Source organism: Adhaeribacter rhizoryzae (assembly GCF_008629685.1).
Lineage (GTDB): Bacteria > Bacteroidota > Bacteroidia > Cytophagales > Hymenobacteraceae > Adhaeribacter > Adhaeribacter rhizoryzae.
This window is the reverse complement of record NZ_VWSF01000023.1, coordinates 1-57,671: the sequence shown is the minus strand read 5'-3', so window position 1 is coordinate 57,671 and position 57,671 is coordinate 1. Positions and strand designations below refer to the sequence as shown.

52 protein-coding genes and 1 pseudogene (1 of these 53 running past the window's edge) are annotated in these 57,671 nt (G+C 42.5%); 19 read left to right on the top strand and 34 right to left on the bottom strand.

What is annotated here, in order from left to right; genetic code table 11:
- Positions 1-107 carry the beginning of a hypothetical protein gene (locus F0145_RS21415; RefSeq protein ID WP_150091817.1) on the bottom strand. It extends 142 nt beyond the left edge of the window, so the window shows 107 of its 249 coding nt (coding positions 1-107); the start codon lies at positions 105-107; its stop codon lies beyond the left edge, outside the window.
- A 369-nt stretch (positions 108-476) separates the two neighbouring features.
- The gene (locus F0145_RS21410; protein ID WP_150091906.1) at positions 477-3,098 is read right to left on the bottom strand and encodes an MGH1-like glycoside hydrolase domain-containing protein; all 2,622 of its coding nucleotides are present in this window, start codon (positions 3,096-3,098) and stop codon (positions 477-479) included.
- Between the two features lie 902 nt (positions 3,099-4,000).
- Here F0145_RS21410 and F0145_RS21405 point away from each other — a divergent pair.
- Positions 4,001-4,261 (top strand): hypothetical protein, encoded by a 261-nt coding sequence (locus F0145_RS21405; RefSeq protein WP_150091815.1) that lies wholly within the window; start codon positions 4,001-4,003, stop codon positions 4,259-4,261.
- A 389-nt stretch (positions 4,262-4,650) separates the two neighbouring features.
- Positions 4,651-4,968, top strand: coding sequence for a hypothetical protein (locus tag F0145_RS21400; protein WP_150091813.1), 318 nt, complete (start codon positions 4,651-4,653; stop codon positions 4,966-4,968).
- Between the two features lie 279 nt (positions 4,969-5,247).
- Here the strand turns inward: F0145_RS21400 and F0145_RS21395 are convergent, their stop codons facing one another.
- Complete coding sequence (locus F0145_RS21395) at positions 5,248-6,447, bottom strand: anhydro-N-acetylmuramic acid kinase (protein ID WP_150091811.1); 1,200 nt, start codon at positions 6,445-6,447, stop codon at positions 5,248-5,250.
- Between the two features lie 1,211 nt (positions 6,448-7,658).
- On the opposite strand from F0145_RS21395, the gene F0145_RS21390 reads away from it, so the two are divergent.
- Positions 7,659-7,841 (top strand): hypothetical protein, encoded by a 183-nt coding sequence (locus tag F0145_RS21390; protein ID WP_150091809.1) that lies wholly within the window; start codon positions 7,659-7,661, stop codon positions 7,839-7,841.
- A 321-nt stretch (positions 7,842-8,162) separates the two neighbouring features.
- Here the strand turns inward: F0145_RS21390 and F0145_RS21385 are convergent, their stop codons facing one another.
- Entirely contained in the window at positions 8,163-9,026 is an 864-nt protein-coding gene (locus tag F0145_RS21385) for an NAD(P)-dependent oxidoreductase (RefSeq protein WP_150091807.1), read from the bottom strand.
- A gap of 163 nt (positions 9,027-9,189) precedes the next feature.
- Between F0145_RS21385 and F0145_RS21380 the strand changes: the two genes are divergently transcribed.
- Together F0145_RS21380 and F0145_RS21375 are read left to right on the top strand one after the other, a co-directional pair.
- Complete coding sequence (locus F0145_RS21380) at positions 9,190-9,606, top strand: VOC family protein (protein ID WP_150091805.1); 417 nt, start codon at positions 9,190-9,192, stop codon at positions 9,604-9,606.
- A gap of 25 nt (positions 9,607-9,631) precedes the next feature.
- The gene (locus F0145_RS21375; RefSeq protein WP_150091803.1) at positions 9,632-11,083 is read left to right on the top strand and encodes a glycoside hydrolase family 28 protein; all 1,452 of its coding nucleotides are present in this window, start codon (positions 9,632-9,634) and stop codon (positions 11,081-11,083) included.
- A gap of 19 nt (positions 11,084-11,102) precedes the next feature.
- Here F0145_RS21375 and F0145_RS21370 read toward each other — a convergent pair whose 3' ends face one another.
- From F0145_RS21370 to F0145_RS21305, 14 genes are all read right to left on the bottom strand, one after another.
- Positions 11,103-12,149: an adenylate/guanylate cyclase domain-containing protein gene (locus F0145_RS21370; RefSeq protein WP_223816192.1), complete on the bottom strand. Its 1,047-nt coding sequence runs from the start codon at positions 12,147-12,149 to the stop codon at positions 11,103-11,105.
- On the bottom strand, positions 12,146-12,523 hold the full coding sequence (locus F0145_RS21365) for a response regulator (RefSeq protein WP_150091799.1): 378 nt from the start codon (positions 12,521-12,523) through the stop codon (positions 12,146-12,148). Before F0145_RS21365 ends, F0145_RS21370 begins: the two co-directional genes overlap by 4 nt.
- Positions 12,524-12,590: 67 nt before the next feature.
- Positions 12,591-12,983 carry a VOC family protein gene (locus F0145_RS21360; protein ID WP_150091797.1) on the bottom strand — a complete coding sequence of 131 codons (393 nt, stop codon included), beginning with the start codon at positions 12,981-12,983 and terminating at the stop codon, positions 12,591-12,593.
- An 11-nt stretch (positions 12,984-12,994) separates the two neighbouring features.
- Positions 12,995-14,425: a sensor histidine kinase gene (locus F0145_RS21355; RefSeq protein ID WP_223816189.1), complete on the bottom strand. Its 1,431-nt coding sequence runs from the start codon at positions 14,423-14,425 to the stop codon at positions 12,995-12,997.
- Positions 14,412-15,089, bottom strand: coding sequence for a transmembrane-type terpene cyclase (locus F0145_RS21350; RefSeq protein WP_150091795.1), 678 nt, complete (start codon positions 15,087-15,089; stop codon positions 14,412-14,414). The genes F0145_RS21355 and F0145_RS21350 overlap by 14 nt, the downstream gene beginning before the upstream one ends.
- A 17-nt stretch (positions 15,090-15,106) precedes the next feature.
- Positions 15,107-16,861 carry a hydroxysqualene dehydroxylase gene (locus F0145_RS21345; RefSeq protein WP_150091793.1) on the bottom strand — a complete coding sequence of 585 codons (1,755 nt, stop codon included), beginning with the start codon at positions 16,859-16,861 and terminating at the stop codon, positions 15,107-15,109.
- 346 nt (positions 16,862-17,207) lie between these two features.
- Entirely contained in the window at positions 17,208-17,630 is a 423-nt protein-coding gene (locus F0145_RS21340) for a nuclease A inhibitor family protein (protein ID WP_150091791.1), read from the bottom strand.
- Positions 17,631-17,671: 41 nt separating this feature from the next.
- Complete coding sequence (locus tag F0145_RS21335) at positions 17,672-18,592, bottom strand: DNA/RNA non-specific endonuclease (RefSeq protein ID WP_223816188.1); 921 nt, start codon at positions 18,590-18,592, stop codon at positions 17,672-17,674.
- A 255-nt stretch (positions 18,593-18,847) separates the two neighbouring features.
- Positions 18,848-19,909 (bottom strand): DUF3500 domain-containing protein, encoded by a 1,062-nt coding sequence (locus F0145_RS21330; protein WP_150091789.1) that lies wholly within the window; start codon positions 19,907-19,909, stop codon positions 18,848-18,850.
- Between the two features lie 307 nt (positions 19,910-20,216).
- Positions 20,217-21,524, bottom strand: coding sequence for a M20/M25/M40 family metallo-hydrolase (locus F0145_RS21325; protein WP_150091900.1), 1,308 nt, complete (start codon positions 21,522-21,524; stop codon positions 20,217-20,219).
- A gap of 55 nt (positions 21,525-21,579) precedes the next feature.
- Positions 21,580-22,659 (bottom strand): dipeptidase, encoded by a 1,080-nt coding sequence (locus tag F0145_RS21320; protein WP_150091787.1) that lies wholly within the window; start codon positions 22,657-22,659, stop codon positions 21,580-21,582.
- Positions 22,660-22,667: 8 nt separating this feature from the next.
- The gene (locus F0145_RS21315; protein ID WP_150091785.1) at positions 22,668-23,786 is read right to left on the bottom strand and encodes a D-TA family PLP-dependent enzyme; all 1,119 of its coding nucleotides are present in this window, start codon (positions 23,784-23,786) and stop codon (positions 22,668-22,670) included.
- 16 nt (positions 23,787-23,802) lie between these two features.
- On the bottom strand, positions 23,803-24,264 hold the full coding sequence (locus F0145_RS21310; protein WP_150091783.1) for a RidA family protein: 462 nt from the start codon (positions 24,262-24,264) through the stop codon (positions 23,803-23,805).
- A 58-nt stretch (positions 24,265-24,322) separates the two neighbouring features.
- Positions 24,323-25,507, bottom strand: a complete 1,185-nt coding sequence (locus F0145_RS21305; protein ID WP_150091781.1) for a glycoside hydrolase 5 family protein — start codon at positions 25,505-25,507, stop codon at positions 24,323-24,325.
- A 307-nt stretch (positions 25,508-25,814) separates the two neighbouring features.
- On the opposite strand from F0145_RS21305, the gene F0145_RS21300 reads away from it, so the two are divergent.
- Positions 25,815-26,681, top strand: a complete 867-nt coding sequence (locus F0145_RS21300) for a universal stress protein (RefSeq protein WP_150091779.1) — start codon at positions 25,815-25,817, stop codon at positions 26,679-26,681.
- A 90-nt stretch (positions 26,682-26,771) separates the two neighbouring features.
- On the opposite strand, the gene F0145_RS21295 is transcribed toward F0145_RS21300, so the two are convergent.
- Together F0145_RS21295 and F0145_RS21290 are read right to left on the bottom strand one after the other, a co-directional pair.
- On the bottom strand, positions 26,772-29,129 hold the full coding sequence (locus F0145_RS21295; RefSeq protein WP_150091777.1) for a M1 family metallopeptidase: 2,358 nt from the start codon (positions 29,127-29,129) through the stop codon (positions 26,772-26,774).
- Between the two features lie 14 nt (positions 29,130-29,143).
- Positions 29,144-29,725 carry a HupE/UreJ family protein gene (locus F0145_RS21290; protein ID WP_150091775.1) on the bottom strand — a complete coding sequence of 194 codons (582 nt, stop codon included), beginning with the start codon at positions 29,723-29,725 and terminating at the stop codon, positions 29,144-29,146.
- 66 nt (positions 29,726-29,791) lie between these two features.
- Between F0145_RS21290 and F0145_RS21285 the strand changes: the two genes are divergently transcribed.
- On the top strand, positions 29,792-30,268 hold the full coding sequence (locus F0145_RS21285; RefSeq protein WP_150091773.1) for a DUF6702 family protein: 477 nt from the start codon (positions 29,792-29,794) through the stop codon (positions 30,266-30,268).
- Between the two features lie 386 nt (positions 30,269-30,654).
- On the opposite strand, the gene F0145_RS21280 is transcribed toward F0145_RS21285, so the two are convergent.
- The 4 genes from F0145_RS21280 to ccoG all read right to left on the bottom strand — a co-directional run bounded on the left by F0145_RS21280 (position 30,655) and on the right by ccoG (position 34,403).
- The gene (locus F0145_RS21280) at positions 30,655-31,539 is read right to left on the bottom strand and encodes a universal stress protein (protein WP_150091771.1); all 885 of its coding nucleotides are present in this window, start codon (positions 31,537-31,539) and stop codon (positions 30,655-30,657) included.
- 245 nt (positions 31,540-31,784) lie between these two features.
- Positions 31,785-32,498 carry a sulfite exporter TauE/SafE family protein gene (locus F0145_RS21275; protein ID WP_150091769.1) on the bottom strand — a complete coding sequence of 238 codons (714 nt, stop codon included), beginning with the start codon at positions 32,496-32,498 and terminating at the stop codon, positions 31,785-31,787.
- A gap of 1 nt (position 32,499) precedes the next feature.
- The gene (locus F0145_RS21270) at positions 32,500-32,976 is read right to left on the bottom strand and encodes a FixH family protein (RefSeq protein ID WP_150091767.1); all 477 of its coding nucleotides are present in this window, start codon (positions 32,974-32,976) and stop codon (positions 32,500-32,502) included.
- Positions 32,977-33,002: 26 nt separating this feature from the next.
- Positions 33,003-34,403, bottom strand: coding sequence for a cytochrome c oxidase accessory protein CcoG (ccoG, locus tag F0145_RS21265; RefSeq protein WP_150091765.1), 1,401 nt, complete (start codon positions 34,401-34,403; stop codon positions 33,003-33,005).
- A 232-nt stretch (positions 34,404-34,635) separates the two neighbouring features.
- On the opposite strand from ccoG, the gene F0145_RS21260 reads away from it, so the two are divergent.
- On the top strand, positions 34,636-35,661 hold the full coding sequence (locus F0145_RS21260; protein ID WP_223816186.1) for a sugar phosphate isomerase/epimerase family protein: 1,026 nt from the start codon (positions 34,636-34,638) through the stop codon (positions 35,659-35,661).
- A 318-nt stretch (positions 35,662-35,979) separates the two neighbouring features.
- On the opposite strand, the gene F0145_RS21255 is transcribed toward F0145_RS21260, so the two are convergent.
- From F0145_RS21255 to ccoN, 4 genes are all read right to left on the bottom strand, one after another.
- Entirely contained in the window at positions 35,980-37,146 is a 1,167-nt protein-coding gene (locus tag F0145_RS21255; protein ID WP_150091763.1) for a serine hydrolase domain-containing protein, read from the bottom strand.
- A gap of 337 nt (positions 37,147-37,483) precedes the next feature.
- Positions 37,484-38,683, bottom strand: coding sequence for a c-type cytochrome (locus tag F0145_RS21250; RefSeq protein WP_150091761.1), 1,200 nt, complete (start codon positions 38,681-38,683; stop codon positions 37,484-37,486).
- Positions 38,680-38,877: a hypothetical protein gene (locus F0145_RS21245; RefSeq protein ID WP_150091759.1), complete on the bottom strand. Its 198-nt coding sequence runs from the start codon at positions 38,875-38,877 to the stop codon at positions 38,680-38,682. The genes F0145_RS21250 and F0145_RS21245 overlap by 4 nt, the downstream gene beginning before the upstream one ends.
- Before the next feature lie 123 nt (positions 38,878-39,000).
- Positions 39,001-41,184, bottom strand: coding sequence for a cytochrome-c oxidase, cbb3-type subunit I (ccoN, locus tag F0145_RS21240; protein ID WP_150091757.1), 2,184 nt, complete (start codon positions 41,182-41,184; stop codon positions 39,001-39,003).
- Positions 41,185-41,506: 322 nt separating this feature from the next.
- Between ccoN and F0145_RS21235 the strand changes: the two genes are divergently transcribed.
- The gene (locus F0145_RS21235; protein ID WP_150091755.1) at positions 41,507-43,219 is read left to right on the top strand and encodes a hypothetical protein; all 1,713 of its coding nucleotides are present in this window, start codon (positions 41,507-41,509) and stop codon (positions 43,217-43,219) included.
- Between the two features lie 143 nt (positions 43,220-43,362).
- Entirely contained in the window at positions 43,363-43,860 is a 498-nt protein-coding gene (locus F0145_RS21230) for a DinB family protein (protein WP_150091753.1), read from the top strand.
- A gap of 136 nt (positions 43,861-43,996) precedes the next feature.
- Here the strand turns inward: F0145_RS21230 and F0145_RS21225 are convergent, their stop codons facing one another.
- The gene (locus F0145_RS21225) at positions 43,997-45,340 is read right to left on the bottom strand and encodes an acetylxylan esterase (protein ID WP_150091751.1); all 1,344 of its coding nucleotides are present in this window, start codon (positions 45,338-45,340) and stop codon (positions 43,997-43,999) included.
- Positions 45,341-45,497: 157 nt separating this feature from the next.
- On the opposite strand from F0145_RS21225, the gene F0145_RS21220 reads away from it, so the two are divergent.
- The 5 genes from F0145_RS21220 (at position 45,498) to F0145_RS21200 (ending at position 48,789) form a co-directional block, all read left to right on the top strand.
- The gene (locus F0145_RS21220) at positions 45,498-45,974 is read left to right on the top strand and encodes a GNAT family N-acetyltransferase (RefSeq protein ID WP_150091748.1); all 477 of its coding nucleotides are present in this window, start codon (positions 45,498-45,500) and stop codon (positions 45,972-45,974) included.
- Positions 45,975-46,097: 123 nt separating this feature from the next.
- Positions 46,098-46,211 (top strand): GIY-YIG nuclease family protein, encoded by a 114-nt coding sequence (locus tag F0145_RS26950; protein WP_317133200.1) that lies wholly within the window; start codon positions 46,098-46,100, stop codon positions 46,209-46,211.
- A 296-nt stretch (positions 46,212-46,507) separates the two neighbouring features.
- Positions 46,508-47,560, top strand: a complete 1,053-nt coding sequence (locus F0145_RS21210) for a methyltransferase (protein ID WP_150091746.1) — start codon at positions 46,508-46,510, stop codon at positions 47,558-47,560.
- Positions 47,561-47,578: 18 nt separating this feature from the next.
- Complete coding sequence (locus F0145_RS21205) at positions 47,579-47,815, top strand: VF530 family protein (protein WP_150091744.1); 237 nt, start codon at positions 47,579-47,581, stop codon at positions 47,813-47,815.
- A 77-nt stretch (positions 47,816-47,892) separates the two neighbouring features.
- Entirely contained in the window at positions 47,893-48,789 is an 897-nt protein-coding gene (locus F0145_RS21200; protein ID WP_150091742.1) for a universal stress protein, read from the top strand.
- A 288-nt stretch (positions 48,790-49,077) separates the two neighbouring features.
- On the opposite strand, the gene F0145_RS21195 is transcribed toward F0145_RS21200, so the two are convergent.
- On the bottom strand, positions 49,078-49,704 hold the full coding sequence (locus F0145_RS21195) for a carbonic anhydrase family protein (RefSeq protein WP_150091739.1): 627 nt from the start codon (positions 49,702-49,704) through the stop codon (positions 49,078-49,080).
- Positions 49,705-50,185: 481 nt separating this feature from the next.
- On the opposite strand from F0145_RS21195, the gene F0145_RS21190 reads away from it, so the two are divergent.
- Positions 50,186-51,310, top strand: a complete 1,125-nt coding sequence (locus F0145_RS21190) for a sulfatase-like hydrolase/transferase (RefSeq protein ID WP_150091737.1) — start codon at positions 50,186-50,188, stop codon at positions 51,308-51,310.
- A 318-nt stretch (positions 51,311-51,628) separates the two neighbouring features.
- Here F0145_RS21190 and F0145_RS21185 read toward each other — a convergent pair.
- Together F0145_RS21185 and F0145_RS21180 are read right to left on the bottom strand one after the other, a co-directional pair.
- Positions 51,629-52,579, bottom strand: a pseudogene (locus F0145_RS21185) (NADP-dependent oxidoreductase).
- 100 nt (positions 52,580-52,679) lie between these two features.
- Positions 52,680-52,937 (bottom strand): hypothetical protein, encoded by a 258-nt coding sequence (locus F0145_RS21180; RefSeq protein ID WP_150091735.1) that lies wholly within the window; start codon positions 52,935-52,937, stop codon positions 52,680-52,682.
- Between the two features lie 147 nt (positions 52,938-53,084).
- Here F0145_RS21180 and F0145_RS21175 point away from each other — a divergent pair, with 147 nt between their 5' ends.
- Positions 53,085-53,552, top strand: coding sequence for a MaoC family dehydratase (locus F0145_RS21175; protein ID WP_150091733.1), 468 nt, complete (start codon positions 53,085-53,087; stop codon positions 53,550-53,552).
- A 215-nt stretch (positions 53,553-53,767) separates the two neighbouring features.
- Here F0145_RS21175 and F0145_RS21170 read toward each other — a convergent pair whose 3' ends face one another.
- Together F0145_RS21170 and F0145_RS21165 are read right to left on the bottom strand one after the other, a co-directional pair.
- A complete protein-coding gene (locus tag F0145_RS21170; protein ID WP_150091731.1) occupies positions 53,768-54,907 on the bottom strand; it encodes a glycoside hydrolase family 26 protein in 1,140 nt (379 codons plus the stop codon).
- 115 nt (positions 54,908-55,022) lie between these two features.
- Entirely contained in the window at positions 55,023-55,394 is a 372-nt protein-coding gene (locus tag F0145_RS21165) for a cupin domain-containing protein (RefSeq protein ID WP_150091729.1), read from the bottom strand.
- 198 nt (positions 55,395-55,592) lie between these two features.
- On the opposite strand from F0145_RS21165, the gene F0145_RS21160 reads away from it, so the two are divergent.
- Both F0145_RS21160 and F0145_RS21155 read left to right on the top strand, forming a co-directional pair.
- Positions 55,593-56,060 (top strand): transporter substrate-binding domain-containing protein, encoded by a 468-nt coding sequence (locus tag F0145_RS21160; protein WP_190277612.1) that lies wholly within the window; start codon positions 55,593-55,595, stop codon positions 56,058-56,060.
- Positions 56,057-57,004: a cation transporter gene (locus F0145_RS21155; RefSeq protein WP_150091725.1), complete on the top strand. Its 948-nt coding sequence runs from the start codon at positions 56,057-56,059 to the stop codon at positions 57,002-57,004. Before F0145_RS21160 ends, F0145_RS21155 begins: the two co-directional genes overlap by 4 nt.
- Positions 57,005-57,671 lie beyond the last annotated feature (667 nt).

Genomic DNA, 57,671 nt, shown 5'->3' with positions numbered 1-57,671 from the left:
TAACCCAGGCTCCAAAAAATGCCTAAGGCTTGGTTAACAGTATGTCCTAAAGCGGTAGAAATGCAAATACAAACAATTACTAACTTAATATTTTGCAAAAACAACATAAAGGTGAAATATGGAATAAATGGTGGTAGGTTTAGTTCTTATATAAATTCTATTTAGCAGGCTATATTTTATTCAAAAACAGGATAATTGACTCTTTGTTTTCGTAAGACCTGATGAGATGCCAAATCTACAACATAAAACTTTAATTTGGCTTATCTTCTACTATTGTTTTTTTAATATTTATAATATATTTTAAGCTTTGTTTTCTAAACAGCTTAATAATAGGCAAATATAAATATTAAAATATAAATATTGTTTTAATTAAACCAATTTCTTTTTATTCATTTTACCAAGATCTAACCTTCTCTTAATTATTGCCAGCAAGCAGCCTCAGGTGCTGTATTGCTATTTTCATAATATTCCTTCTGTTAAACGCCTTCTTCTTCTAGTTCTATTAACAGGTTAGCTATTAAAGCTGTCCAGCCGGTTTGGTGCGAAGCGCCTAAACCTAACCCGGTATCGCCGTTGAAAAACTCATAAAATAAATGGTGTTCTTTAAAGTGCTCGTCGGTAGATAAGAGCGGATGATCGCCTTGGTACTGGTACCGGCCAGCTTCGTTTTTCTCGAATATTTTTAATACTCTCTTGGTGAGTTCCCGGGCAATTTGTTTCAGGTTTAACTTTACGCCCGAACCGGTCGGGAATTCGTACACGTAAGCATCGCCGTAATAGCGGTAATATTTCCGGAGGGCCTGAATAATCAAATAATTCATTTGCAACCAGATAGGTCCGCGCCAGTTAGAATTACCGCCAAACATAGAAGTAGAACTTTCGCCGGGTTCATAATTAATACTGTGCTGGTTACCCTGGTAGTTAAATACGTACGGGTTTTCCTGGTGATATTTAGATAAAGAGCGAATGCCATAATCCGACAGAAACTCTCCTTCATCTAATAATCGTTTTAAAACGTGTTCTAGCCGGAAGCCCCGCATAACCGAGAATAAATGGTTACCGGCTTCGTTTTTGGCTTCAATGTGCGAAATTAACTGGGCCAGATCAGGCCGGGTGCGAATAATACCAACGGCCCGCCGCTTAAATTCCTGCATTTGGTCGAAGGTGCTGCTGTTAATAATTTCAACGGCCAGTAACGGAATAAGCCCCACCAAAGATCTTATCTTAAGTCGCTGACTTTTACCGTTATCTAACTGTACAGCATCGTAGTAGAAATTATCTTCATCGTCCCAGAGCGAAATATTCTTTTCGCCAATATTATCCATAGCCCAGCCAATGCTAAGGAAATGCCGGAAAAATTTAGCAGCCGATTCTTCGTAAGCCGGGTTGCGTTTAGCCAGTTCCAACGACATACGCAGCATATTTAACGAGAACATGGCCATCCAACTGGTAGCATCGGCTTGCTGCAAATTTTTAATGCCGGGCGGCATGTGGTTACGGTCGAATACCCCAATATTATCCAGCCCCAGGAAGCCTCCTTCAAACAAGTCAATGCCGTTCACGTCTTTTTGGTTTACCCACCAGGTAAAGTTCATGAGCAACTTCTGAAAAGCCCGTTCTAAAAAGTCCCAATCCGGAACGCCGGTCTTTTTCTTATCGGTGGTGTAAACTTCCCAAACGCCCCAGGCATGTACCGGCGGATTTACATCGCTGAAATTCCATTCGTAGGCGGGTATCTGGCCATTCGGGTGCATATAATATTCCCGGAGCATCAGCAACAACTGCTGTTTAGCAAAATTGGCATCTACGTGGGCAAAGGTGGTTGTATGAAAAGCCAAATCCCAGGCCGCGTACCAGGGGTATTCCCATTTATCCGGCATCGAAATAACATTCCGGTTAGTCAGGTGCTGCCACTCGGTGTTACGCTTGTACTGCCGATGCGGGGCTGTTTCCTGCATACTGCCGTTCAGCCATTTGTGTACATCCAGGTAATAAAATTGTTTGGTCCAGAGCAAGCCGCCAAAAGAGCTTCGTACCAGTTTTTTGTGCACCGCCGAGAGTTTATCCGGAATAACAAACTCTTTATAATAGCTCATGGTTTCGGCCTGCCGTTTTAAGAACAATTCATCAAAATCACCCCAAGGGTCTTCTATGCGGTTGCGTTTTAACCGTATCCGGAAAACTTTGGATTTGCCACCCGCTATTTTTTCGGTAAACCAAATAGCCGACTTGGTACCTTCTTTAGCCGGATTGATGGTTGATTGCCCACCTAATACATAATTATTAATGCCATCTTTTACATAAGGTAATTCATTCTGGCCATTATAAATGCGCTGGTTATTGGTTTCGTTGTTACAAAACAGCTGTTCGCCTTTTTCGTGGTACAGGTAAAATACGCCGATCCGCTGCGATGTGGTTTTTATGCAGTTGTCAGAATACGAAGTAATATTAGGCCGGGTATAATTGGCATTGTGCTTCCAATAATTCCTAAACCACAAGTGCGGCAAAACATGAATGTCCGCTTCTTCCGGTCCGCGGTTATGAACGGTAATCTTCATCAGAATATCGTTCATATCAGCCTTGGCATACTCTATATAAATATCAAAGTATTTTTTATCGTCGAAAATGCCGGTATCTAATATTTCATACTCGAGCTCCAGACGGGTACGTTTGTTTCTTTCTACTAACTCATCGTAAGGGAAAGCCACCTGCGGATATTTGTACAGGTATTTACAATAAGAATGGGTGGGGGAAGAATCGAGGTGGTAATATAATTCTTTTACATCTTCGCCGTGGTTGCCTTGCGCATTGGTTAAACCAAAAAGCCGTTCTTTTAGCATACTATCCTGCCCGTTCCAGAAAGCCGGCGCCAAACAAAGAATTTGTTTTTCGTCGCAAAAGCCGGCAATACCTTCTTCGCCCCAACGGTAAGCATTACTACGGGCCATATCGTGGGTAATAAAACTCCAGGCATTGCCATCCGGGCTATAATCTTCGCGTACTGTGCCCCACTGGCGCTCCGATAAGTAAGGCCCCCAGAATTTCCAGTTGCGATTATTAGGCGATTGTTGTAACCTTTCGTATTCTTTAATTCCCATCTTTTCTGGCATGCTAAAAACCTAAATATCTCCTAAATTAGAAAACAATATCTTTCAAAAATAAACCAATTGTTTTAAATAATTTAAATAAACCCGATTTAATATTAATAATTTTTTAAAACATACAAAAATTCACAAAATCAAGAAGCAACTTAAGGCTTACCATATTTACTTTCTTTAAAGATAATTATTGGTTATTATCTTTAAAGCCCCTTCTAAAAAGCAATTCTGGCAACCGAAATTTTAATATTTAAAGACCATATACAAATTTCTGTACCAGAAAAAACCTTTAAATAAAGAGAATTTATTTTAAAACTACCGGCAATTTCATCTAATCTTCATTTTGGGCATCTACTTTTGAATCATAAGTTGTAAGGTTATGAAAGAAATATTAGAAATGAATTATATAATAATAGCATTACTAGTAGTTGCAATTGCCGTTTGGGAACTGGATGATAATTGGAGTAAAGTAAAAAAGAAGAACCGCGAAGACTAATACACGCATAACCTGATTTTTCAGGAAAAACAATCTTGTACAAGCAACCAAATATTTATTAAGAATTAGGGCTAAAAGCTTAGTTAAGTAGTAAAGCCAAGCACTTAATAAATATTGGTAGCGCAAGCAGATTAAACCTTACAAAGCATATAAGCGCGTAAAATCAGGTTTAACTGCGTTAGAAAAAAAAGTTAAGATATATAATATTTTTTATATAAACATTGCATTATCTGGTTTGCTAAATATATACTATTTGTATTTTATCAAAATTTTATAAATTTAAAATTATATATAAGTTGCTTTATTACAGGTATTTATAATTTTAATTGTTAATAGGTCAAAAATTTTTTTGCACAAAATCAATAAAGTAGTTTTTGAAATCAAAATTGTATTTTTATATTGCATCATGAATTTACAAGTATTTGAGCGTTTACCGCTTGAGGAGCGGTTACAGCTAGTGTGGAATGAGGGAAACCAGTTAGGTATCCGGTTTGGCAGAAGACATAATGTATGTTTGTATCACCTGCAAGACTTCTTTGCTGAAATATGGTTAGACCCCGAAGAACAGAGTGTTTCAATGGTAAGAGCATTTACCAGTACCAAATGTTTAGAGCCTTATTTAAGCCATATTAATATTAGTGAGCTTTTAACCGAACATTATGATTAAATAAATACTTTCTATTAATAGAACAGCCTTGCCCCTTGTTGTTAACAAATTTATTTAACTTGATTTTATGAATTTACATAGGCTGAATTCAGGTTTGCTGATAATTAAAAGCACGCTGCTTAACTGAATCAGGTTAAACTAAACTTTGTTGCGCATCACTAATTAGGATTTTTCCGGGTAACACAAACAGTATATTTCGGCGTTAATAAACGCCGAACGAATAAATATTGTTTAAACGCTAAGCAGTAAAGATTTTAATATTTTTAAGCACTTGTTGCTTGTGCGTTACTAGGTATCTTAATATTTTGCTTTGCAGCTCTTGTACAATATTCTGAGATAATTATGCACCCGAAAGTAACTTTTCGGTAGCAAATGCATAAAACCAGCATATGGAGCCTAATAATTTAGATAAGTGGGATGTTGCCCGGTACAATGAGTTAAATGGTTATTTTCGCATTAAAATAAAATATTTGCTGGAATCTGATCCATTTTTAATGGAGATTATTGCCCAGCAAAATAGTATTGCACTACCAGATTTGGTGGACAGGATGAGCCTAGACGACCAGCAACAGTGGGCTGAGTTTTTAGCATTAGATAAACTAAAACTGCACCTGAATATTCAAAATCACCTGGAAGGTAAAGGCACTCCTTACTCTCCGGAAAATGGTTTTGCTTCGGATTCTGCTAATAATGAGAATCTATGGTGAAAATTACCGGTTGGTTGCATAATCTTGTTTCTTGTTCATTCTGATTGTTTGTAAATATAGCCAGCGACAGAACTTGCCGGAAATTAAGCTAAGAAAAACAACCACCCCTAATCTCTCCTAAACTTAGGCGGGGAACTAAGTTACCTTTTCGGCAATATTTAACTCCAATAAGTTATAACGTAATCTATTCTGAAAGTTTTGAAATAGGTTTAATTTAAGCCTATACAAAATCTACCTTGCTGCTAGTTTTTTTAAAGGCTGCTTAAATATCAAAGGCCCTTAATCGGGTAAACTGATTTTACCCAGCCGGATTGTAGGTATTTTAGGATTACCAAAATCTAAATCTAAATTCTGGTTAGCGATACATTCGTTGGCCAGCACTGCAAACAAAACAGCTTCTTTCGCATCCGGATTTACACCTAATTCCGTTAGCGGCGATAGGGTAAATTGCGGTAATAACTCTTGTAAATTTTGCTGCAACAAGCGGTTATGCATCCCACCACCGCTAATATAAATTGCCCCAGTACCCCCTTTAATGGTTTCCCGGATAGCGGTGGCAATACCAACTGCCGAAAACCGGTTTAATGAAGCCATTATATTAGCCGCACTTAAGTTTTGGCAATTTGCTGTTTGTTGGGCCGTTTTAAGATATTCTAAATTAAATAATTCGGGGCCAGTAGTTTTAGGAAATGGCTGCCGGAAAAATTCATTATCAAGCAAAGCTGCTACTAGCTCCTGGTTATATGTTCCGCTGGCGGCCAGTTCACCATCTTTATCATAATATTTATCGCGGAACTGGTGCTGCATGTACGCATCCATGATGGTGTTTCCGGGACCAACATCCGTTGAAAACACGCGTTTCGCATCTAAATCGCCCGGCAAATAAGTATAGTTGGCAATGCCGCCAATGTTTAGCATAATGCGGTCCTGACCATTTTGCGAAAACAGCAAATAATCGCCGTATACAGCCAATGGGGCTCCTTCACCGCCCGCCGCAATATGTTTTTGCCGAAAATCGCTTACGGTAATAATTCCGGTTTTTACGGCCAAGTGATCACCATCTCCAATTTGGAGCGTAGCATTGGGCCAGCCCGGCAAGCCGTGTAAAGCTGCCGGCGCGTGGTAAATAGTTTGCCCATGACTAGCAATAAGGTCTACTTCTGCCGGCCGAATATTCCATTGTAGAAGACTTTTCAGAATTAAATCGGCGTGAAAGGAGCCTAAGTACGCATTTAAAATACAAACCTGCTCCAAATCAACCTGTCTTTTAGAAAAAATATTCTTAATCTTATGTTTCAGATCGTCGGTATACGGAACCGTGTTAAACTGCAGTAGTTTTAATTGGGTATTTAATCCACTTCCTTCAACTGCACACAGCGCAATATCCAAACCATCTAAAGAAGTCCCCGACATTAAACCAATAATTACGCGTTTATTCTTCTTACTTATTTGGTATAAATGCTCCAGGCTATTGCTCATATTATTTCCAAACTAAAAACTGGTTCTTTTTTATTATTTAACAAAGCTAAGATTTTCTGAAGAATACAGGCAACTAGTAAAACTTATCTGTTTTTTCTTTCTTTTTTAATAAATGAAATCATCAAAAAAATTAAATTAGAAGCTGTTTGGTATTTCGGTTTCAAACAGAATAAGCTGCGATTGACTGTGTTATTACCGCCAATTTTAAAGCTTCCGACAGACTACTTGCTGGTGAAAACACACAGCAAGGGCAGCGGTTTTCTCCAATTATCTAAATGTTAAACAGCTTCTTAATTTAAGTACTGATTATTCAATCTAACGCGCATCACAAAAACACAACTATACTAGTCAATAGAAGAAGACTAAGCTGTACCTTAAATAAAAAGCTTAGTTTATTAAACATTGGCTATTCTTATTGCATAATCTTACTGCTTTGTAAGAATAAAAACTAAATAGCTTTACTCAATAAACATAAGATAACTATTTCTCATTTTATATACTTATTATGTTTATAAGAATAATTAATTATTTATAAGATATGAATAATATTTAAGATTGGTTAATTAAATCATCGGCTTTTTCTAGAGTTTCTTTACTTTAAGTTGATTATGTTAATAACTCGTTTTATCCACATAATCAGCTAATAAGGCATTAAAGTTGATATTAGCGCTATAACTTTATAGGCTTTAATTTGCTCTTTAAAGCTTTTTTTAAATGCTTTAAGGTTAATCTTAAACTATTTAAAATTTAAGTGCTATTTACAACCAGTAGCTAATATATGCTCCTATTAATTTACTGCATAAATATTGCCGAGAAGGGATGAATATTTCTAATGGTACTGGTAGCCTTTTTAATAAAGCTGCAAAAGCTTTATAACTCAATCTTTACTAATCACCTTTGAACAGAAACAATTTTCATTTCGGCCTGGTGGCTTATAAGAATATTAATGGTCTAATTGTTGCGTTTACCTATTTTGAGAAAATAGCACTTACCTGTTTAAAAATAAGGGCGATTTTAGGAATACTTATTGTATAAAATCTACCTGTTATTATTTCAGCTTTAACAGCTTTGCTTAGTAACAGTGTTGCTGCTGCAATTGTGCTGACTTCTTATTATTAAAGTAAAAAATCAGCATTTATCCTTAGGTGTTTAAGTATTTTAATTATTCAGCATTTTCGTAAAACCGTTAGTTTGGGAGAAGTTAGTAAGAAATGTATTTTAGGATATTAGGCAGCCAAATTGAATATCAACAGGCCGCAAAACGTTTGGAGCAATTAGCAAATGCGCAACCGCATACACCAGAAGCATTGGAATTAAAAGAATTAATGGAAGCTTTTATCAGGTTTGAGAAAGAAATGCAACAGTCTAAAAATAAGCCGAACCGAAAAGCATAAGGTATTAAACCATTGAGATAAACTGTAAGAAGAAGTTACTTCTTAAAACTTTGACATGGCTTAAATTAGTTGCATGCATTAGTAGCAAGAACATCTTAGTTATACCAGACTCCCTCCTTTTACATTATAATATTACAAGCTAAATATTATAGAGCTCTGATTCTAAAAATGTTATTTAACATAAAAAATACACTTGTTTCATTTACAAATATTATTACCCATGGGTTCAAGTATGCGCCGGAGCTTACTCTAATTTTGTAATTTGTCTAATCAGCAAAAGACTCACCGCTCCATTTAAGTACAAACCCAATTTAGTTTTAATTATTCTTTTTCTATTAACCGGTAAACAGCGGAAAAATCTTCTGGTCCTAATCCTTTTTGCTTGGCTAAAGCATATATTTCTTTCGCCATGTGTAAAGCAGGTAAAGGCACGCCCTGCTCATAAGCCGTTAAGCCCGCCAAATGCAAATCTTTATGCATCCACTCCAGTGGAAATTCTGGGCTAAAGTCGCGGTTTAGCAGTTTAGCTTGTTTAAGTTTTAAAAAAGGCGCGGCTGTTGGCCCATTTAGCAAAGTCTGGCAAAGCATTTCTTCCGATATTCCTAAAGCAGTGCCTAAATGCAGCGCTTCGGCAAAGGCAACCATTGCCTGCGCCAGTAGCATGTTGTTTACCATTTTCATGCTGGTACCTTGTCCAACCGGCCCTACATGCACGATAGCCCGCCCCATAATATTAAATAATTCCTGTACCTGGTTTATATCCGCAGCATCGCCTCCTACTAAAAACAATAACTCCCCTTTTTCGGCGGGCACCAACGATCCGGCAACTGGCGCATCTATAAACCGATGCCCCATTTTATGTGCGACCGCCGCCATTTTAAGCGTAAAAGAAGGATTAACGGTGCTGCAATCTACCCAAAGCGAATTACCGGGTAAGGCCCTGAGAAATCCCTGCGCGCCAACAGCAGCTTCTTCTACCGACTCGGGGGTGGACAGCATGGTAAATATTAAGCGGCATTCCCGGGCTACTTCTTCGGGCGAAGCAACTTGTTTCGCGCCAATTGCTACCAGCGGTTCGGCTTTGCTGGCTGTTCTGTTATAAACTACCAGGTCATGACCAGCTTTAATTAAGTTAGCGGCCATGCGGCTGCCCATTATACCCAAACCAATAAATCCAATTTTCATGCAGCTATTATTAATAATAAAATTATCGTACGCACCTTTTCTAACGGAGTTTTTCTAAATAACTCAAACTACTCTAACTAATTTTTTCATCTTTTGCCGGATAGTATTAATATTTAGTTCTTTAACTGTTAATTCACCATTTCGGACTATATTTAGCGCACCTATGAAGCTAGAACATTTTGCCCTGAACGTAGAAAACCCGCTTGCCATGGCGGACTGGTATGTTACCAACCTGGGTTTGCAGATAGTAAGGCAAGCCACAGTAGCGCCTTTTGCCACTTTTATGGCCGACGATAGTGGCCGGATTATGGTTGAAATTTATTTAAATCCGGCCGACGAAGTACCACCCTACCGAACCATGAACCCGTTGTTGGTGCACTTGGCTTTTGTATCGCCGGCCCCCGACGAAGACAAAGAACGGTTGGTGGCGGCTGGCGCAACCCTGGTATCGGACCAGCGACTGGAAGATGGTTCGCATTTAGTGATGCTGCGCGACCCCTGGGGTTTGGCAATTCAGTTATGCAAAAGAGGCAAACCCATGCTAACGGCGGTCGAGAATAATTTAAATGCTTTACACTAATGTTATTAGCTTAATATTATTTTAAATGAAATTACCTGAAAATAAGGTTTGGAGTGGCGCATTGCTTCTGCTCTTAATAGTTGTCTGCGCTTGCCAGCCGGGTAAAAGCACAAAAGAACCGGTAGCTTCCGGGCAAAACAATGATCCCTGGGAGCAAGCAGCCGCTATTTTAAAAGAAATTAAGGCGCCGGAATTTCCAGAGAAAGATTTTGTAATTACTAGCTATGGCGCAGTGGGCGATGGCAAAACCAATTGTACCGAAGCCTTCCGGAAAGCGATTGCGGCTTGTAACCAAGCGGGCGGTGGCCGGGTGCTGGTGCCGGCCGGAAATTATTATACAGGCCCCATTCATTTGTTAAGTAATGTAAACCTGCACGTGGTAAAAGAGGCCCGCATTTCTTTTTCAACGAAGCCCGACGATTATTTACCATTGGTTTATACCCGCTGGGAAGGCGTGGAACTCATGAATTACTCGCCGTTGATTTACGCTTTCGAACAAAAAAATATTGCCATTACCGGCGAAGGCACCTTAGATGGCGGCGCTAACGAAACCAACTGGTGGCCCTGGAAAGGCCAGCAACACTACGGCTATAAACCAGGCACTCCCAACCAAACCGACCCAGACAAACGCGCTGCTTTATTCCGGATGGCCGAAGAAAATGTGCCGGTACGTGATCGGAGGTTTGGACCAGGTTTTTACCTGCGGCCGCAGTTTGTACAGCCTTACCGCTGCCAGAATGTACTGATACAAGGCGTAACCTTTATAAACTCGCCGATGTGGATTTTAAACCCGGTACTCTGCACCAATGTAACCATTGAAAAAGTAACCGTAGAAAGTCAGGGCCCTAACTCCGACGGCTGCGACCCCGAATCGTGCAAAAATGTACTCATAAAAGATTGCTTCTTTAACACCGGCGACGATTGCATTGCCATTAAATCGGGGCGCAATGCCGATGGCCGCCGCATAAATGTACCGAGTGAGAATATTATTATTCAGGGGTGCTCGATGGCTAACGGCCACGGCGGCGTGGTAATTGGGAGCGAAATATCTGGCGGTGCCCGCAATATTTTTGCGGAAGGCTGCACCATGAATAGCCCTTTGTTGGATAGAGCGCTACGCATTAAAACCAGTTCAGCCCGCGGCGGCATTGTCGAAAATATTTATATGCGCAATATTAAGGTAGGCCAGGTTAAAGAACAGGTAATTATTGCCACCATGTTTTACGAAGATTCGGGCGCTTTTGTACCCACCATCCGGAATATAGAAGTAAAAAATATGGTAGTAGAAAACGGCGGCAAAGTGGGTGTATTGCTGGAAGGCTACAAAGAATCGCCGGTCCAAAATATAAAATTAGAGAATGTAGAAATTAAAAACGTGCAAAAGCCTTATAAATTCTCTAATGTAAAAGATATTTTTTTTGAAAAGGTAACCATAAACGGAAAACCAACAACCGTATCCGCAGCAGTTAAACAATAATTCTATTTCAAAAATTAACTTACGCTAATACTTCATAAATAGTGAGTGGTTGGGCTTTATTTTTAAGGCTCACCTCTCCTATTTCCCGGAAACTAAAAGATTCTTTAGCTTTTTGATAAATGTGTTTGGTGGTTACAATCTGGCCGGGTTTAGCAATAGATTGTAAGCGCTGCGCCACATTTACGGCATCGCCGATAACAGTATAATCGAGGCGGCGGAGCGAAACTGAACCAATATTACCCGATACCATTTCGCCGGCGTTTAAGCCAATAGATACAAAAGGTTTAAAAACAAAATCTTCAAATTTAATTTCTTCGGCCGCATCAAAATAAGATCTGACCGCCAGCGCCGCATCTATGGCTTGGTCCAGGTGATATTTACCCCGGAAAACAGCCATTACGGCATCGCCCATAAATTTATCTATGTAGCCATTTTGCGCAATAATTTCTTTTACCATCAGGTCGAAAAATTTATTTAAAATGGTAATTACCGTATTGGCTGGTACTTTTTCGGTGATACCGGTAAAACCGCATATATCAATATATAACACCGTAGCCTCTATGGTTTCGTTAGCGAGGAGGCTGTTTTCAAATTCCTGATGGGTCATAAAATTCAGCACATTCTCGTCTACGTACATCTTTAAAATATTATTTTCTTTAATGGCTTTTATGGTTTGGCGCAATTGGTTTACATGTTGCACCGTTTTTTCCATAGTCAATTCTAAATCTTCAAAATTTACCGGTTTGCACACAAAATCGAAGGCGCCGCGGTTCATGGCCGTCCGGATATTTTCCATGTCGCCGTAAGCCGATACAATGACCGATTTGAGAATAGGGTTTTCTTCCGGAATTTTGGTTAATAAAGTTAAGCCATCCATTTCGGGCATATTAATGTCGCTCAGCACTATATCCAAATCGGGGTTTTCTTTTACCTTAACCATGGCATCTACACCATTGCGGGCAAACAGAAACTCGTAAGCATTTTCCCTAATCTTCTTCCTGAATTTTTGTTTAATGAGCATTTCCAAATCTGCTTCATCATCAACCACCAATATTTTTGCCATCAGCAAGTTACATTACGAAGTTTATCTTTTAATATATTAAAATCCAGGGGTTTGGTCAAAAAATCGTCTGCGCCCAATTCCATGGCTTGCCGGAAATTATCCTGGTCGCTGTAGGCTGTTATCATCATAATAGCGGGCGGTGCGCTGGTATGTTTTTGCCTGATGTGCCGCAGCAGATCTAACCCGCTCATGCCGGGCATATTTATATCCGATAATATTAGCACTACTTCTGAATCATGGTCCTGCAAATACAATTCGGCTTCTTCGCCGGAGAGGGCAAAGGAAAAGTCTAATTCGCCGCTCCTAATTTCTTTCCGAAATTTTTGCAGAAACAAAGGCTGTACATCGGGCTCATCGTCTACTACCAATATTTTCATATAAATACAGCCTTTGTTTTAAATTAAACTCATTTTAATGCTGGTGGGTTAATCATAAATATTAAGCTTAGACCATGTAAAACTCCCACTGAATTCTGTCCGGATCTTTAAAAGCTACATATAATTTTTGCAGTGTTTCATCCAGCTTTACGCCGGTATTCTCAACGCCTGCATCGGCCAAACCCTGAGCAAATCGTTTTAGCTCATCTTCGTTCTCGCAAGCCAGGGCAATGTGGTCGAGGCCAATATTAAAAGGCGTAAATGTTTTATCTTCCGGATGTACCGGCTCTGCTTTTTTAAATACCACGAATACCGAACCTGCTACAAAACCAATCAGGTCGGGGGTATCTAAAGCCAGTTGGAGGCCAATAATATTTTGGTAAAATTCTTTTGTAACGGCTATATCGCGGCAACGCAGCGCAATATGATGAATGCCGGGGGTGTTGGGAGTAATTGCCATAGCTTTGGGGTTTAAAGGGTGAGATTGGTTTTGGTATTTATATTAACATTAACTGGTAGCGTTATCGTAAACTCGGTAAATTCTCCTTCTTCTGTTTGCAGATTTATTTCGCCGTTGTGGGCTTTGGTAATAATATCGTAGCTCAAAGACAAGCCTAAGCCGGTACCCTGCCCGGTGGGTTTGGTGGTAAAAAATGGCTGAAATATTTTCTGACGCACATGTTCGGGAATACCGTTGCCGTTATCCCGCACTTTTATTTCTACATAATTATTTTTCTTTTTGGTGGATACCCTTACTTCGGGCTGGTAACTGCTGTTTTGCTTTTGCTGTTTATCATGCGTAGCGTAAAAAGCATTATTAAATAAATTAAGCAGTACCCTACCCAAATCCTGTGGAATTACCTCAATGCTGCCCAATTGAGGATCAAAATCATTAACCAAACGGGCGTTAAAAGATTTGTCTTTGGCGCGCAAACCGTGGTAACTCAACCGCAAATATTCTTCGGCTAAAGCATTGATATCGGTGAGTTCTTTTTTGCCGGTACTCGACCGCGAATGCAGCAACATACCTTTTACAATGGCATCGGCCCGTTTGCCATGGTGAATAATTTTAATTAGATTTTGCTCAATATCGTTTAACAATTCCTGTTCGTAATCTAAGTCCCGGATTGCTTTCTGTTTTTCTTCTTTTAATTCTTTTAACATTTCGGTACTTACCTCCGAAAAATTATTTACAAAGTTGAGCGGGTTTTGAATTTCGTGCGCTATACCGGCGGTTAAAACGCCCAAAGAAGCCATTTTCTCAGATTGAATTAACTGCGATTGCGTAAGCTTTAAATTGGCCAGCGATTCCTGCAGTTCGGCTTGCAGTTTCAGGTTTTTGTTTAGAAAACCATTTATTAAAAAGTAAATAATAGAGCCTACCGCAATAATATTGTTTATGAAAAAAATGGTATATATAGCTGCCGGAAGTTTAGGGCCCGGTGCTGCTAAAAACAAATCCCAGAGGCCGGCTATAATTACCGATACCAAAAAAAGGTAATAGTAAACCTGGGCCGTTTTCTGACTGGCGAAAGTTAAAGCAATAACCGGCGCTAACAAACTGGCAAAAATAACAGCGCTGCTATCAACAAAATTACCAATGACGATGTGGTTAACAATAATGGCTAGTAAAATCAGGAAAGGTTGGGTAGCCTGGTAATAATTATAGTTTTTGGTTTTTAAGAAAATAATAAAATTTACAAAGTAGATGCCAATATAAATGAGACAAGGATAAGCCATATTGGAGTAACCCAGCGCAATATACATCAGGCAATAAATGGTACCACAAATTACCGTTAAAGCCCCTAATTGTATAAGCGACATTCTTTTGTTGAGCTCGGTTGGTTCGAGCCCGGTAAAACCAAACAGTTTATGCAAACTCGCATTATTAGTTAAAAACATGTTGCGCAGGTATTTTTTTGCGGGCCATTTGGAACATGTAAATATAATATACATCTAAAATGCTGGTTAGCACACACAGCGACAGCAAAAACCAGTCGGTGAAATGCAGAAAGCAGAAAATATTGATGAGCAAATTACCAACGGCTTTAAACCAGGCGGCCGGGTAAGAAAACATTTTCCAATCCTGTAACCGGAATACCAACGGAATGTATAAAGCCGAAATCATGACATTTAATATATAGCCGGAGTAAGCGCCCATGTGGCTAATAGGCGCATCATAATTTTTAATGTAGAAGTACAAAACCGGCAGCCACGCCAGCATGGTAAAAAATATTAAAGCTCTGGCATTTTCGCGGAAGGCAGGAATAGAGATTTGTTTATAGCCGTACCGGAATAAACCGTAAACAATAATACAATCCATAAAAAACCAAATGCGGTAACCCCATTGAAAAAGACCACCCATGTTGGTATCAAAAACCCAACTCCACAAAAACTCCCATATAATATTGCCGCAAACTGTAAATAGCGGTATTTCAATAAATTGCTTTTGTTTAATGTTTTTTAAGGTATAAAAATATACCATAATCCAGCAGAAACAGCCTACCCCAAAAGTTATAAGCTCTGTCAGGGAATAATCAACTGTGTTCACAAATTGATTTTGCATAATATTTCGGGATTAAATTATTTAAAACCGGTAAGTTTATGATACAGGTAATTAGCTTCGTGCAATAATTTAAACAACCAAGGTGTTTCATCAGTCCAGGGCAGCCCTTTTTCGTAGCGCTTTTTGTCGAGCCACCGCAGCACAGCTAAAACTCCTGGTTCGTGCAGGTTCCAGATTTTACAATAAGGTACATTTGCCTTGGTTTGGGCAATTATGCCGTTTACGGCGCGGCGGGCAGCTTCATTGGCGCCTTCCATGGTAGCCAAATCGGTAAAGGTGCGCACGTAATCAGAAGCCAGAAATAAATTTTTTATACCAGTGGTGGCTTCCGGACGCATACTCCAGGAATTAGCAGTATTCACCAGCAAGGGTTCGGCATTATGCATGGCCGCAAACGAATTACCAACTGCCCGCGCTTCTTCCGAAATATCGCAATCTATGTGGCAATCCAGTACCATGCTGCGATCTATTAATCTCTGCCCGTTTACGTTCAGGCTTTTTTCCATTTGCGCCCAAACTTCATCTTTTATTTCTTCTAAAGTACAGTCGCGGGCTGTTTTGCCATTAAGCCCCGGCGTAAACCAATCCGATACATCTACCGACAAAATACCTTTTACCTGACCATTGCCGTACTTACTTAAATCAAAACCTTTCCAGAATTGTACCTGCGATATTGCTGTAACGGCCCACGGCGAATCAATAAAAATAATATGGCCTTTATTCAGGGGTACATCCTGGTTTAAATAATATTGAATGCCATTCATCCAATTCAGGCTGTGCTCGTGTTTTTGGCTAAGATCTTTCAAAAAAGCTAAGGTACTGTCGGCGGTCAGCATCTCTTTGTTTACCAACGGAGCCATTCTTTCGAGCGGCATGGCAGCAATGTAATAATCGGCTTGAATTGTTTTTAACGTTTCGGTTTCCAGATCTTTTACCCGCACACCGGTTATTTTATTAGTATGGGCATCGCAAATAAATTCGTGGGTTATATGGTGATGAAAATATTGCACCCCCATACTTTGCAGGTGCTTTAACCACGGTAAAAGCCAGACATCGTTGGTGGGGCCGTTTAAAACCCGATCGGTTTGGCCTTCGGGGTTGGCCATCAAGAGCATTAACTGCAACAGAATATCGCCCCCGGTTTTGGTACTCATTAATTTGGGCTGGGCCGCCACCAAGGAATGCGTGAGCCCGCCTACACAATATTCTTCATAAGGGCACGGATTTTGGTCGCCGCACTGCTGGTCGGTTTCCATGTATTGCCACCAGCCAATGCGCTCATAAACCTGCTGGCGCCTTTCGTAACTGCTGGTTAGTAATTGCCAGATTTTATCGGCAAAAAGCACCTCGTTTTCTTTGGTTAAGCCAAAATCTGCGTGCTGCAGTACCTGAATTAAAGCATTTAAATCGGCTTTGCTTTTGGGGAAGTTCACAATATCCGAAATGGGCATTTTACCAAAGCGGGCGAGCATTACCCTTTCGGTCATAACCAGGTTATCGAATACGCCATTTAAATTATTATTAAACGGAATTCGTTTCATGGTATCGGTTACGTGTTTGTAAAACCCCGGAAAAAACCGAAACCCGTGTTCTCCCGGCAAATCCGGGCGACCGTCCCGGCCGGTATTTTCGGCATCTACGCTGCGGGCTTTGCCACCCACATAACGCGGTTGCTTTTCGTAAACCTCAACTGAAAATCCACGCTCCGCCAGCTCGTGCGCAGCACTCATACCCGCTACCCCGCCACCCAAAATTGCCACCTTTGTTTTCATACAAATTCAATTTTTTGAACGCTGGAAATGCAAAGAATCAAGAATAAAATGTAAGTAAAGGGAGGTGCTGGTTCCGGGTACTTGAATAAATAATATTTACCTTGTAAATTCAAAAACCAGGGTACAAAATAAAAAAACCTCCGGGAAAAGGAAGTTAAAATAATATTGAATTAAAGTAATATATTTTTTTTATATTTTTAGCCAAGATGTAATTATTATTTTCCGGCAGGGCGGGTGTAATCACTTAAAAACTACACCAATTCAGAGATTTCGTTTATCGCTGAAATATTATTTGGGAGGAATATTATAAATATTTAGCGGCGGCTGATTTAAAGCTAAATAAATTTCAGGTTTCTACAGATACTGTTTTAAAACCGGCTAATTGGGTTTGGTTTAGTTTACCTAAAGCATACACCTGAACTTCGTGTTTACCAATCCGGTATACTTTTACATCGGGCAATTGCGCTTGCATGTAAGTTTGTAATTCCCGGAAACGCCTTGTTATATCCTGTATAAATTCATCGGCATCGGGAACATCGGCGGTTTGGTTACGCAAAAAATAAGGTAAATCCACCACTTCTAAGAAAGATTCCTGCGGCTGCCCGGCTAATTTTAGCACCTCAGCATTGGTTATGGCAGCTGCGTCCGGTACTTCAAAAATAAAAGGCTCCAGCGGATATTCGCTTTCGCTCATATAAAACAAGCCTTCGCAGCGTTCCTGCAAATTCTGCATAAAAGTATCTACGGCTGCTGCATTTGTTTCCGACATGGAAGAAATGTATAAATTTTTAACAATAACTCAGAAAAATATTACCGCCGCTCCGGACCGGCATCTACTTTCGCCTCAATAATTTGTTCAATTTCGTCGGGCAAGGCCGAGAGTAAATCATAACCGGTAGCCGCTTCAATGGCATCAACGGTAGTCAGGTAAGTAGCCCAATCGGGGTTAGCATTATTGGTATTGGGCGTATTTACGGCAATTACCCGGGTTTGCTGGTTAATGCGGTTACCATCGTCGTCGCCCTCCGGAATAACCACCACCACTTTCCAGATTTGAGCGGGCACCGTAATCTTGCCGCCCGCAATGGTTTCTTTAAACCCATTACTGCCCGTACCACCTTTGCCGTAGCTTCCCATTATAATATAGCATTCCTGGCCGCCTTGTTCTATTAAGGTCCGGATATATTCTTCCATATTGCCCCAGGTTTCGCGGTTATGCGTAGGAGCCTGCGGAATAATATTGGTCATTAAAAAAGTGGCTGTATTATCTTCCGGGGTGTTGGAGCGATCGGCGGAAGGACAATTATGCCCCCTATCGAAACCACTACCGGAATAAGCGTAGGTATTTACCTTGTACCAACCGGTGGGCAAGGTTGTATCGGTCCGGAAATTATCTTGCCGGGGCGCATCGCCCATCCAGTCGCGGTTTACGTGCCAGCTAACCCAGTTAGGAATACCCCGGTCGCGGCTGTAAGAAATTGCAAACTGCGGTTTGTCCAGCAAATAATTATTAAAATTGCTTTCCTCGGCGGTAGCATTACTCGGGTTACCCAATAGTAAATGTTCGCTGCCGGTAAAAATGGTGCGGGCGCCAGGTTTCTCCTTGGTAGTAGTCTTAGCCGCTTCGTCCGGTTTAGGGCTGGTATCTATGCGCCTGACACAAGTAGCCAGCATCAGGAAAAAACCTAATAAAGCCGCTATAATTACATAAACCAGTATTTTATATTTCATAGTTAATTAAAATAATCAACTGAAAAGTTGGTAAAATCAACCTTATATAAATTTAAAAATCAGAGAGTTAAACAAGCCTGCTTAGCTATAGTTTTATATAATTTAATTATTAATATATTACTCCTAATCCTTTATTTTGGATGAAAATAAAGAGATAATTTAATTGTATTTAGCCGCCCAATTACTTTAAATAAATATAATTATCTAAATCCGGTGGGCTAAAATTTTAAAAGGCTACTTACAACCCGCAAATAATTATTTTTTATGCTGATGTTTCTGGTAATGCGATTGCAGCGCATCTTCCCCAAAATCGTTGGTTAAATCGCGTACCACGGTGTGTACATGGTTTGCATTATTCTGGGAGTTGTCGTATTCTATTAATATTACCGGGCTATGAATGCGGTAATAGTGCGCGTTGCCTAAACCTGGTTCTTTGCTGCCGGCCCAGGTAAAATACATGTTATGCAGGCCTGCTTTTTCTACTTTTTGATTTAAAGCCTTTGCCAAATCTGGCCGGTAGATTTGCAGGTACGTTTGCAGCAATTGGTTAAATATTTTCTGCTGGGCAGGCGTCATTTCGGTGTATAAAATTCCGACTGGTTTTTCCAGCATAGCTTTGCGGGCATTACCGGTTAATATTTCGTTGGGTGCTTTTTCCGAGATTATTACTTTTTGGAGTTGCTCCGCCGAAAAAGAATGCAGCAAAGCAAATCCCAGGTCAGCTTCCTGTTTTAATATTTGTTTGCCTTTATGCGGGCCGTTTGGCACAATAGCCGGATTGGAACCCATAAAAGCAGGCGTTTGCGAAACTACTTTGCCAGTCACCGATGAAAAATTTAAAGATAAATGGTGGCCTTCTACGCGCCAGCCCCAAGGTTCCTGGGCAGCAGGTTTACCGAAAAAAGAAAAGTAATATTTATCCGGATCGCGGTAAGTGTCTTCGGGTGGGCGATTTTCTAATGCTTTTAAAATAACTTCCAGTTCTATAATGGCTTTGGCTTTACCGTAGCCTTGCTCGCTTAAGGGTACCTGCAACAAGGCCATAGCTAATTTTCGTTGCTGCGCAGTCATGTCTTTCAGCCACAAACCTTGCCGTTGCTTGGGCACATAATGCCAATTAAATCGTTCCTCATCGGTAAAAGTAAAAACTGCTTTCTGTTGTTGGTCAGTGGTTAGGGAATTTAAAAAAGCTTGCGCTGCTTGCACCATATTTTTCTGCTGCAATGCCGTTCCGGGGGGCCTGGCTTTTGGTTGCTGGGCCCAGGCTGAACCCATTAAAATAAACCAAAACAAACAGGTACCAAGCAATTTTTTCATTAGCGTTTCTCCTTAAACTTAACTTTAGACTAAATCATTTTATGCATTTATTATCTGAAATTTATGTTAAACGAATTAATATTTATTTTCTGAATTTACGCATAATTATCCTTATAAATATATCGTGAGTCTAAGGAGCCTATCGCTGTCATTCAGGAGGAAACTATTTGGCTATCTACTAAATAGTTTCCTCCTGAATGACAGGTTTGGATTGCTTCATAAATATTGCTGCCTTTTAGTTTTTAGATATTCGGGCAGTTAAATAATATTTTAAAAAGCAGCTTTCTGGCTAACACTTATATATTATTTATCTGGTTAAACGGTAAAGCAGCAGCGCTGTTCGTTGAATTAACAAGGGCAATTCTTTTAAGTTGATGGTTTCGCCGGGCGCATGCGCACCTTTGCCGGTAACGCCTAATCCATCTAAACCAGGAACGTAAGCCGCTATATAAGAAATATCGCCGGCACCTCTTGCACCGGGGTCACCGGCTTTAACTTTGCCCAATCCCATATCTTCGCTAATATCACTTACCAATCGGGCCAACTGAATATTTGCTTTAGTGGGTTCCATGGCGGGTATGCCATCCGAAAAAGTAATTTGCGCGCTGGTACCGGGTAAATGTTGGGCAACAATTTCTTTCATGTGGGTGCGGGCTTTTTCTTTCTGATTTTCCGTTAAAAACCGTAAATCGCCGGACACTTTTACCTGGGGTGCAATAATATTGGTTTTCCCGATTGCTTCGGCCCGGCCGTTGCCCATTTTAACTTCGGTACCGCCCGCCACCAGCCCCGGACTAAAAGTTAAGTATTTTTCCTGGCTTAATTTTTTGCGAAAATCGTTTAAAATACGGGAAGCTTCGAATATTGCGCCATAGCCAGCATCTGAACTAAAAATAGTGGAAGAATGGCGCTGTTGTCCGGTAACCTGTAATTCCCAACTACTCGAACCCCGCCGGGCCGTAGCTACCGTATGCAAATCAGCAGCATATTCAAAAGCCAGGGCTACCTCGCTTTCTTTGGCCCGGTTAATAAAATCTTGCCGGCTAATGCGGGTGGGTTTGCCCGAATTTTCTTCGTCGCCGGTAAAGTAAACCGTAATAGCGGTATTTTTAAGCAGGCCGTGGGCCGCTAACGCTTTTAAAGCCGCAATAATTACCACATCGCCGCCCTTCATATCGTTCACACCCTGCCCGGTAGCAGTAGAGTCATTCAGTCGCTGGTAAGGGTTGGGTGGCATGTCGGGTTCGAAAACGGTATCGAGGTGGCCCAGCAGTAAGAGTTTTTTCCCTTTATGGCCTTTTCGTTGCGCTACCAAATGGCCGGCCCGACGCATCGAATCTGGCATTGGCAGCCAAGTAGTAGTAAATCCTAAACTGGTTAACTCTTTTCCGAAAACATTGCCAACTTCCTTTACCCCCGCTACATTCAGGGTGCCGCTGTTAATATTTACCACTTGTTCCAGCAACTTTTCGGTGGCAGGCATATTTTGCGTTACGGTGGCCAATATTTTTTTCTCCGTTGCCGATAGTTGCTGCGCTTGCAGATTAGCCGCCGAACCAAAAGCAAGGGCACCTAGGATAATATTTAACTTAGCAATATTCCGGAAACGCCACATAAAAGCCACATAAAAGGTTAAGCAGTAGATTTAAATATTTTGGCTGAGCCGAAGATTATGACGAAGCGCCCCAGGTTTGGCGCAAAAACTGCAGCCAGTTGCCGTGCATAATATTCTGGATATCAGCCTCAGAATAACCGCGTTTGGATAATAAAGCCGGAATTTTCTGCAAATCCGAAATGGTTTCTAAGTCGTAAGGGCTTTGTTCTTTACCAAAAGCGCCATCCAGGTCAGACCCAATTCCTACGTGGTTGGTGTTGCCGGCTAGTTGGCAAATATGATCCAGGTGGTCCAGCACTTTGCCTAGATTACAATTAAGGCCCTCAGGGGTAGATTTGCCTCTTTCCCAGTTCGGCACGACCATCCAGGCATCCATAACACTGCCAATTACCGCGCCCCGGTTTATTAATTCCCGTATTTGTTCATCGGAAAACTGGCGGTTGTGGTTTACAATAGAACGGCAATTATTGTGGCTGGCCCAAACCGGCCCGTTAAAATGGTTTAGCGCTTCCCAGAAACTATCGTCGCAAAGGTGGGTAGCATCCAGAATAATATTCAGGCGTTCCATTTCTTTTAATAATTCTTTGCCCTGCGGCCCTAGACCACCGGTGGCATCGGTGCCATTGGCGTACCGGCCCGGACCATAATGCGCTAAACCCACGGCCCGCAAACCCTGGGCATAAGCCCGTTCTAAATGGCCCGGCGTAATAATAGAATCGGCGCCTTCCAGACTTAAAATATAACCTATTGGTTTACTTTCGGTAACAGTAGCTTGTTGCCATAAATTTAGGTGATTATCTAACCCGGATAAATCTTTAATTTGCACCAGTTCGCCGGCTTCTTCCATGGCGCGGTACCAGGCTAGTTGGGCCTGGGTTTGGGCCCAGGCTTGCTCGGGGGAGTGCCAACCGGACAAAGGGTTATCAGGGGCTACAAAGCGGGCAATCTGGGTAGCTACTACCAACCCAATATTACCCTGGCGCAATTCCGGGAAAGCCACGGTACCTTTGCCCCGGTCCGGCAAATCGGTTTTACCGGCTTCCCTTTCGCGTATTTTGTTCACCGACTGACGTAAATCCCGGTTCCACTCCATGGCGTTCATGGCCAAATCGAGGTGTGCATCTACAATAAACATAATTCTTCTTAAACAGTTATGAAACGGTTGCGCGATATTACTTGCCAGGTGGTTTTAATGGCGCCGACTTCGGCTACATAAGCTTGTTCGTACAAGGCACAGGTTGGGCAAATATGAATGGGAACGCCGTAAAATACATCGCCTACCTGGTAATTATTCGCAGCATTTACTTTTACTACAAAATGTTCTTCGCTTTGCCCAATTGCTTGCACATCCGGCGCATTTAAAAATATTACCCTCGGAAAAGGATTCTCAGCCGCTACGGATTTATGTCCCAGGTCAAGGCACAAGGTTTCATCATCTAGCTTGGAAATGACCCGGGTTAAGACCAGCGCCGCAAAATTAAATTGTTGCTCGGGCAAAAGTTGGCTATAACCCCAATCCCAGAAAATAAACGTACCGGGGCTGCACTCAACACTGGGCCGCAAGGCATGAATGGGAAAAGTAGGTGTACCACCGACCACCAATATTGGTTTAGGTAAGCCTTTGTTTAATATTTCGTTCACTAATTCTTCCACCGGAGCAAAGGCTGCATCGCTTTTCTCTTTCCGGTCCGATAAATCGGTATCGCGTATATGGCCATCGTAGGCATGCAAACCGATTGGTTTTATACCGGCCGTTCTGTGGCACGTAACGTAAAGCGCTAAAGCAGTAGGTCCTGGCTGAATGCCGGTCCGGTTCATGCCCACGTTTAAATCAATAAAAACCGGCAACTCCCGGCCAGATTTTGCAAATATTTCGCCAATTGCCGCTGCCGTTACCGGATTATCTACTAAACAACTGAATTGGGTATTGGGGTAAGTTTGGGTTAGCTGTTGCAGCCTGGCAATTTTCGGGCCCACAGGTTGGTAAGCCAACAGTACATCGGGTGCACTGGCCATCCCGAGCATTTCGGCCTCAGCAATGGTGGCGCATTTAAATTTAGTTATACCGGCCGCCAAAAGCATTTGGCTTACTTCGGCCATCTTGTGCGTTTTTACGTGGGGCCGCAGCCATTCCACGCCAGATACCATACTCTTTAACAGCCGAATATTTTCTTTAACCCGCTCCGGATATACCACCAGCGCCGGCGTATCTATAGCCTGAATATTGTTCAGTATAAACCACTCATTGCCAACATCCTGCATAAACTAATTTTATATTTTAAATTAACTCAAACAAAGCCTCTACTTCTACCGGAATATTATCGGGCAAAGAGCCCATGCCTACCGCACTGCGAACCCCAATACCGTTTTCTTCGCCCCAGATTTCGGCGAACAACTCGCTGCAGCCGTTAATTATGAAAGGATGTTTTTGAAATTCGGGTACGCAGTTTACCATACCCAATACTTTAATTACCCGCTTTACCCGGTTTAAAGTACCTAAATTGCTTTTAAGCGTAGCCAGAATAGCCAACCCCACCTGGCGAGCGGCCAGTTTGCCCTCTTCGGGCGTAAGGTCCTGTCCTATCCGGCCCATAATCAGGCTGCCATCGGTTTGTACCGTGCCGTGGCCCGACACATAGCAATATTTGCCATCGAGCAGCAAAGGCTTGTACACGCCAAGTGGTTTAGGCGCCGGTGGTAAAATAATATTTAGTTTGGCCAGGTTGTTTTCGGGAGTCATGATGAAATATTTAAACGTTAACTATTCGGAAAAATAATATTTAAAATTGCTTTGCTGATTATCGTTGCGCGGCAGCCTTCTGTTTTTTCTTCGGCCGGGTTTGTAGCGGCCTTTGCTGGCTGTTTTTGGCATTTACCTGGGTTAGCTCCCGAATCAGCGTTACTTCTTCGGTGCGGTAAGGTTCGCCGTTGGCCCGGTAAATATCATGAAACCACAGTTCCGGTTCTTTGGGGTACGGCTTTTGCCAAGAATCCCAGGGGTAAATGGTATTGGTTTTGCCTGCCACGAAACCCCAGTTATACGCGGCTACTTTGTATCTTTGAGCAACCGGTAAAGAACCCTGGAAAGTACTTTTATTTCCTCTGGACATGTACTCGGTGCATAACAGCGGCCGGCCGTATTGCTGCAGCCATTTTACCCGTTTTTCAAACTCCGGGGCATCGTCGTAGTTATGAAAAGAAATTACATCGGAGTTCTCGACCATTATTTTTTGCAGCGGATTTAATTTTTCGGGCGTAGACCAATCGCCGTTCCAGATGCCGCAGGTTACAGGTTGCGTGGGGTTAGCGCTGAATGTCCAGGTGAAAACTTGCGGCAGCAACCGGGTTACCAATTCTACTTTGTTCGTAGGTTCCCACCTAAAATAACTGGAATTGTTCATGTTATCCGGCTCGTTCCAAACATCCCAGGCCAGAATACGCCCATCATCTTTAAAATGCGAAACAATGCCTTCCACATAGCCTTTCAGGTAAGCTTGTTTGGCGGGGTCTTTCAGCACATCGGCACCCGGCCCTTGTACCCAACCCGAGTTATGCAGTCCTTGTACGGGTTCGTGTTGTTTACCCAAGTGCGGAAACGGGTCCCAGCAGGAATCAAACAATACAAACATGGGCTTGATTTTATGTTTTTGGGCAATATTTAAAAACTGATCGATGCGTTTTTTAAAGCCTTCGGCATCTTGTACCCACAACTGGTCGTGCAGGAAAACCCGCAGGGTATTAAAACCCAAGCTTTCGGCCCAGGCAAGTTCTTTATCTATGGTAGCTAAATCAAAAGTTTCGGTCTGCCACATTTCCAGTTGGTTTATAGCGTTGTAAGGCGAGTAGTTGCAGCCTACGAGCCAGGGTTGCTTGGCGTACCAGGCATTGGCTTGTTCTTTCGTCCAGATGGGCCGCTGCGCCCAAACCGATAAGGAAATACTTAGTAAAAAACAGGTTAAAAAGCTGCGTATGGCTGATGGCATAATTATTTAGGGCAAGAATTTAGCGCCTTAAAAGTAAGAGAAAATATTTGTCAGTAAAATATTATTCTTTGTTGAATCTTGGCACCAGTGTAACAACTACTTTAACTAAATTTATTTCGGTTTTTTAGCTGCTTAATTGTAATGGAAGTATGCTGATTCTAATTACCTTAATCTCTGACGGTGGCCAACTGCACAAATAATTTACGACGGAAGCATTACTGCCTGAAAATGCGTATTAACTTATTAAATTATTAGGCCTAAGTTTTTGAATTATGCAAGCCAAGGGTTCTGCACAAAAATATAAATAATGAAAAAAATTCTTGTTCCTACCGACTTTTCCGAAAATGCCATTGCTGCCGCTAATTTTGCGGCGCAGTTAGCTAGAGCAACCAGCGCCGGATTAATACTGCTGCACACCGAAACCAACCAGGTAGCCATTGCCGAAAGTACGATGGTGCTGGATACGGACCCGGCAATTATCAGAAAAAGTGAGCAGCAACTGCAGCAACAAGCGCAATTATTGCAAGAACAGTTTAATTTAAATGAGCCTATTCAAACGCTGTGCTTAGTGGGCAACCTGAGTTTGGTTCTGAACCGGGCAATAAAAAATAACCAGGTTGATTTGGTGGTAATGGGTACCAAAGGTGCGTCTAACTTAATGACCAAATTTGTTGGTACCAACACCGTTTCATTTATTAAAACGGCTATTTGCCCCGTGCTCATTATTCCGCCAGCCACTACTTACACGCCTATACAACGCATTGCATACGCTTCTGATTTTCAATCTGATGAAAGGCAATTATTGCACCAGCTATTCAATATTTCGGAATCGTTAAAGGCCGAAGTATATGTGGTAAATATTAAAAGCGAGCGGCAGTTAAAAACCATTACCGATGCCCAGGCTTTGTATTACATGCAAAAGGAATTTCCGGAGTATAACCTGCACATTAATCAAATAAAAGAAAACAATGTGGTAAAAGGTTTGCAGGAATTTGTAGTGCAAAATAATATTCAATTATTGGCAGTGGCCATGCACGAGCGCAACTTTCTGGAAGATTTTTTTCATAAGAGTATAACCCGGCAATTGGCGCTGGAGGCCCAGTTTCCGCTTCTGTCGTTGCCCGCCCACCCCTATTACGGCCAACCAGAACTGAAACACAATACCTATTGGTAAGACCCAAAATATTGGTATAAAAAAAGCAGCGTTCGTAAAAGATACAAACGCTGCTTCTTTTAATTCAAGTCTATCTAAATATTGCGAATATTAGTTGGTGCCGGAAGCCGGATTACTTTGATTCTGGCGATTCAGTTGCATGGGGTTCTGGCCGCCGGAAGAACCGCGGGGTAAACGTTGTTCTTTAAACAGCTCAAATTTAGACGGTACGTGCTCGCGTGGCCAGGCGTTATTGGTTTCGTCAATATCAGCCGTTTCGCGGAAAGGATCGAGTTTCACACTTTTTACTTCTTTGCTCTTGGCAAAAACCTTGGTTACCTGTACCTCATTTTTACGCCAGATATAAGCCGGTATTTTTTCAGTTTCGGTTGAGCCATCGGCATACGTCCATTCCAGAATAATAGGCATTACCAAACCGCCAATATTTTTAAATTCTACCTCGTAAAAATAGTTTTTAGTTGTATAAAATGCCTGTTGTTCTTTCGACAGGGAATTGTAGAACTTCTGGAATTCGGCTTGTGAAGAAGCTGTAACCGCGTAACGGTCCCATTTATTATAAAAGTCTTGTAAACTGGTATCCTGGGCAATGGCCGTTTTTATACCGGCTTCGCGGTTACGTTGCTGGCTAATATTGCGGGCTTCTTTTTCGGCGTTGTTACGCGCCTGAATATTTTCTGTTTCCGGATTTTTGGTATCTAACCGGAAATAGCGCATACCCGCAATGGAAATATCAACCACATCGGTGCCGTAGAACCAACCGCGCCAGAACCAATCCAGATCAACGGCCGATGCATCTTCCATGGTCCGGAAAAAATCGGCGGGCGTAGGGTGTTTAAAGGCCCAGCGGCGGGAATATTCTTTAAATGCATAATCGAACAACTCGCGGCCCATTACTGTTTCGCGCAGAATATTCAGGGCAGTAGCCGGTTTGGCGTAAGCATTGGGTCCGAACCGGATAATGTTTTCGGAGTTGGTCATGATGGGCTCCAACTGGTCTTTCGGAAGCTTCATGTAATCCACAATTTTATGGGCCGGACCGCGCTGCGACGGGAAATTAACGTCCCATTCCAATTCAGCCAAATATTGTAAAAAGGTGTTCAGGCCTTCGTCCATCCAGGTCCACTGGCGCTCGTCGGAGTTCACAATCATCGGGAAGAAGTTGTGGCCTACTTCGTGAATAATTACGCCAATCATGCCGTATTTAGTCGCTTCGGAATACGTACCGTCTTTTTCGGCGCGGCCGTAGTTAAAGCAAATCATGGGGTACTCCATGCCATTATTGGCTTCCACCGAAATAGCCACCGGGTACGGGTACGGAATACTGTGCTTGGAATAAGACTGTAACGTATGGGCTACCACTTTGGTAGAATATTTATTGTAAAGCGGGTAAGCTTCCGGCCCGTAGTACGACATGGCCATTACTTTTTTGCCTTCGATGTTCGTAGCCATGGCATCCCAAACCAAGCGGCGGCTGGAAACAAAAGCAAAATCCCGTACGTTTTGGGCGGCGTAGGTCCAGGTTTTCTTTTTCTGGGCTTTGGCTTTCATGGCTTGCCGGGCTTCGGCCAACGTAACAATTTCTACGGGGGCTTTAGCGGTTTGGGCCTGGTTCCAGCGCTTTAATTGTGCCGAAGTTAAAAGCTGGCTGTAGTTCTGGCACTCGCCGGTTGCTCCTATTACATGGTCGGCGGGAGCCGTAATATTTACTTTAAAATTACCGAAGGTTAAGGCAAATTCGCCGCTACCGGTAAACTGTTTGTTTTGCCAACCCTGAAAATCGGAATAAACGGCCAAACGCGGGTACCACTGCGTAATGGTATACAGGTAATTATCATCTTCGGCAAAATATTCTAATCCGCCGCGGCCACCTACCGTCATGCGGTCGGGTATTTTATAAGACCAATCTACCTTAAACCGGAAACGCTCGCCGGGTTTCAGGGTATTGGGCACTTCTACCCGCATCATAGTTTGGTTAATGGTGTATTGGAGCGCTTTGCCGGCACCATCGGTTACTTTTTTAATTTTCACCCCCAAATCCTGCCCGTGGCCGGTAATATTCCGCAAATCGCTAACCGACATTTTTTCCTTCATCTGGCTACCGTTAATTTTCTGGTTGTCGCCTTTGGGGTCGTGCTCGTTTTCGTCGAGTTGCAGCCAAATATACGTAAGCGGGTCCGGCGAATTGTTAAAGTAGGTAATTGTTTCGGAGCCGGTAATTTGTTGTTTGGCATCGTCGAGCTCTACATCAATTTCGTAGTCGGCGCGTTGCTGCCAATACCTGGGCCCAGGCGCACCAGAAGCCGACCGGTACACATTCGGGTCGTGCATCAGGGTACCCAACTGCTCAAATTTATTGCCGTGATTAGAGCCCGGGTTATTTTGGTGCTGGGCGCTGGCAGCAGTTCCCAAACCAAATAATAGTAAAAGCGAAACAATTTGTTTGTTCATGAACAATTTAGCGATTAAGAAAACAAAGCGCCCAAGCGCTCCAAGGACATAGTTAAGGCAATTCCGAAGATAGCCGAAGACAAAAAAAGATTCCACTCGCGGCGCGAAGCCCGGAACCCGTTTAAAACCAGAAAAGAAAGGGTTAAGGTTATAAAAACAATGGCGAGTTGCCCCACCTCTAAACCCACATTAAAAGCCAGCAACGGCCCGGCTACCTGGCTGCCCAACAAGCTTTTAAGATAGTTCGAAAAACCCATACCATGAATTAATCCAAACAGTAGCGTGAGCAGGTAAGTCAGCAGCCAACTGCTTTTATTTTGGTTTTTGCGCAGAATATTTACCAAACTGGTAATTACAATTGTTACGGGAATTAAAAATTCGATGAGGCTTACCGAAACCGGAATCAGGTTGAAGACGCTAAGCGCTAAGGTAAGCGAGTGGCCAACGGTAAAAGCCGTTACCAGAATCAGCAGTTTTCGCCAATCTTGCCAGCCATAAACGCCACAAAGCGCCATTACAAACAAGATGTGATCGTAGCCTTGCCAATCCAGAATATGCGTAATACCCAGCTGAAAATATAAAGGAAAATCCTGCAACGCGAACTTTTATTTAACTTGGCACAAAATTAGTTTTTTTGACGTTCTTTAAAAAATATAATTCAGATGTTAAATCTATTTTTAATATATCTTTTAACTTTTTTGCACCCGTTTTATGTAAGCGTAACGGAGGTGAACCACAACCAGAAAACCAAAAGTCTGGAAATAAGCACTAAAATATTTTTTAACGATTTAGAAGTAGCCCTGGAAAAGCAATCTAAAACCCAGTTAGATATTTTAAAGCCCGCCGATAAGAACCGGGTAGACCAAGTGTTAAACCAATATTTAACAAAGCACCTGCAATTACAGGTAAACGGCAAACCGGTTAACTTAAAATATTTAGGTTTTGAGATTGAACAGGATGCGGCCTGGTGTTATCTGGAAGTGCCCCAGGTAAGTCGCATAAAACAAATTCAAATAGAAAACAGTGTACTTTTTGCCGAGCACGATTCCCAGACCAACATGGTGCACATAACGGTTAACGGCAATCGCAAAAGCACCAAACTAGACAACCCCGAGAGTAAATTTACCGCTACTTTTTAGGTTTGAATTTAACTTATCTTATTTAAAGTAAATTATTCAATAAACTACCTATAATCTTAATAATCAGAAAGTATTATTTTTAAATATTTTACTTTAGATTTTATACCAATATTTAGCAGGAATGGCGCTTTAAGAAAATAAAATAATTATAACCGAATATCTACTCACCACGGTCATTCTGTAGAATTCGAAGAATTCCAAAAGAATCTTATCAGCAGGTAGCCAATAAGATTCTTTCAGAATGACCGTGGTGGGAGGTACAGTTTTGCTTTAATTAAAAGCGCCGTCATTGTTTTACAATTGTATAAGTATGCTTGCTAAACAAAAAAGCGGCACAAGAATTACGCCGCTTTTACCCAAACTACTAAACTAATACATTGTTATTTTTATAGAGCAACCAATTCCAGGTTATGCTTTCTTTGTTTATCGAGGGTACAAACCGGACAATGGGCAGAGCAAATTATGCCGTTTCCTTCGGGGTAAATAATAGTGGGTATATGCAGGTGATAGGCGTCGGTTTTCAGGTATTTTTGGCTATATAAACGTTTAACCAGGTTCTCGTCGGGGGTGGCAATTACAAGTAAATCGGCTTCCCGCTGTTCGGCAAAATCGTTGATACCTTCCAATTTATCATCTTCTTCGAGCAGGAAAAAATTGATTTTATCGTAAGTTACTTCTACGCACAACTGGCTTAAGGCTTTCTTGTACTGCGCCAAATAAGGCCGTTGCTGCTTTTGATAAACATGAACCAAATCCAGATTTGCCTCATATAACCGGGCAAAAGAAATTATTCGTTTTAACATGCTCATATCCAACCTGGTGAAGTCGGCAGCGTAGCTAATACGGTTAAAGGTTTTTATATCTCCTTGCGCCGGCACCAATAAAATAGGGCAATTTACCCGTTCTAAAAAAGCCTGAAAGAATTGGGTGTTCTCCGTTTCATCAGCGGCATAAGGGGCCGCCATTAAGATTAAATTAATGCGGTAATCCTGCACCAAATCCTGCACCGAGCTTACCAAAGAACCCGATCTTACCACACATTCGTTGTGTACCACCGTAGCGTTTACTTTGGGGTATTGCTGATGCAAACGTCCGGCAAAATTCCGTAACCGCGACAAAGCCCGGTTTTCGTTAGTAGCGGTTAACGCCTCAGATTCCAAACAGTGCAACAGTACAATTTCAGCATCGGCTTTGGCCGCCAGCTTATTCGCAAATTGCAGTACCGGTAGGGCTTCCTGCGATAAATCGGTTATGACTAATATATTTTTCATGATGTTAACTATTAGTTGGGAGCAGGGTTTTATAATTCTACTGTAAATGTAAGGGCGTTAAACCTGCCTTCCCACGACCAACATCAACCAAAAAATTGATTTTTATCATGGTTAGGGGTTAGTTGTTAGTTGTTAGTAATTAGTTGTTAGTTGTTCTGTATGGTTTGTAAAAAATCCGGATAAAAAATATTCATAGCTATTCTTTTCTTCCAATTCACTGCTACCCACTAACAACTAACAACTAATCACTTCTTATGACAACACGCCATGGTTACGTGGTGCGACGTGGTGGCCTGCGCTTTAGGGCTTACGTACGGAATACCTAAGTTCAGGCCGCGCAGAATAAATAAACAGGCGATGATGCAGGCCATATAGGGCACTGCTTTTTTAAAGAAAAATCGGGTTTGGGGTTTAATTAATTTGCCGGATAAAGAAACCAGCAACATCATAGGCAATGTGCCCAGGCCAAATAAAGCCATGTAGGTCATTGCTAAAGGCAAAGTTTTCATGGCGATGGCACCGGCCAAGGCAATATATACAAAGCCGCAGGGCAGCAAACCGTTCAGCAAACCCACCACCAGCAACGATAATAAATTTTGTTTCTGGTAATATTTAGCAAAGGTCTTCCGGACCCAGAACAAGGTTTTTTGAATAAAAGGTATATTTCCCAAAGGCCGGGAGATAAGGGCGGGCATAACGGCCAATATTAATATTAACACGCCAGCCACAATAGAAACTAATTGCTGAATGCCTACTAATTGCAACGATTGCCCAAATGCTCCGGCAACTAAACCCAAACCCGCGTAGGTAATAATGCGGCCGCCGTTGTACAACAAGCGGCCCGCAACAAACTGCCAGCCCGAGCCTTTGCCAACGGGTAAAGCCACGGCAATTGGTCCGCACATACCCAGGCAATGGAAACTACCCAGTAAGCCCATTAAAAAACCTGCCCAAACCATTTTATTGCAGCGTTATTTGCGTTTCGTTGTAATAATGCTGGTTGCCCCGGTTGTAATTAACTTTAACGCGCCACAAGCCTTTCGATAGTTTTTCGGTATTCAGAACCTGGTTTTGCGATTCGTTTAGTTTTAACGGCACCTGAAAATCCTGGGAACCATCGGAAGGACGAAAAAAATTAATGGTGCCGGTAATTTTCTCGTTAGCCTCTACCGCCATATTTAAAATTACCTGATTGGTACCGGCTGGTGCCGCCACAGTTACCGCTTGGTTTTGGGCAGCCGTGCGGTTCATTACTTCAATATGTTTCTGGTAATCCAGTTCCTGCTGGTAATAATCTTTGCTCACCAGATTTACTTCGGAGCGCATGGCCTGCGTAACAAAGAAAATAATGTAGCTCATAAAACAGATAAAAGCGCCCGTAATAACATAGGGTAAAAACCACCCACTCTTTCTGGAATTAACTGTTGGAGTATTCATTCGGATTAAATTTCTTATTTATTAAATTATTTGGCCGGACCCATAAACTTGGTTTTTTCCACGGCAATCAGTTTTCCGCGGCTGTAAACCCCTACTTCTATTTCGGAATTAATGCCGGTTAAATATTGGGCCGGAATTTCGGCTAAGAAAACACCTTCGGTAATGCCTTGTTTGGGTAGTATTAAGTTGTTTTTTACTACCTGAATCGTGCCTTGCGCCGGTTCCAATAATTTTAAGGTAATGGGCATTTCTTCGTTGGTTTTATTGATAACCGAAATATTATACAGGTTTACAATATCACCTTTATCGTTTTTCTGGAACAACATGCCCGGCGTGCGCAAAATGGTGGCATCTACGTTGCTGCGGGTTACCAGCAGCGTTATTAATATTCCCACCAGAATTAACAACACTGCACTGTAGCCTTTAATCCGGGCATTTAATTTCCACTTCTCTCCTTTTTCAATGCCTTCCATGGAGTCGTAGCGGATTAAGCCTTGCGGCTTGTTTATCAGGTCCATAATGTTGTTGCAGGCATCGATGCAAGCGGTACAATTAATACATTCCAGTTGGGTGCCGTTCCGGATATCGATACCGGTGGGGCAAACCTGCACGCACTGGTGGCAATCTATACAGTCGCCGGCGGTACGCTCCTGGCCTTTACGCTGTTTCTCGCGGGGCTCGCCACGCACAAAATCGTAGGCAATAACGGTGGTTTTTTTATCCATCATTACGCCTTGTAAGCGGCCGTACGGGCAAACAATGGTACAAACCTGCTCCCTGAAGCTGGCATACACCCAGTAAAAGATACCGGCAAAAACCAGCAGCGTACCCAAACCCACCAGGTGGTTCAGCGGCGAATCCAGCACAATAACTTTTAACTCATCTATGCCAATAATATAAGCCAAAAACAGGTTGGCAATCAGGAAAGAAATAGCCAGGAAGATGGTGTGTTTGGTGCCTTTTTTCAGAATTTTCTCGCGGGTCCAGGGGGCTTTGTTCAGGGCTTTTTGTTTGTTGTAGTCGCCTTCAATAAAATATTCGATGCGGCGGAAAACCATTTCCATGAAAATTGTCTGGGGGCAAACCCAGCCGCAGAAAACCCGGCCGTAAATTACCGTAAACAAAATAATAAATACCACCAGGGTTAAAAAGGCCAGCAGCAGGATAAAGAAATCCTGGGGCCAGAATATTTGTCCGAAAATAATAAACTTACGGGCCGGGAAGTTGAGCATGAGCACCGGCAAGCCATTAATTTTCAGGAACGGTACCGCAAACAGAATGGTGAGTAAACCATAGCTTACCAGTTTACGGGCATTGTAATATTTTCCGGATGGTTTTTTGGGGTAAAGCCACACCCGTTTCCCTTCTTTATCTACTGTAGATACCGAGTCGCGGAAGTGGTCAGTATCGGTTGCAACGTGGCTCATTTTAGTTTAGATTTTGTTTGCGTTGGGTAATTACCTGCCGCGATTGTGGTTTTTAACTTTACAAAAATCTGAATTGCGCTGCCGAATAAACATGACGGCGATCATAATGCCGGCTGATCTTAATCAGGGAGGAATATTGATTTATAGTAATCTGATAATCCATAATAATCACCTTAGAACATTGTCTATTTATTATTACCTTAGCCTTACCGCCACTTACCCCCACACGCCTATGTACAAAAGAAGAAATTTCCTTAAAAACGTAACAGCACTTGCGGCTGCAGGAATGCTTTCAGAGAACAATGTATTAGGTGCTGCCAGTGCTCCTAGGCAAAAGAAAATCGGGATTCAGACTTATTCTATTCGCCTCCAGTTGAAGCAAGACATGGTAGGTTCGTTAACAGCCCTGAAGAAAATTGGCTTCTCGCATGTAGAACTGTATGGCTATGAACAGCAGGACAAAAAAGGTTCTGTTCTTGGCTATTCGTTAAAAGATTACCGAAAGTTGTTAGACGACATTGGTCTGGAACCAACCAGTTCTCATCTGGAGCCGCCGCTGAAAAGCCTTTACAAATTTGGTGATGGCGGAGGAACCGGTAAAGGAGAGCGCAGCATCCAGATTGAAACCTATACCCGGGAAAATACCAAGGCTATACTTGAATTCTGGAAAAGGGCTATAGCCGATCATCAGGAGCTAGGTGTGCCGGTAATGGTGCAGCCTGCTATGCCCCTCATAAACACGCTGGATGATGCTAAACTGGTTTGCGATATTTTTAATCAAACCGGGCAACTAGCCAAAGAGGCCAAAATGCGGTGGGGCTACCATAACCATAGTCAGGAATTTAAACGGATTGGGGCAAAGCGCGGTGAAGATTGGTCGCCGGAAATGGAAATTACCCAGAACAGTTACCCCAGCGAAATTTTCTATGATTTTCTCTTGACCAATACTGAGCCCAGCCTGGTATTCTTTGAAATGGATGTGTATTGGGCAGTAATGGGCCAGTGTGATCCCGTTGTTTATTTCCGGCGGTACCCGGGGCGCTTTCCCTTCCTGCACATCAAAGACAGAGACGTTCTGGGCTCGACTGGATTTATGAATTTCGAAAACATTTTTACGGTTGGTTATGCTACCGGAGGCTTAGAAAAATATTATGTAGAGTTGGAATACCCTAACCCGGCCACCAGTGCATCTCCTTCACAACTAGAATCAGTCAGGAAGTCTTACGATTATGTGGCTAAAGCAGCATTTGTGAAATAGCGCCTGATAAGGTAATCTCTTGGGAGCAACTTTGGCTATAATTATTTTGATGGGTTCCCATCTTAGGCCTTTTTTCCGGTAAGTTTAATATTCTTTAATAAAGCTTACCGAAAAGAAGATAGCCCAGGTTCTCACCTAAGGATTAATTATTTTCAAAAGTAATATCCTTGAAATATAATATAGAGAAGGTTTTCAGAAATAATGGCCTACCAGGTTATAATACTCAATAGTATAAAGGCTATTCCATATAAAAAATTAAATTAATTCCGCCCGACGCCGTCAAAGGAGAGCCTTCTCTTACCTTCGCGAATGACTTGTTTAATTCTCTTTTTCTTCTATAAAATACTGAAAGAAGGCTTTGGCAAAATCGGAGGCCAGCAAGTTTTTGTTAAGGTTGGAACGCAAGGGATTAAAGAAGCCGATGCCCGGTATTGGTTGCACCACGTGGTAAAAGGGCCGGCTTAAATCCTGAGAATTGGCCAGCACAATAAAGGTAAGCGCTTGCTCCGGAACCCGGATAAATAAAGCCGAGTAGCCGGTCCACCAACCTGTATGCCACGCCACCTTTACGCCTTTATAATTTTTCACGTACCAGCCCAGTCCGTATTGAATTTCTTTTCCTTTAGGGGTTACAAAAGGTGTAAATACCTTTTCCCAGGTTTGGGGCAGCAAAAATTGTTGTTCATCTAAGGCATTGGCGTAAACGGCCAGGTCTGCTACACTGCTCATCAGGCCGGCCGCCGGACCAAAACCATAAGTATATTGCACGGGAACCAGTTGCTTTTTCTGCCAATCATAAGGTTTGGCTACTTTGGTTTTAAAAACTTCCGGGTTGTAACCGGTTAATTTAAAATTAATGCTATCGTCTGTACTCGGAACGGTATTTTGTAAGCCAAGCGGCCGGATAATATTTTGCAGCAATATTTCGCCAAACGGTTGGCCCGCCGCCTTTTCTATTACCAAGCCTAAACGGTTATACCAGTCTCCGTTGTAGCGGAAGGTGTAGCCTGGTTTAAACGCATTCAGGGAATTACCCATGGCCGTATGCGTGAGCAAATGCTTTACTTTAATCCGTTCATCGCTGCCCCAGCGGGCGCCTAAATTAATATTGTATTTGGCAATTGGATCATCCAAACTTACTTTACCCTTTTCTACTTGCTGCATCAGCAAAATAGAACCAAAAGTTTTGGTTACCGAAGCAATTTGATATACGGTATGTTCGTCGGGTATAATTTTTTGCGCCACATCTGCATAGCCAAAGCCTTTCTGCCAGGCCAATTGTTTATCTTTTACAATACCAACCGATAAACCTGGAATATGATGTTGCTGGCGTAAGTTTTCTATTTCTTTCTCAAACGCAGCTAACCTGGCTTGGGTCCAAATATTACTATTAGCCAAAATAGGCTTTTTACCGGGCTGAGTTTGGCCGTATACATTTAAAAGCGGGTATACCAAAAGGATTAAAATAAAGCGTAATTGATTCATCTTTATTTTTAAAACAGGTTCGGCTTTGTTAGGTACTTCATACACCCTGAAATACAACAACTTAGTACAAGCTAATATAGGCAGAATTTATTTATCTTCTACCCTAGAATTAATAACTAATGTTAAGCAATAGGTAGGGCAAAATTAAATTTAGGTATCCAGAATGACAAAAGTGGGTTACTTGAACTATATTATTTAAATTTTTGCGTAACATCAGTTACTAAGGTAAAAAGGAAATATTTTCTTAAACTGAGAGTATTTTTTACAAGCAAAAAGCCCTTCCTTAAAATTATTAAGGAAGGGCTAAAACAAGCTACTTAGGGTTAAAAACTCAAAACTACTTGGTTACCTTCTCGCCTTGCGGCTCTTTAGCACCGGCCGGGTTAGAACCTTGTAAGCTTAATATATAACTGCTCACTTCCAGTATCTGGTCTTTAGAGAGTTTGCCATTCCAGGCTACCATGCCTTTTTCGGTTATCCCAAATTTGATGGTTTTAAATATTTCGTTTACCTCACCACCGTGCAGCCAGTACTCGTCGGTTAAGTTAGGGCCAATTTTACCTTCGGCTTCCTGGCCGTGGCAGGCCGCGCAGTTTTGCAGGTAAGCAGTTTTCCCTTTTTCCAAAGCGCCAGCATCGGTTAACACTTTATAATCGGTTTTTTCGTTGATGCTACCTTCTTCGGTGGGCGGGTGCAACAGGGCAGCAGTTTGCATTTCGGCTTCGTATTCAGCATCCTGTAATTTACCGCCCATTACGTGGTAGTTAACTACGTACACCAAACTAAAAACCACCGTTGCGTAAAATAAATATCTCCACCAAGGCGGCAAGTCGTTGTCGAACTCATGGATGCCGTCGTAATCGTGGCCTTCCATAATAATGTTCTTGTCTTTCTTAACAAAAAGCTGGCCCTCGCCCTGGAACATGGCTACCAAACGGGCCATGAACGAATTTTGGTACGCTGGCTTCTCGTAAACTTTAGCCAGCAGCGGGGAAACCTGCTTTAAAATAATCAGGCCAAACCCCAGTATTACCAATAATAAAATAAGCGCAAAAGACACCAGCACCAGCAAAATAGGATCTATCGCCTGCAAATTAAATTCAGGTGCCGGAACCGAAGCCGCCGCCGTGGCTTTGTTATCTGTTGCCGGGGCAGCGGCCTCAGCCGGAGCAGCTTCGCCGGGGTTAGCCAGGTAGGCTACTACCGAAGTTACTTGCTCTTCGGAAAGGCTGCCTTCGAAAGCCGGCATTTGGGTTTTGTTGAATTTCTCGAACAAAGCCACCGCCTCTTTATCGCCGCTCTGGATTAATTTAGTTGAGTTTTTAATAAAGTTCTTCACCCAGGCTTCGTCGCGGCGCTCGGTTACGCCTTTCAAAGCCGGCCCAACTACCTGGGCATCCAGGCTATGGCAGGCAGCGCAATTATCGGTAAATACTTTTTTTCCGGCAGCTACATGGTCCTGGGCAAGGCCCGGCAAGGATACGGCAAATGCTGCCGCCAGCACAAAGTTTTTAAATTGATTGGTAAGTGTTTTCATGACCGGTAAACTCCTTCTTTTGGCAGTGAATCTTCATCGTTCTGGAGCGGCAGTTCGCTCATGTTTTTCACCAGATTTTTATCTACCAGAATCACGTACAGAATCAGGCAAAGGAAGAACCCGAAGAAGATGGCAAAGGAAATAATGGGGTATATTTCGATGCCGGCTATGGATTGCAGAATATTTTTATACATGGTTTTTTATTAGTTTAAAGGGGTTCGGGGTAACGCTTCAGGAAATTTAATTTTCAAGGTTTCCTCCTGGTTTTACCCAGGAGGAGCCTCATTCAAAAAACTAAAACTTACCTTTTGCTTTTTCTATTTTTCTGCTACTTCTTCTTTGGCTTTAATGTCGGTACCCAGGCGTTGCAAGTAAGCAATTAAAGCCACTATTTCTTTTTCGGGTTTAACTTCGATGCCTTCTTTCCCGAGTTCGGCGGCAATTTCTTTCGCTTGCGTCATCAGGTGGTCGTTGGCATTTTTCTCGTACTGTTCCGAGTATGGTACACCCATCCGGCGCATCGCATGAATTTTATCCGAGGTGTCCGAAATATCCAGGTCTTTCTCGGCTAACCAGGGGTACGGCGGCATAATAGAACCCGGCGACATGGTGGTAGGGTCTATCATGTGGTTGTAGTGCCAGGAGTGCGGATACTTACCTCCTACCCGGTGCACATCCGGACCAGTACGTTTAGAACCCCACAGGAACGGCCGGTCGTACACGAATTCACCGGCTTTAGAATATTCGCCGTAACGTTCGGTTTCGGAGCGGAACGGACGCACCATTTGCGAGTGACAGTTGTTACAGCCTTCTTTGATATACACGTCGCGGCCTTGTAATTCCAAAGAAGTATAAGGTTTCACGCTGCTGATGGTAGGCACATTAGACTCAATCAGGAAAGTCGGAATCATCTCGATTAAACCACCAATCAGGATGGCTACGGTTGCCCAAACGGCTAACTGAATCGGACGACGCTCAATCCAACGGTGCCAGTGGCCATCTAATTTGGCGCCTTTCGGCAATTTCTGAATTGGGGCAGCATGGGCTACTTCGTCGGCTAATAATTCGCCCTGACGAACAGTTTTGAACAGGTTGTAGGCCATTACAAAGGCACCCAGCAAATACATGGCACCACCAATACCGCGCAAATAATACATCGGGATAATCTGGAACACCGTTTCGAGGAAGTTCGGGTATTGCAGCGTACCTTCGGCGGTAAACTGTTTCCACATTAAACCTTGGGTAAAGCCGGCCCAGTACATAGGAATAGCGTAGAACAGGATACCCAGCGTACCTAACCAGAAGTGGGTATTAGCGAGTTTATTGGAGTACAATTTGGTTTGGAAAATGCGCGGGATTAACCAGTACAGCACGCCAAAAGTTAAGAAACCGTTCCAGCCCAATGTACCTACGTGTACGTGCGCTACAATCCAGTCGGTGAAGTGCGCAATGGCGTTTACATTTTTCAAAGACAGCATGGGACCTTCGAATACGGCCATCCCGTAAGTTGTAATCGCTACCACCATAAATTTCAGCACCGGGCTTTCGGCTACTTTGTCCCAGGCACCGCGCAGGGTTAATAAACCGTTAATCATACCACCCCAGCTGGGTGCCAGCAACATAATCGAGAAAACTACGCCTAAAGATTGTGCCCAGTCGGGTAAGGCAGTATATAACAAGTGGTGCGGACCAGCCCAGATGTAAATAAATATCAGCGCCCAGAAGTGAATAATAGATAAGCGGTACGAATACACCGGGCGGTTAGCCGCTTTGGGCAAAAAGTAATACATCAGGCCCAGGTAAGGCGTGGTTAAAAAGAAAGCCACCGCGTTGTGGCCGTACCACCACTGCACCAATGCATCCTGCACCCCCGCATAACCCGAATAACTTTTCAGGAAAGACACCGGAATCTCGAATGAATTAACCAGGTGCAGCACCGCTACCGTTAAGAACGTAGAAATAAAGAACCAAATAGCTACGTACAAATGGCGTTCGCGGCGTTGTAAAATGGTCCCGAACATGTTCCAGCCAAATATTACCCAGATTACCGTAATGGCAATATCAATGGGCCATTCCAGTTCAGCGTATTCTTTGGAAGTGGTAAAACCCAGGGGCAGCGTAATAGCCGCGGCCACAATAATAAGCTGCCAGCCCCAGAAGTGAATTTTGCTCAGTAAATCGGAATACATCCGGGTTTTACACAAACGTTGCAGCGCGTAATAAACGCCCATAAAAATACCGTTGCCCACAAACGCAAAAATGGCCGCGTTGGTGTGCAATGGCCTTATCCGCCCAAAGGTGGTGTATTCGGTGCCCATGTTCATGGCCGGGTTGGCCAACTGGAACGCCACAATAACCCCCACCAGCATGGCCACCAAGCCCCAACCCACGGAGGCAAAGGCAAAGTTGCGGACTATTTTGTTGTCGTAGTAAAAGGAATCCACGGCCGGTGCGCCCGGCGGAACTACTTTCTTTTCTTTTGGTAATGTTTCGAGTAACATAAGTGCTCTTTTGAATTTTTACGGTTCAAAATTCGCCAGAAAGCACTGGGAGAAAGATGACGTAGGTCATTTCTGGGGCTGATTGTTGTCAGGGAGGGGTGATGGGGAATAGTTGGTTTCTACCTAAATTTTCTGGAACGTTAGGATAATTAAGCTTTCATCAAGCTAGTTTAACCTTAGATAGACGAATGAAATATTAATTCTTGACTTTTGTTCTGTTAAATAAAACCTAACTATATTGTCACTTACTTTTTAGCTAGGAATATTGGCGGTATATACACAAAGGGTGTATATATTCTGCAGTTGAGCAAAATCTTTAAAATTGAACTACGATCCTAAAATCATAGATGATTATATCAAATCATTAGAGTATTACTACTTTCAAGATTTCTGTGACAGGCTGTTAATTACCCTCTATCCTGAGGACTACACGCCCGTTCGGGCAGGAGGAAGAAAAGGAGATATGAAAAATGATGGATACTGCTATGTTTCTCGCATTTTCTTTCAAGCTCATGCCACCAGAGGAGAAAGTGCAAAGCTTACAAAAAATAAAATCGAAGAAGACTTAATTGGATGTTTAGCAAATTGGGATGATGTACTTAAATTTGTTTATATCACAAATGACACCCTAATTGGTGAAGTAGAAAATTTTGTTGACGCGTTAAGAAAGAAGTATAAGAAAATTGCAATTGAGACCTGGGGACACAAACGACTTGCTTCTAAAATTAAATGTCTAAGTCATAATGAAATAGAGTATATTATAGACAGAAAATTTTTACCAGAAATCTCATTTTTAAATAGTGAGGTGATTGGGGCTAAGTTTTTAATAACTAGCGAATTTAGCATCATAAAAGAAATATCTCAGAACAACCTATCTCATTTCCCATTCGAAAACCCACTCTTATTTGAGAATAGAACTCTCAAATTCTTACGTTCTATAATTGGAAAACAACAATACAGACATACTGAAATAGAGAAATCCTTAGTAATCGACAAAGAACATTATCTCATTGAGTTCCCTGACGCTAAATCTATACCAAACGATGAAGATGAATACCAGTTCTTCTATCATAGACGAACTCCTAATCGTGAAGAGATAAAATTAACGTTAAAATCAGACAATATCTCACAATTTCTCCTGAAAAATAGGATATCTGAAAATAGAATAAGCGAAATTAGAACTTGTTATGAAAGTGAATGTGCAGGGGCAGAAAATTTTCAAGAGCTGTTTATTGTTCGGCCATTATATGCTCAATTCTTAGTTCTAAAGAATATTTCTAATTCACCTATACGGCTTAAATCTTTAGAGTCTATCGCTAATGATGGAGTCCTTTATAAAAAAGAGAATTTAGAGGTAAATGAATTTACTAATTTCCCTAAGTTCCTGATTGAACCTGGTCAAAATATCATAATCCCAATCGGCTTGTTCCTAAGTGAGTTTAAGGAATTATCAGAATCAAATAGTGACCTAGTTTCTTATACTTACGTCCCTAATCAAGTTCAGCATTTAAAACTAGGTGCATTAGAAGAAAGCCCAAATATTGAATTCATTGGCCCAAGCTTTATCCCCAAAAAAATAATTATAGAAAATAAAAATCAGGAGATTACTTCTTTAATTCACGACTTCTCGTTTGGTAATATTTATTGGCTAAATAGGCATTGGCTATTTGGTAGTTGCCCACACTTATTTTTTGTTAAAAACGGTAAGCTAAAGTACCAAGGAGAAATATTTAATGTACTCCCAAATCAGTTTAATAAAGAATACATAAAAGTACCAGATGGCGTTTTTGAGGTAATTGTAGCTGAGTTAGAACAAGAAGTTACACTTATTAATCAAGTCATTGTGAACGGCAACATTCATGATTCTGAAATAGTACTTAAAGAAGGAGAGTTTTATTCCATAAATGTTTTTTCAAATGATAATATTGAACTTATAGGTAAATATATTTTAAATGGTTTATCAAGTGGAATACTGCCAAAAAATAAAAAGAGTGAATTAATAGAGAAATTTAAAAAAACCAGACTAATCATTTGAAATAAAACACTGGACAGACTATGGTTTCCCTAAGTCTCATGTTTTTAACAAACTTAGTCTCGGTATAATATCAAGTAGCACTAAATACTATAGTTTTTATACATAAGACCTATAAAGGTTAGGAGGTTAAAACATATACTTTCATGAAGTTAACAGAACAAATAGCGATGCACTTCCGGGAAATTCATTTTGGCGGAAACTGGACTGACGTAAACCTGAAAGACAGCCTGGCCGAGGTAGATTGGCAACAAGCCACCACCAAGGTTTATGATTTAAACACCATTGCGGCCCTGGTTTTTCATGTTAATTATTATGTGAGTGCCGTCTTGAAGGTGTTACAAGGCGAACCGCTAAATGCCAAAGATAAATATAGTTTTGACCTGTCGCCCATCCAGTCGCAGGAAGATTGGGAAGCTTTATTAAATAAAACCTGGAATGATGCGGAAAAATTTGCCACGTTGGTGCAAGCTTTACCCGAAAGTAAACTTTGGGAAACTTTTACCGAGGAACAGTATGGTAATTATTACCGGAATATTCACGGGGTTATCGAACATACTCACTACCACCTGGGGCAAATTGTGCTGTTAAAAAAAATATTAGCTCAGCAAGCTGAAACAAATAACGTTAGGGAGAACAACTAAAGATTAAAAAAAACTGGCTGGTCAAAAGACACAGCCAGGGCAGAATGTAGCATACACAACAAACTTAACAGCAAACTTAAATTAACGGCTTGCTAGTAAGCCAAATAATAGCTTTTGCTGCTTCAATTAATAGCCTTTACTTCTTCGATTTTGTTTTTGCAGGTTCTTCTTTCACCAGTTTCGGCATTAGCCAGGCATCTGCTTTTTCGTATTGCTCGGGGTAAGTCCAGTGGCCGGTTTCGGGTACTACAAATAAATCTTTGGGCGCTTTTGTTACATTGTAAGCCGAATAATACGAGGTTGGCGGACAAGTTTCGTCGTTGTAACCCCAGGAATAAAAACCGGGCACTTTTACATAGCGGGCAAAATTTACCACATCGTAGTAGCCTACCGTATTAATTTTATCGGGTGTTTCGTGTACGCGGTTATTATTTTCGGCGAATAAATGCGGCCAGCCGCCAGCGCGGCCGTTCAGGTAACCGGTCATATCGGATAAAGCGGGGTAAAAAGCCACCAAATATTTAATGCGATTATCGAGCGCGGCCGTTACAATAGATAAAGCGCCGCCCTGGCTGCCGCCCATTACACTCATTTGGTTATTATTTACCTGGGGCAAACTCGCCAGAAAATCTACGGCCCGCACACAGTTTAAATAAACGCGCTTGTAATAATACCGGTCTTTGTTTTCGAGGTTAAACGCCGGGTAGTTGCTTAAAGCCCCCGCCGACAAGTTGTTGTAAACATCCTGGGGCATATCTACCGGAATGCCGTGGATGCCAATCTGGAAGGTAACTACGCCTTTTTCGGCATGGCCTATATCGCCGCCATAAGGCCGGATACCCGCGCCCGGCACCTGTAGCAAGGCGGGATATTTGCCTTCTTTTTTCGGTACGCACAAAATGCCATACAACCGCGATTTACCAAAGCCTTGCAAATTTACGTGGTACACATTTACGTTTTCGGTGCAGCGCTCGGGCATTAAGGTCATGCGAGCATCCATGGGAACAGCGGCTAAATCGGCTTTGCCCTTTTCCCAGAACTGCGAAAAATCGGCGGGCAATTTTACGGTTGGTTGAATATTCATGGGGTCAAAGGCGGCGGTACCCAGGCCTTTGTATTCTTTGCCGTCTAAAGTCGCAAAAACGTCGCAGCGTAAAAAGCCGGCGGCCGGCATGGTGCCGCCATCTAATAATGCTTCGCCGTTGGTGAGCTGCAAGGTGCCCGTTTTTACAGGCTTCATTTTTTCGGGCATAATATTATATCGCACCGTGGCAGTTGGCACCGGCACCCCCGATTGCGTAACCGCTACCCGAAATTTAACCGGTTCGCCGGGTTTGTACAGCCAGTTAGAATGGTCGGGCGTAACCTGCACCTGAATGTAACTTTTCTGAATCTGACCGAAACCTACCTGGGCCGACAAGAGCAGGAGCAAACTCATCAACAGAAACCGCGAAGGCAGCAGCATATTTTTTTTTAGCATGTGGTGGTATGTAATTAATTAAATATTTAGATATAGGCCTTAATGATAAGGATTTTAGGTTAAGGATGTAAGCAATTCGGCAAAAAATTTAAAGCAGCCACTATTTTTGCCAAATAAACCGGTTGGTTATGTACCTTCGGGCGCTAAGTTTTAAATAATGAATGTACATTACGAAATAGCTACCCCGGCGCATCTATCTGCCTTGCTGGATTTGCAGGAAGCATTTTACGCCATCGACCATTACCCGTTTAACCACCCCAAAGCCGAAGGCGTAATGCGGCACTTTTTGCAAACGCCGGCATTGGGCATTATTTGGGTAATTAAACCCGCGCCGGAAGCTGAAGCCATAGGTTACCTGGCTTTTACTTTTTGTTACAGTTTTGAATTTGGCGGTAAGATTGCTTTTCTGGATGAATTTTATTTGAAAGAAAATTTTCGCGGCCGGGGTTTGGGTACGCAAATATTAAGCTACGCCCTGGAGCAAGCAAAAGCACTTGGCCTGCAAGTTTTACACCTCGAAGCCGAACGCCACAACCAAGCCGGTAAAGCCCTTTACCACAAATTCGGCTTCCGCGACCACGACCGCCATTTAATGACCAAGGTTATAAATTCAGAACAGGAAAAAGAAAAATAATAAATATTAAAAGTTTCTCCTAAACTTAGTAATTGCTGTTAAAACAGGAAAGAAGAAGCTAAGTTGGTTCAATTTTGTCATTCAGGAGGAAACTATTTGGCCTATTCAAGGTAGGTTGCTACTATGGTTAAAGGCAACTACTTTGTATACATTACAACAAACCCGAAAAGGACTGTTTTGTATACAGGTATAATTAATAATTTACAAACCAGGCTACAACAACATTTCAATAATTAAGGCGAAGCCAACACATTTGCCGGTAAGTTCTACTGTTATAAATTAGTTTATTACGAAAGATTCCGTGATGTAAATATGGCAATTGAGCGAGAAAAGGAAATTAAAGATATGAGCCGGGAAAAGAAAATAGAATTGATAAAATAATGAATCCGTATTTTGATTTCCTGGTAGCCAGCGGCCATGAATAGGCCAAATAGGTTCCTCCCGGAATCCTTGGATTCCCAGAATGACAAGAGAGACCTATTTAACAGAAAACATTACCTAAAAGAAAGCTTCTTAACAACCAAAAAATATTCATGCCAACACCTTCTTTAGACCTTGCTCCTATTACCCGCCACTTACGCGCCATGGCTGGTTCCCGCATTTTAATTGCTGCTGTCCATCATATTCCGGTTTTTGAAGCGTTGCAAAACGGGCCGCTTTCCTTTACAGATTTAGCGCAGCAATTAGGTTTAAAAGAACGGCCGGCTATGGTTGTATTTCCGGCGCTGTGTGCCATGGAAATGCTGGCTTATAATTCTGAAGGTAACTTAACCTTAACACCGCTGGGGCAATATTTAACCCAAAACCAGCAACCCAACCTGATTGGTTATACCGGCTTAGAAAAAAACGACCCGGGCGTGCTGGCCTTAACCCAATTCTTACGCCACGACGGGCCAACCGATACCACACACGGCGTAACTTACGTAAAAGACGGCGACGCGCCTTCGCCAATGGATGACCCGGAAGCCGCCCGCTTCCTGACTTTAGCTTTAGCTGGCCGGGCCGAATATTTAGCGCCGGTCGTAGCTGAAAAACTAACTCAAAGCAACGGGCATTTACTGGATGTAGCGGCCGGAACCGGCTTTTATACCTACGAGTGGCTGCTGGCCAATCCCGAAGCAACTGCCACGGTTTTCGACCGGCCCGAAGTGCTGAAAGTAGCCCAGGAACTATTGAATACATTTTGCCAAAGCGGCCGGAACAACGCGGCGGGTGTACGCGAGCGGGTTAAATTTATGGCCGGCGATATGCTGCACGATGAACTGCCCCAAACTGATTTACTTTTAGCCGCCAGCCTCTTCCACGATTGGCCCACCGAAACCTGTATTAGCTTAACGCAAAAGTTTGCCAAAGCTTTAAAACCCGGCGGCGAGTTGTGGGTACACGATGCTTTTCTGAACGATACTTTAGACGGGCCCTTGGCGGCGACCGATTATTCGGTAATGCTTTTCACCGGCACCAAAGGCCGTATTTACAGCCGCCAGGAGCATCGTGCGTGGTTTACCCAAGCCGTTTTAATTCCTGCCAGAGAAAATATTCCTACCCTGCTCGACTATAATTTAATTTCGGCCCGTAAACCTGAATAATGAATATTGTAGCTTAACATGGAAGAACAAAAGAATAACCCCCTGCACGGTAAAACCCTGGAAGCAATTTTGGTTTACTTAGTAAATTATTACGGCTGGGACGAGTTGGGTCATAAAATTAGGATAAACAGCTTTAACCACGAACCAAGCGTAAAATCGAGTTTACAGTTTTTACGCAAAACGCCCTGGGCCCGCCAAAAGGTAGAAACGCTCTACCTGAAAACAATACGGCAACAAAACCGAACTACCGGCTAAACCAAAGTAAACCGCTTCAACCGGGCTGCGTAGTATATATAAATAAGCTATATTTATAGCACAAACCGGCATCAATTATGAAAAACATACTGGTCCCCACCGATTTTTCTGATAACGCGGCTAATGCGCTTGCTTATGCCGTTCAACTAGCCCGGTTCGCGCAAGGCCAAATTATTCTTTTTCATAATGCGGAGTTACCAATTAATTATGCCGGTGCTAATATTTATGCTGCCGGCGCCGGCGATATTGGCATAGGCGCTACCCCTTTGTACCCGGGCGTTGGTTTTCCGGAGCCCGAAATGGAACGGATGCAACAGGAAAAATTAAACAGCTTAGCCGAACAAATACTGCAGGACAGGCAATTTCACATTCCGGTTAAAACCGTTTTTAAATATGGTTCTTTAACCGGCAATATAGCCGACCTGGTGCGGGAAGAGCAAGTTGATTTAATAATAATGGGTACGAAAGGCGCTAATTCGTTTCTGGACCGCCTGGTTGGCACCAACACCGCTTCGGTTATAAAAGAAACCCACGGCGTACCGGTGCTAGCTATTCCGTCCGAAGCCCGTTTTACCGCGCCCCACCGCATTGTATTTGCCGCCGACCTCGAAAACGAAACCGCAATATACCTAAACCAGTTACTAACTTTTGCCCAACCTTTTGGGGCTCAAATTACGCTGGTGCATATTGTTAGCCAAAACAAACCCGAACTTATAAACGAAGAATTAATTTTATCGGAATTGCGCACCCGCTTTCCGGAGCATCAGTTGCAATTAGTAAAACGCACCGGCGAAACCGTAGCCCAGGGTTTAGAAAATTATTTAAAAGAGCATCCGGCAGATTTACTGGCGGTAGGCATTCACACGCATGGCTTTTGGTATTCGCTTTTTCACAGCAGTGTTACCGAGGAGTTGGTTTTCCATGCCGCCCTGCCCTTACTAGCCTTACCCGAAAAACCAATTGCAAGGGTTTAGTTACAGTTGTAAGGGTTTAGTTAAACAATAAAGCAAATTATTATTCTAAGGAATTCACCCCTGTCATTCAGGAGGAACCTATTTAGCAGGTAGCCAAATAGTTTCCTCCTGAATGACAGATATGAATTACTTAAACCACTTATTGATATACTTGTAGAATATCAGTTATTTATCGTTACGCGAAGGTTCTAATCCGGTAAAGTTAAATATTGGGGTGGTACCAAAAAGCCGGGTTTTTAACTTAAAACTAAAAAATTGTTTTAAGTTGAAAACCCAGCCTAAGCAATTTTATTCTTCAAAAAAATCTACCTTACCGTTATCTACATCGTACAATCCGCCCACAATTTTAATCTGGCCATCCTGTACCAGTTCCGCAATAATCGGGCTCTCTTCCTTAATTTTCTGAATAGTTAAGTGCACGTTTATTTCGGTTACGTTTTTTACAAACTCCGGATTTTTGCCGTGTCTATCGGTTTGGGTGGTAGTTTCGTGTTCTATGGCCGGTTTAACTTTATCTAAAAGCTGGGTGAGGTTGCCCAGTTTTACATCGTTGCAGGCCCCTACAATAGCACCGCATTTGGTATGGCCCAGCACTACTATAATTTTGGTATTTACTACTTTGGTCGCAAACTCCATGCTCCCCAAAATATCTTCGTTTAATACATTACCGGCCACCCGGATACTGAAAATATCGCCTAAACCCTGGTCAAAAATAAGCTCGGCGGAAGTCCGGGAATCCATACAGCTCAGAATAGTAGCAAAAGGAAATTGTCCGTCGCGGGTTTCGTTTACCTGCTGCAACAGGTTGCGGTTGGCGCGCAAGTTCTGCACAAAACGGGCGTTTCCTTCCTGTAAATATTTAAAAGCTGTTTCGGGACTAAGCTTACTTTGATTTTCTTTCGAATGTACGTACATGGGCTGTTATTTTCGTTTAATAAAATTTATAAAAGATTAAAAAATATTAGTTCTGGCTGGTTCGGGCTAATATTGTTCCCGATGTATTAAGGGGCTGTTAATGAAAAATATTCTGCAAATAACAGGCACTTTTTCTTTACCTTACTTAAGTGGTTTTAAACCAACCTGACTGTTTTGTTTTAAATTTTTCTTTTTATTTTTAATTTACTGGTTCTCTTTAATTGGCTGCGAATATAGAACCAGCTTATTAAAATGAAATTAAAAGTAAAAATTTAAGTAACAACTTTTCCGAGGATTGTACACAGGCAGGCTGCCAACTTAAATAATTACTTGGAAGAATTTTCCGGCGCCAGAACAGGTAGCCTCCTAAATCCGGAGGCAGGTTTAAAAGCAAATATTATTTCACATCTTCTATATATTTATAGCTATATTTTCCGTATAACAAGACCAACTAACTAAACCCATATACCCCCACAAGAACATGCACTTTCGTATTTTGTTTGCCTTACTAATTTTAATAAGTTTCTTCAGTCGGCCTGCGCTGGCGCAGCAAAAGCTTAAAACCGAAAACGTCATTTTAATAACGCTCGATGGTTTTAGATGGCGCGAACTTTTTACCGGGGCTGATGCCGATTTAATCCGGGATAAAGATTATGTGGAGGACCGGGACGCTTTAAAAAAATTATTCTGGGACGATGACTTACTCGTGCGCCGGCAAAAATTACTGCCGTTTATTTGGGGTACATTGGCCAAAGAAGGCCAGCTTTACGGAAATCGCCAGCACCAGAATTTGGTAAACGTAAGCAATCAGCACCGTTTTTCTTACCCCGGCTATAGCGAAATATTAACCGGCTTCGCCGACGATGAACGCATTAACAGCAACGATAAAAAAGATAATCCGAACCGGACGGTGCTGGAATTTATTAACGAGCAAAAAGGCTTCCGGAAAAAAGTAGCGGCCTTTGGTTCCTGGGATGTTTTTCCGTTTATAATTAATGCCAAGCGGTCTGGTATACCAGTAAACGCTGGTTTTGCTACGGCCGAAGACTTGCGCCTGACCGACCGGGAAAAGTTTCTGAACCAATTGCAAACCCAAATACCCAGCCCCTGGGGTAGTGTGCGCCTGGATGCCTTTACCCACCATTACGCGCTGGAATATTTAAAGAAAAACAGCCCGCGTTTGGTGTACATTGCCTACGGCGAAACTGACGATTTTGCCCACGGTGGCCACTACGATGCGTATCTGAAATCGGCGCACCAAACCGATGCGTTTATAAAAGACCTCTGGACCTGGGTGCAGCGCTCGCCCAAATACAAAAACAAAACGACCTTACTTATTACCACCGACCACGGCCGCGGCAATGGCAACGGAACCTGGCGCAACCACGGGGCCAACGTTGCCGAAGCCGACCAAACCTGGTTTATGGTAATTGGTCCGGATACCCCCGCTTTTGGCGAAATGAAACAACCACAGCAACATTATACCAACCAGGTAGCAAAAACAGTGGCTACTTTATTAGGCATAAATTATCTGGCAGAAAGGCCCGTTGGTGAAATAATCAGCAGCGCCCTGACACCGGAAAATTTAACGGCTACGAATAAATAATGTGATAATAATATTAAGCAGATCCTGCGCTTAAGTGTACTTTATCTGTCATCCTGAGCTTGTCGAAGGATCTATAACAGCAATGTAAAGTGAAATTTAGCTATTTCGACAAGCTCAAGATGATGGCAATATTTTAAGCGCAGTACCCAAATAATAATGATATAATATTTTAAAAAGCGGTTTAAACAATCCACTCCTGCCATTTAGGAGGAAACTATGAGCAGGTAGCCAAATAGTTTCCTCTGGAATTCTATGAATTCTCCTGAATGACATGGGTGGATTGCTTTATTCTAAAAATATTTGTCTTTTAATATTTATTTAAGGGGTAATAATAACTTTACTTTTGGTATGATGAGACTCGATTTGCCGGAAGGCTTCCTGGGTTTGGTCGAGGGAGAAGGTTTTACTTACCGGTACTTTTAACTGTCCGGCATCTGCCAGCTCCTACAAAATAGTTAACTGCGCAGAATTAGGCTCTACAAAAACGTACTCAAAATTTAAATCGGGCGGCAGGTTTTCGCCCCGGTTTAAAATAGAAACCAGTTTGCCACCTGCTTTAAGGGCGGGTAAACTTTGCTGCAAGGTTTCGCCGCTGGCGCAGTCAAATATTAAATCAACGCCGTCCGGCAATATTTCTTTTACGGCTTCGGCTATTAGGTCATTGTTATAATCCAGGGTATGGTCGGCGCCCAGGCTGCACATGTGGTCGTGGTTTTTGCGGGTGGCTACCCCAATTACAGTTGCGCCTTTGGCTTTAGCCAGTTGAATTCCCAAAGAACCAACCCCGCCCGAAGCGCCCAATATTAAAACCGATTGATTGGCCTGCAAATTTCCGGCATCGAACAAAGATTGATAGGCTGTTAAGCCAACCAGCGGAATGCCGGCGGCTTCTTCCCAAGTAATTTGCTGCGGCCGCAAGGCCAGGTAACTTTCCGGAATAACCAGGTACTCGGCAAAGGTACCGTTCTGCACCATGGGTCGGCGGGCGTAAGCATAAACTTCATCGCCGGGCTTAAACCGGCGGGCACTATAACCCCGGTCTACCACCACACCGGCAACATCCCAACCCGGTATAGCCGGAAAAATCACCGGAATAAAAGAATTTAAATATCCTTCCCGCACGGCGGCATCTACCGGGTTAATACCGGCTGCTTTTACCTGCACCAGTACTTCGCCTTCTTTTAATTCCGGCACGGGCAAACTACCCACCTTAATCTTCTCTAACGAACCAAATTCTTCGAAATAGGCCGCTTTTGTTATTTTTGCCATTATCTAAGCTGTATAAGTGTAATTAAATTCAGAATATTATTTATTACCGCTTAAACGCAATTTGGTTTAGAAAAGAAGTTGCAAAGGCTAAAGCAAAAGCTTAGAAACTGTAGAAATCTTCTATTTGAATATCCTGGGTATACGGCTCCAGAATGGCCATCGGGTTTACCGAACTATGAAAAGAACCAATAATTTCGAGATTTGGCTTTTCCCATAATTCTACAAAAAAATTATTTAAGGTATAAAGGGTAATATGCCAGTCTTTATGGTTTCGTTGGGCAACCACCGTTCCTTTATTGGTTAAAACTTCTACCTGGCTCCAGGAAGGAAGCCGGTTAAATAAGGGATATTCTATCATTTAATTAATGCGTGTCGGCTTTATATTTTAGGTAATAAACTAATTCTATAGGGGTTCGGTTCGGGTAAGCCAGCTTTGCTACAGGTTTCCTTTAAAAGTAAAAACTTAAATTTAAAAATTGTAATATTTAAATTGCTATGTTTGTATATGAGCTTACAGCAGATAAATAGTTTCGCCGAATTTCAGCAGTTTGAAGGCGCTGAACTGGGTGTTTCGGAATACCACACCATTACCCAGGAACAAATAAACAAATTTGCCGATGCTACCTTGGATCATCAATGGATTCATCTGGATCAGGAACGGGCTAAAGCAGAAACGCCGTTCGGGAATACCATAGCCCACGGTTATTTAACGGTTTCGCTGCTGCCGTACCTTTGGGGGCAAATTGTAGCCATTGGCAACTTAAAAATGCAGGTAAATTATGGCATTGAAGAATTGCGGTTTAACCAAGCTGTAACGGTAAATAGCCAGGTGCGTTTGCGGGCCAAATTAATTTCGCTGAAAAATTTACGCGGTATTGCCAAAGCCCAACTTGAGGTTAACATGGAAATTAAAGACCAGCCCAAACCCGCTTTTACCGGCATTATAACCTTCCTTTACCATTTCAATAGTTAAAAAAACTTGTGTTAGTTCTATGGCGCGGATATACTTCCGGGCCTTACCTGCTATATATTTTTAAGCTTTTAACCGCTATCTTAAAAGGAGCTAAGGTTTATTTAAATATTATCCTCCTACCCGGCTATTCAAAGTTTTCTCTTTAGAAAAAATAAAAGCACGGCAGTAAATCCGTGCCAGAGAAAGGAAGTTTATAGCGGACCTAATATTTCTATCTAAAATATTCCCAGAATTTTCCGGCGGTAAATACGCTTTAAGTCGTTTTCGAATAAGGTATACGGGTCCTGGTAGAATTTTATAAAATTGGGTACGCTGCTATGGCCCGGGTATGGCGCATAATAATGGGTAGAACTGCGGGTATCGTTGCGCCAGACCAGCACATAAGCCAAACGCATTTTATGCGATTGCATAGCCTTTAAAAGCGTATTCGTCCACCAGGTTGTATCCGGAATTGATTCCAGACCAGTTTCGGTAAAAGCCGCCAGTTTGCCAGCTTTCAGGGCATAATCCGAAACAATTTTGAGTTTGCGGGCGCCTGTTTCAATGTCGTAGCGGTCACGGCCGTAATCGGCGTAGTTGTCCATGCCCACCATGTCTACCCATTCATCGCCGGGGTAACGTTCCAGAAATTCTTCTTCGGAATTAAACCTATTATCCGGCGAAAAAGCATAAATAAAATTGTGTACTTGCAGGCTGTCGCGGAGGTAAGTTACGGTAAAGCGCCATAAACTTTTAAATTCATCGGCCGAAGTATGGGGTTTGCCCCACCAGAACCAGCCCCCATCGAACTCGTGGTAAGGCCGGAAAATCAGGGGTACCAATTTGCCATCCTTACCCCGGATGCTGTGGGCCCACTCCCCGATACCGCGCAATATTTCTTTGTATTGCGCGTGGGCTTCGCCGCCCGGAATAATATATTTAACGGCTGGCAGCGAAACCGAATCTTTCCAGTAAAATCCACCGCCCGATACCGGATTAGAAAAATGCCAGGCGACAGTGGTTACGCCGCCCCGGTTATAAGTATCTATTACGTTTTGGCGCAGATTGTCTTTTGCGCGTTTAATAGCTTCCGGTGGTCGGCCCGAAAAGCCGCTTAAATCTACTCCTACTACGGCCGGATGCGAGCCGGTAACCGATTTTACATCTGAACGGTTTTTGTCGCCGGACCAACCGTGCCCGTACTCGGTGGCATGCTGGTGCCCAAACAAGGTGTGCTTATCAGATAATTTAAGCAGGTTGCGGTACAAGTTTTTGGTTTGGCGGGTAGCCTTCGCATCAATGGGCTTGTTTTTTTGGCCCTGCACCGCTTGCCCTGCCAACAGCAGGATTGCAAATAATAAGAGTTTGTTTCGCACTAGTTGGTTCTATGCTTCTGAAAGGAATATATATTGGCAATTTACATTCAGTGCTGAATTTTTCACAATAATAATTGGCAGAAACAATTCTTAACCTATCACATCTGCTGCGCTTTTAAATATTACCATCTTCGTCCGGAACAAAATTAATTTCGGCATCAGCCTTAAATGCCACATACACCCGCACCCAGGGTTGGTCATCAATCAAACGCCATTTATGCCCGGAACCAGTCGTGTCCATGGCAATCAGCACGTTACCAGGCCGCAGGATGAATTTTTCGCCGGTAAAAGTTTCGAATTCCAGCGTACCCGATAGCGTAACTACGTACTGCGTGGTCGGAGCCGGATGCCAGTCGTAGGTACCATGCGGCGGCGTCGTTTTAAACCTTACCGAAACCGCGTCGGTTAAATAATCTTCTGTTACCGAACCGTATGCAACCTTGGTATGTCTGTCCGGACCGGTGTAAATTTTAATGGCTTTAATCATTGTAATTAATTTAAAAACAGGTACAAACTTAAGAAACAAGCAAGTAAAGTTGTTACAAGTACGCTCCTTAGTTGGCCTCGCCGGTTTATTCTTTATTAACTATTTTACCTAATAGCCTTAGGCGGGGTTATCTCCAATTTATTTAATCTTTCGTATATACCTATTGGCTAATTTAAAATGCTTTTGGTTAAGTATAATATGAATAGAATAAAGCTGTTTTGGCTGGGAATTTGGCTATTAGTTGGTTGCGATAATTATCCGCAGGACCCGGATAAAACCCTGGAAAAAGTACGTAATGGCACCTTAGTAGTGGGTTATACCGAAAATCCGCCCTGGGTAATAAACACCCCACAAGAACCAACCGGCATCGAAGCCCAGTTAGTAAAAGAATTTGCAGCCGAACTAAATGCCCGGGTACAATGGCAAAACGATTCGGAACAAGACTTATTTGAGCGCCTGGAAAAGAAAGAGTTGCACCTGGTTATTGGTGGCCTCACGGCTAAAAACGAATGGAAAAAGAAAATATCTTTTTCCAAGCCTTACCTGGAAAAGGAAAAAAAGAAGTATGTAATGGCCGTTCTAAAAGGCGAAAACGCTTTTGTGCTGCAACTGGAAAAATATTTACACCTGCAAAAAGAAAAACTTAAAAAAATTACCACTCCGTGAAACCAATCGAAAATTTTGAATATCCGCCGGAACTGCAAAAGGACTTTGAAAAAGCCAAAAAGCTGGAATGGATAACCATTTTTCACCTCCTTTCTACTGTAGTGTTAATGTACCTGACCATGGGCAATTCGCAGGCCATGAAAACGGCCTGGTTCGAAGATTTGCTTAGCCTTACGCCCTCGGTTTCATTTTTAATTGCTTCTAAAATATTCTACCGGAAACCTACGAATGAATTTCCGTATGGGTACCACCGGGTTGTGAGCATTGCGTATTTGTGTAGTTCGCTGGCGCTTTTTACCGTTGGCGCCTTCCTGATTACCGACTCTCTCATGACCTTAATCATGCAGGAACGCCCCACTATTGGCATGGTTACCTTATTTGGCAAATCGTTCTGGCTGGGTTATCTAATGATTGCGGCTTTGCTGTACAGTTCTGTTCCGGCGGTAATATTAGGCCGTATAAAGTTACCCCTGGCTGAAAAATTACACGAAAAAAACCTCTACACCGATGCCGAAATGAACAAAGCCGACTGGATGACGGCTTTTGCAGCCATTGTGGGTATTCTGGCTATTGGTTTTGGTTTATGGTGGGCCGATGCCGCCGCCGCCGCTTTAATATCGCTGGATATATTGCACGATGGTTACAAGAATTTAAAACAAGCCGTGGTAGACCTGATGAACCAGGAACCCAAAACCGTTAATAACCAGGAAACCGACCCCTTGCTGCATTTAGTACGGGAGCACCTGGCCCGAAAAACCTGGGTGCGGGATGTAAGAATAAGGTTACGGGAAGAAGGCCATATTTATATGGGCGAAGCTTTTATAGTACCCGCCGAAGATATTAACCTTACCCAGAACATGATAGAGGCGGCCCAAGAAATTAAAAATATTAACTGGCAACTGCACGAAGTAGTGCTTACCCCGGTTAAAGAACTCCCGGAATAAAAATAAATATTTGTCCTGTAAATGCGCTGTAAAGGCTTTTGTATTCTTGTTTTAATAATAAACCTGCTATTTTCAGCTTGCCACCAACCCGAGCCAGTGGCTTTTAGCGCAAAAGTTGGCATGAAAAAGAAAGAAGTAGTAAAAATATTGGTCAAGCCCTGATACAGTGGTGGCTACGTGGCTTCGGTTGAACCAACCGCAGCATACACCCCGCAACGGGACCGCTTTCTGTTATTTTGGGTTTATCCCGACAGCAGTTTAATTGTTTTTAAACGCGATAGGGTTTTTGAGATTTACGGCAATGTCAGGCCCTATAAACAACGGTTAATACAACAAGCCAAAGGGCGCCGCACCCAAAAATCAACCGCAGCTTTAGACTCGATAAGTAATAAGTAATACCAATTCATATACTCATTATTCCATAGGAGGGCTGTTCAGGCATTATTTTAAAATTAAGGTTCTTTGCTGTGCGCTCAAGATGCTTTGTTATGCTGTGGTACTTTTGCAGTCTGTTTCGCTTTTGCCGGAGCTGCTTTTCTGCTGAAGTAGCTTAACCCTTCCGCCCTCCGGGCACCTTCCCTAAATTAGGGCTACGATTAGGACACAAATTTTTGGGCCAGGGTCCACCCGTGCAAGATATGCTGGAAGTAATTCCAACCGCGCAAAA

Bases quoted from the DNA above. Each gene is read 5' to 3' on its own strand.
- F0145_RS21410 (WP_150091906.1), bottom strand. From the start codon at position 3,098: ATGGGAATTAAAGAATACGAAAGGTTACAACAATCGCCTAATAATCGC.
- F0145_RS21405 (WP_150091815.1), top strand. From the start codon at position 4,001: ATGAATTTACAAGTATTTGAGCGTTTACCGCTTGAGGAGCGGTTACAG.
- F0145_RS21400 (WP_150091813.1), top strand. From the start codon at position 4,651: ATGGAGCCTAATAATTTAGATAAGTGGGATGTTGCCCGGTACAATGAG.
- F0145_RS21395 (WP_150091811.1), bottom strand. From the start codon at position 6,447: ATGAGCAATAGCCTGGAGCATTTATACCAAATAAGTAAGAAGAATAAA.
- F0145_RS21390 (WP_150091809.1), top strand. From the start codon at position 7,659: ATGTATTTTAGGATATTAGGCAGCCAAATTGAATATCAACAGGCCGCA.
- F0145_RS21385 (WP_150091807.1), bottom strand. From the start codon at position 9,026: ATGAAAATTGGATTTATTGGTTTGGGTATAATGGGCAGCCGCATGGCC.
- F0145_RS21380 (WP_150091805.1), top strand. From the start codon at position 9,190: ATGAAGCTAGAACATTTTGCCCTGAACGTAGAAAACCCGCTTGCCATG.
- F0145_RS21375 (WP_150091803.1), top strand. From the start codon at position 9,632: ATGAAATTACCTGAAAATAAGGTTTGGAGTGGCGCATTGCTTCTGCTC.
- F0145_RS21365 (WP_150091799.1), bottom strand. From the start codon at position 12,523: ATGAAAATATTGGTAGTAGACGATGAGCCCGATGTACAGCCTTTGTTT.
- F0145_RS21360 (WP_150091797.1), bottom strand. From the start codon at position 12,983: ATGGCAATTACTCCCAACACCCCCGGCATTCATCATATTGCGCTGCGT.
- F0145_RS21355 (WP_223816189.1), bottom strand. From the start codon at position 14,425: ATGTTTTTAACTAATAATGCGAGTTTGCATAAACTGTTTGGTTTTACC.
- F0145_RS21350 (WP_150091795.1), bottom strand. From the start codon at position 15,089: ATGCAAAATCAATTTGTGAACACAGTTGATTATTCCCTGACAGAGCTT.
- F0145_RS21345 (WP_150091793.1), bottom strand. From the start codon at position 16,861: ATGAAAACAAAGGTGGCAATTTTGGGTGGCGGGGTAGCGGGTATGAGT.
- F0145_RS21340 (WP_150091791.1), bottom strand. From the start codon at position 17,630: ATGTCGGAAACAAATGCAGCAGCCGTAGATACTTTTATGCAGAATTTG.
- F0145_RS21335 (WP_223816188.1), bottom strand. From the start codon at position 18,592: ATGAAATATAAAATACTGGTTTATGTAATTATAGCGGCTTTATTAGGT.
- F0145_RS21330 (WP_150091789.1), bottom strand. From the start codon at position 19,909: ATGAAAAAATTGCTTGGTACCTGTTTGTTTTGGTTTATTTTAATGGGT.
- F0145_RS21325 (WP_150091900.1), bottom strand. From the start codon at position 21,524: ATGTGGCGTTTCCGGAATATTGCTAAGTTAAATATTATCCTAGGTGCC.
- F0145_RS21320 (WP_150091787.1), bottom strand. From the start codon at position 22,659: ATGTTTATTGTAGATGCACACCTCGATTTGGCCATGAACGCCATGGAG.
- F0145_RS21315 (WP_150091785.1), bottom strand. From the start codon at position 23,786: ATGCAGGATGTTGGCAATGAGTGGTTTATACTGAACAATATTCAGGCT.
- F0145_RS21310 (WP_150091783.1), bottom strand. From the start codon at position 24,264: ATGACTCCCGAAAACAACCTGGCCAAACTAAATATTATTTTACCACCG.
- F0145_RS21305 (WP_150091781.1), bottom strand. From the start codon at position 25,507: ATGCCATCAGCCATACGCAGCTTTTTAACCTGTTTTTTACTAAGTATT.
- F0145_RS21300 (WP_150091779.1), top strand. From the start codon at position 25,815: ATGAAAAAAATTCTTGTTCCTACCGACTTTTCCGAAAATGCCATTGCT.
- F0145_RS21295 (WP_150091777.1), bottom strand. From the start codon at position 29,129: ATGAACAAACAAATTGTTTCGCTTTTACTATTATTTGGTTTGGGAACT.
- F0145_RS21285 (WP_150091773.1), top strand. From the start codon at position 29,792: ATGTTAAATCTATTTTTAATATATCTTTTAACTTTTTTGCACCCGTTT.
- F0145_RS21280 (WP_150091771.1), bottom strand. From the start codon at position 31,539: ATGAAAAATATATTAGTCATAACCGATTTATCGCAGGAAGCCCTACCG.
- F0145_RS21275 (WP_150091769.1), bottom strand. From the start codon at position 32,498: ATGGTTTGGGCAGGTTTTTTAATGGGCTTACTGGGTAGTTTCCATTGC.
- F0145_RS21270 (WP_150091767.1), bottom strand. From the start codon at position 32,976: ATGAATACTCCAACAGTTAATTCCAGAAAGAGTGGGTGGTTTTTACCC.
- ccoG (WP_150091765.1), bottom strand. From the start codon at position 34,403: ATGAGCCACGTTGCAACCGATACTGACCACTTCCGCGACTCGGTATCT.
- F0145_RS21260 (WP_223816186.1), top strand. From the start codon at position 34,636: ATGTACAAAAGAAGAAATTTCCTTAAAAACGTAACAGCACTTGCGGCT.
- F0145_RS21255 (WP_150091763.1), bottom strand. From the start codon at position 37,146: ATGAATCAATTACGCTTTATTTTAATCCTTTTGGTATACCCGCTTTTA.
- F0145_RS21250 (WP_150091761.1), bottom strand. From the start codon at position 38,683: ATGAAAACACTTACCAATCAATTTAAAAACTTTGTGCTGGCGGCAGCA.
- F0145_RS21245 (WP_150091759.1), bottom strand. From the start codon at position 38,877: ATGTATAAAAATATTCTGCAATCCATAGCCGGCATCGAAATATACCCC.
- ccoN (WP_150091757.1), bottom strand. From the start codon at position 41,184: ATGTTACTCGAAACATTACCAAAAGAAAAGAAAGTAGTTCCGCCGGGC.
- F0145_RS21230 (WP_150091753.1), top strand. From the start codon at position 43,363: ATGAAGTTAACAGAACAAATAGCGATGCACTTCCGGGAAATTCATTTT.
- F0145_RS21225 (WP_150091751.1), bottom strand. From the start codon at position 45,340: ATGCTAAAAAAAAATATGCTGCTGCCTTCGCGGTTTCTGTTGATGAGT.
- F0145_RS21220 (WP_150091748.1), top strand. From the start codon at position 45,498: ATGAATGTACATTACGAAATAGCTACCCCGGCGCATCTATCTGCCTTG.
- F0145_RS26950 (WP_317133200.1), top strand. From the start codon at position 46,098: ATGGTTAAAGGCAACTACTTTGTATACATTACAACAAACCCGAAAAGG.
- F0145_RS21210 (WP_150091746.1), top strand. From the start codon at position 46,508: ATGCCAACACCTTCTTTAGACCTTGCTCCTATTACCCGCCACTTACGC.
- F0145_RS21205 (WP_150091744.1), top strand. From the start codon at position 47,579: ATGGAAGAACAAAAGAATAACCCCCTGCACGGTAAAACCCTGGAAGCA.
- F0145_RS21200 (WP_150091742.1), top strand. From the start codon at position 47,893: ATGAAAAACATACTGGTCCCCACCGATTTTTCTGATAACGCGGCTAAT.
- F0145_RS21195 (WP_150091739.1), bottom strand. From the start codon at position 49,704: ATGTACGTACATTCGAAAGAAAATCAAAGTAAGCTTAGTCCCGAAACA.
- F0145_RS21190 (WP_150091737.1), top strand. From the start codon at position 50,186: ATGCACTTTCGTATTTTGTTTGCCTTACTAATTTTAATAAGTTTCTTC.
- F0145_RS21180 (WP_150091735.1), bottom strand. From the start codon at position 52,937: ATGATAGAATATCCCTTATTTAACCGGCTTCCTTCCTGGAGCCAGGTA.
- F0145_RS21175 (WP_150091733.1), top strand. From the start codon at position 53,085: ATGAGCTTACAGCAGATAAATAGTTTCGCCGAATTTCAGCAGTTTGAA.
- F0145_RS21165 (WP_150091729.1), bottom strand. From the start codon at position 55,394: ATGATTAAAGCCATTAAAATTTACACCGGTCCGGACAGACATACCAAG.
- F0145_RS21160 (WP_190277612.1), top strand. From the start codon at position 55,593: ATGAATAGAATAAAGCTGTTTTGGCTGGGAATTTGGCTATTAGTTGGT.